The organism is Acidobacteriota bacterium (assembly GCA_020349885.1).
In the GTDB taxonomy this organism is placed as follows: domain Bacteria; phylum Acidobacteriota.
Genome location: CP070701.1, coordinates 585,466 through 633,688, shown reverse-complemented (window position 1 = coordinate 633,688; position 48,223 = coordinate 585,466). Strand labels below are relative to the sequence as shown.

Here is a 48,223-nt window from a genome sequence, read left to right as displayed (position 1 = left end):
CCGGGCGGCGAGACGACGACGGCGATAACGGTGACGGCGGCCGGCGTGTACAGCGTAACGATTACGGACAGCGCTGTGCCTGCGTGCTCAGACACGACCGTTCCGGGCACGACGGTGACGGTGGATCCGCTGCCGACGCCCGTGATCACGGAGACCTGCGGTGATCCGACCTCGACGCTGGATGCCGGAGGACCGTACGCGTCGTACTCGTGGACCTCGGTGCCTCCGGGCGAGCCCGGCGACGGGGCGACGACGCAGACGATCCAGGTGCCGTGCAATTCGACGGGCAGTTACACCGTGACGGTGCAGGATAGCGTCACCTTGTGCTTCGGGACGTCGCCTGCAGAGGATGTCACGAACTGCACGTGCGGCGGCGTGCCGCCGAATGAGCCGTCGGATCCGATTGTCGATCCGGGAGCGCCGCAGCTGAAGATAGTGGATGCAGCGGGGCTGCTCGTGGACGTCCAGGATGAGACCGCCAGCGGAGCAACCGCCTACGTGGTGTACGAGAACGCGATAGGGACGTTCTACGGGACGCCCGGACAGAGCGCGTGCTTGACGCCGATCGGACCTGGTGCGGAGCCCGGGACGGTGCAGCTGGATTACCTGATGGGAGCGCCGGACGTGTGGATCGTGGTGACGTCGGCGAACGCGGACGGCGAGTCGAGCGCCGGACGTGCAATGGATCCGGGACCAGTCTACGTGGAGCGTAACTTGGAACCCGGCTGGCCTGCTTCCACAGTGTGCCCGTAACACCGAAGAAATAACCAAATATTCCCGAAGGGGCTCGAATGAGCCCCTTCGGCGTTTAAGGGAAAAGAGGGTAGCGCGGGGTGGGGGGCATCCTTTCCGGCCGGCGGGACGTGCATGCCTGCCGCCCCCGGTCTCGGGGCGTCTTGGCCGGGCCCCGCCCTCTCCCGTGCCTTCTTCGGCCTGAGAGCCCCCTTCCTTGGTCGTCCGGCGCGGCGGGCAGGCGTCAGGGCGGCCTCAGGGCCTCCAGACGGGGCAGGGAGCGCCTGAACCCCCTTGGATGAGGTCAACTATGGGATATTGCTTATGAGGGGCGGTGAGGGGCGTTTTATCGTCTGCGCCTGGCCTCAGAGAAAGGGCCGTGGGGCGCCTCCCCGCGTCTCCCGGCTCCGTTCATCCTCCGCGGGGCTCGGAGGACGGGCTCCGCAGCGCCCCCGACGGGGGGGCGCGGGAGCTGGTAGGGGCTCCTACTCCTCCTTCGCCGCCTCAAGCCACGCCGCGGCCTTGCGCTCGCGGGCGAGGGCGGCGTCCACCTCCTCCGTCGTGCGCGCCGCGCCGAGCGCCTCCCGCCCGGCCTCGAGCTCCCGCTCGGCCTCCTCGCGGCTGATCGATTCGCGCGCGGCGGCCTCGTCGGCGAGCACCGTCACCGCGTCGCCCTTGACCTCGAGGAAACCGCCCGCGAGGGCGAAGCGCCGCACCGAGTCCCCCTGTGCGAACCGTAGCTCCCCCACGCCGAGCGTAGCCGTGTATTCGGCATGGCCCGGCAGGATCTGCACGTAGCCTTTCGCCGCGGGCGCCACCACCCACGCCGCCTCCTCGTCCTGGACGAGGGGATTTTCGGGGACGGCGAGGGTGAGGCGGAGGGCCATTGGGCGCGTTTTTATCTTACGCCGCTTCCTCTTGCAGCTTCCCGGCCTTCTTCTTCGCGTCGTCGAGCGTGCCGACCATGTAGAACGCCTGCTCGGGCAGGTCGTCCACCTCGCCGTCGAGGATGGTTCGGAACCCCCGGACGGCGTCCTCGCGCTTCACGTAGACGCCCTTGAGGCCCGTAAACTGCTCGGCCACGTGGAAGGGCTGGGAGAGGAATTTCTGGATCTTGCGCGCCCGCGCGATCGTGAGCTTGTCCTCCTCGGAAAGCTCGTCCACACCGAGGATGGCGATGATGTCCTGGAGGTCCTTGTAGCGCTGGAGCGTCTGCTGCACTTCGCGGGCGGTGCGGTAGTGCTCCTCCCCGACGATCTTGGGGTCGAGAATCGTGGAGCTGGAGGCGAGCGGGTCGACGGCCGGGTATATGCCGAGCTCCGCGATCTGGCGCGAGAGCTCCGTGCTGGCGTCGAGGTGGGCGAACGTCGTCGCGGGCGCCGGGTCCGTGATGTCGTCGGCGGGCACGTATATCGCCTGCACGGAGGTGATGGAGCCCTTGCTCGTCGAGGTGATGCGCTCCTGCAGCTCGCCCATCTCGGTCGCGAGGTTCGGCTGGTAGCCGACGGCCGAGGGCATGCGCCCCAGCAGCGTCGAGACCTCGCTCCCCGCCTGCGTGAAGCGGAAAATATTGTCGATGAAGAGGAGCACGTCCTGCCCCATCGCGTCGCGGAAGTACTCGGCCACGGTGACGCCCGTGAGGCCCACGCGCAGGCGCGCGCCGGGCGGCTCCGTCATCTGGCCGTAGACGAGGGCGGTGTTCTTGATGACGCCCGACTCCTTCATCTCCGACCACAGGTCGTTCCCCTCGCGCGTGCGCTCTCCGACGCCCGCGAACACGGAGTAGCCCGAGTGGAACTTGGCGATGTTGTGTATGAGCTCCATCACGATGACCGTCTTGCCGACGCCCGCGCCTCCGAAGAGGCCCGTCTTCCCGCCCTTCTTGTAGGGCTCGATCAGGTCGATCACCTTGAGGCCGGTCTCCAGCATCTCGATGTCGGTCACCTGCTCGCCGAACGTGGGGGGATGGCGGTGGATGGGCAGGGTCTCGTCGGCCTTGACCGGGCCCCCCTCGTCCACGGGCTGGCCGAGGACGTTGATGATGCGCCCGAGCGTCTCCTCGCCCACGGGCACCGAGATGGGGGCGCCAGTGTCCACGGCTCGCATGCCGCGCACGAGCCCCTCGGTCGGCTGTAGGGCGACGCAGCGGGCGCGGTTTTCGCCCAAATGCTGGGCCACCTCGAGGACGACCTCCCGCTTCTCGCCCCCCGCTTCGTCCTCGACGCGGATGGCGTTGTAGATTTCGGGAAGAATTTCGTCGAACTCGACGTCCACCGCCGGCCCGATGATTTGGATGACTTTTCCGATGTTCTCTTTGCTCATGACAGCCTCATGGTCGTCGCGAGATACGATGTACTCCTGCCGTAGACCAGAACTATAGCGAAACCTCTAATAGAAATCAAGAATCGCCTGCGTTTTTCTCCTTTGAAGCGTCGCAAATATGCCATATACTACCTTGCCATGACGGGAACCGTATGCAAGGAGCAAGGTGAATGCCCGCCTTGAGCATGGCCCTCATCGCGGAGGCGGCCGGGTTTCTCGAAGGCCGCATCCGGCGCACGCCCGTCGAGCCGTCGCCGGGCTTGTCCCGCGTGCTGGGTGTCCCCGCGTGGCTCAAGCTGGAGTCGCTTCAAATCACCGGCTCCTTCAAGGTTCGGGGCGCGCTCTTCCGGCTTTCCAAGCTGAGCGATTCGGAAAGACGGGCCGGCATCGCCACCTGCTCGGCCGGAAACCACGGGAAGGCGGTCGCCTACGCCGCGCGCGAGCTCGGCGTCAAGGCGACCGTCTACCTGCCCTCGAACGTGGACGAGTCGAAGCACCGCGCCATTCTAGGCTACGGCGCGGAGGCCGTCATCTCGAAATTTCGCGGCTACGACGACACCCAGGCCTGGGCGCAGGAGGAGGCGGCGAGCTCCGGCAGAACGTTCGTTCACGCCTACGACGACGATTACGTCATGGCCGGAAACGGAGGGTCGCTCGCCGCCGAGGTCCTCGAGGACGCGCCCGAGGCGCGCGCGTTCGTCCTTCCCGTGGGGGGCGGCGGCCTCTCGGCGGGATTTTCCTTTTACGCGAAAGAAAAGCTCCGTGACGCCGTCGTCGTCGGATGCCAGCATAAGGGCTCGCCGGGCCTCGCGCTTTCGCTGGAGAGAGGCGAGGCCGTAACATGTATGCCGGCCATTGAGACCGCCGCCGGCGGCGTCGAAGGCGGCCTCGGGGAGAGAACCTTTCAGATATTAAAGTCGCGCGTCGCCGGTGTGGGCCTTGTCGAGGAGGAGGAGATTTTTGAGGGCGTGCGCTGGATGCTCGACGAACATCAATATCTCATCGAACCTTCCGCCGCCGTTGCCGTCGCGGCCTGCCTCAAGGGGAGGGTGGGGCAGTTGAAAGCACCGGCGGCGGTCATCCTGTCGGGGCGGAACGTGAGTCTCGAGACGATAGAGAGGGTTGTGCGCCGAGGCGCTTTTCCAGCGGGAGGTCGCGGAACAGCATAGCCCTTGCCTTTCCGGACGCGCCGTGGGGGCTTAGTGGCTTCGCGGCGCGCCTTCCCCCATGAAAGTGCGGCGGCGGCTGTCGCCGCCGCCGCAGTGAGAATGCTTCCCTTCCCGGCGGCCGTCCCCCTTTTCTCGAGCCGGACCTCAGCGCGCGGAGATCGGGACGTAGGGCCGCTTGGTTTCGCCCGTGTAAACCTGGCGCGGCCTTGCGATGCGGCGTTTAGGATCCTGCCGCATTTCCATCCATTGAGCGATCCAGCCCGGCAGGCGCCCTATGGCGAAAAGAACGGTGAACATCTGAGTCGGGATTTCGAGCGCCTGGTAGATGATTCCCGAATAGAAGTCCACGTTCGGGTAGAGCTTGCGCTCGACGAAGTAGCTGTCCTTGAGCGCGATTTCTTCGAGCTCCATAGCGACATCGAGGAGCGGGTTCGTTTTCTTGAGCTTCTTGAGTACCTCGGAAGCGGTTTTCTTGAGAATCGTGGCGCGCGGATCGAAGTTCTTGTAGACGCGGTGGCCGAAGCCCATGAGGCGGATGTTGCTCTTCTTGTCCTTGCAATTCTCGAGGAATTTCTTTCCGCTGTCGCCCGATGCGATGATCTTCCCGAGCATTTCGATCACGGCCTGGTTGGCGCCTCCGTGGAGCGGACCCCACAGAGCGCTTACGCCGGCGGAGACGCTCGCAAAGAGGTTGGCGTCGGAACTGCCTACTACGCGGACGGTGCTCGTCGAGCAGTTCTGCTCGTGGTCGGCGTGGAGGATTAGGAGAAGATCGAGCGCCTTGGCCGCCGTCGGGTCCACCTTGTACTCCTCGCAGGGGGTGGCGAACATCATATGTAGAAAGTTCGACGCGTAGTCGAGCGAGTTGTCTGGATAGACGTAAGGCTGCCCGATGCTGTGTTTGTAGGAGTAGGCGCCGATGGTCGGGAATTTGGCGACGAGCAGACTCGCCGCTTCTTTCGCTTTCTCTCCCTCTCCGGCTGCAGGAGAAATGTGCTCCGGGTAGAAGGTGGCGAGCGCTCCTACGACGGCGGAGGCGATAGCCATCGGATGCGCGTCGCGGCGGAAGCCGCCGAAGAAGGACTTGACGTTTTCGTGAAGCATCGTATGGTGCGTGATGTTATCAACGAACGCAGCGAGTTCCTTCTTTTTGGGGAGAACTCCGTAGATTAGCAGGTACGCCACTTCAAGAAAGCTGCTTTTTTCCGCAATTTCTTCAATGGGGTAACCGCGGTAGCGGAGGATGCCTTTCTCGCCATTGATGAAAGTGATGGTGCTTTGGCAAGAACCCGTGTTGGCGTAGCCGGGGTCCAGCGTCGTAAGCCCGCTCTGTGGTCTGAGCTTGCTGATGTCGACCGCTATCTCGCCTTCGGACCCTTCGACAACGGGCAGTTCTAGCTCTTTACCGTTGTAAGTGAGTTTCGCAGTGGAGGCCATGTTTTGTCTTCCTTATGGGGTGTTCCGAGTGACATTTTTTTCGGTTGGCGCTTAGTAGCATGACAGCCTAAACGCGACGTTTGATACAAGAGAAAAAGGCATGTTTCACTAAAACATGGTAGCCTCAAAGCGGCGTTTGATGCAAGCGGAAAAATGCGTTCCATCGGAAACAAGGATGACACGTTTTTTGGTTGGGTCTTAGGAATATTATAGCCTGAATGCGGCGTTTAATGCAAGCGAAAAAGACGCCGCTTCAAAGAAAAAAATTAGCGCCCTTTTTCCAATCCGCCGAGAAACAGATCCACACGGATCCCGACCTGCAGCGCAAGCGCTCGCGTCGGGACATGCCCTCCGGAGAAAGAGGGTGCAGGTCAAACATAAGTTTTCGTGCCTCTTCTTTTTTGAGCTTTCCCTGTCGATGAGGTGCTCGCCAAAAAACCCTTTGTTTATAGGCAGTTATCGACCGCTTTCTCGTTGCGAGGTAAAACTTGCTCCGACTCGCTGGGGGGCGGAACTTTTATTCCATATGATAGAGGGGAGAGAGATTTTTTCGAAAAACGCGGAAAACCGGAGACGCTTCGGCGCCAGCGTCTTTGACACCCGTGTTCACGCTTTGTTATACTGAAACTGCACGGTACCAAACGGCTATGCCGAATTGCATTCTCTACCGCGATGTGCCCGCCGAAGATTTTCTGACTGCATATCGACTCCATGAGGAGAAAAGCTCTGTTGCCTATCTACCCTCGGATGCGCAGTTGCGCGACGTCGCTTTCTCGGGGCGGCAAGAGGCCGGCGGCGTCGCGCACGAGTTGGCGATTTACCTTTTCAACCAGTACGATATGGTGCGCGACGAGACGATGGCCTTCGTCGTCATCCGGACGGATCGAAGCAGCGGCAAGCTTTTGGAAAACACCGCGAAGCGCTTTCGCATCGACTTGCGGGGCCAGAAACTGGAGAGCCTCTACCGCATCGAGCCCCGCTACGGCCTCGTCGTGGGCTTGGCACGGGACTCGGTGGATTCGAGCGTGCGGCTCGACCGCGACCACTGCTATATTACCCTGGTGCTCACGCAGGATCCGTCCCATCCTGAAGTGTCGCTGCTTGAATACGTGGACAGCGATAACCGCGCCCGCTACCGGGAGATTTTCCAGGCGGCCAACCAGTGCGCGCCTCGAAAGCGCGGCCTCATGGGCTTTGACCTCTCGAAGCTGCGCAGCGGGGGACTCAAGGGCGAAGGCGAGTCCCCCTTCCGCCATGAGCATGTCCGTTACTTCGCCAATGCGCTCCGCGAGCGCTACGGCCTCAGGGAGCTTCGAATCTCGCTCATTTACAAAGACGTCACGGAGGACGACCTCAAACGTGCGATTTTGGATCCTTCCTTCGGCCTCTTCTACCCGACCGCAGAGTGCCGCTTCTTCCACTCGACGGAAGAGCTTCTGGCGTAATCTTTGGCGGGTGGCGCTCGCCCTGGCCCTGGCGCATGCCGGCGGGGCGCGCGCCGACCTTGCGGTGTTCGACAACGGGCGCATTCTCAAAATCACCTCCGCGACCACGCACGAAAACGGGAGCGTTACGCTCGTCCTCGAAGGCGGCGGCGAGATGACGCTTCCGCCCGGCAAGGTGGCGCGCGTCCTAGATGATGAAATTCCGGACTACTCCGAAGAGCTTGCCAGGGCCGTGACGCCGTACGATTCGCTTATCGAGGAAATGTCGGAGCACCACGGGGCGGATCCCCGCCTTGTGCGTGCGGTGGTGCGCGTGGAGTCGAACTTCGACCCGGCCGCCGTCTCGCGCGCCGGCGCGATGGGGCTCATGCAGCTCATGCCCTTGACGGCGCGGCAGTACGGAACCGAGAATCCTTTCGACCCGAAGCAGAACCTGGATGCCGGAATTCGGCATCTCCAGTCCCTGCTCGAAAAATACGACGACCTCTCCTTCGCGCTCGCGGCGTACAACGCGGGCGGGGAGGCGGTCGAGCGCTACGGCGGCGTTCCGCCCTTTCGGGAAACGCAGAACTACGTCCGCCGCGTCCTCCAGTTTTACCGCGGCGGCGCGCCTTCCTCATGAGCGTGTCCCGCGCACGCCGCCACCGTTCCCAGGTGCTCTTGCTCGGAGCGGTCCTTGTGTTTTTCGCGGGCACGCTTCTTTTGGTGCAGATCGTGCGCTTCCGGGCGCTCGAGCGCGGCCTCGAGGAGGAATTCGAACAGAGCGCGCTCTCCAGGGCGCGGCTGCTCGAGGGCTGGGCGCAGGAGCGTGGGTTGCTCGCCCCGGAGCGCCAGGACGATTTTTTTGAAGCGCTCCCCGCGATGCAGGACACGATAGCGTTTTCCGGGGCGGGATTTCTTTCCGAGAGGGATCTTCAAAGCGGCTCTCAGCTTTCCATCGCGGAGCGCCTGCGCCTTGGCCGCTCCAAGGCCGTGACCCGCGTTGCGGAGGATGAAGCGGCGGTCGAGTGCTACCTTCTCCTCGCCGACGGGCGCGTCCTTCGGACCACCTTTCCGGCCGCGCGCCAGCAGTGGCTGATGCGCATGGCGCGCAGACTGAGCTGGTTCGAGGGCGCGGCGCTCGTGCTTCTGTTCGGCCTTTTAATCGGCCTGTTCTTTTGGTACGCGGCGCCGTTTTCGCGCATGCTCGATGCGGCGGGAGGCGGCGGCTCGCTCTCCCCGCTGGGCGGGGACGAGCGCGCCTATTTGGTCGGGACGTTCGAGGTGGCCATGCGGGAGCTCCGGAAGCGCGCCGAGACCATGGAGCGTCTGAGCGGCGAGATCGCCCGCGGAGTGGCAAGCGGCGTCATAACACTGGACGCTGAAGGGCGCGTCGTTCGCGCCAACCAGGCCGCGCGAGGCATTCTCGGAATTGAGTCGTCCCCCGAGGGGCGAGGCTTTGCGGACGTGTTTCCCGCGGGGCGCCTGCGCGACCTTGTCGAGAACGTTCTTTCGACGCGCAAGGTCGTGAGCGAGGCCGAAACGTGCCACTCCACCTCCCAGGGGGAGGAGCGCACGCTGGCCGTCTCCCTGTCCCCGATGTACGACGCCGAAGAGACCTTCCTCGGCGCCCTCTGCCTTCTGACGGATATGACCCGCCTGCGGAACCTCGAAGAGACGCTTCGCCTCAAGGAGAACATGGCGCGCCTCGGCGAGATGACGGCAGGCGTCGCCCACGAATTCCGAAATTCGCTCGCAAGCATCCTGGGCTTTGCGCAGCTTATCGAAAAGCGCACGGCCCGCTCCGACGAGACCATCGCCGGCTATGCGCAGGAGATTCTGAGCGAAACCTCCGAGGCCCAACGCGTCGTGAACGACTTCCTGCGCTTCGCGCGCCCCGTCGAGCTCAAGCGCGAACGCGTGCTCCTTCGCCCGCTCTTTGAGGAAATCGTCCGCGAGGTCGATCGGGGAAGTGCTTCTGTCGGCGTGGAGGCGTCCCCGGAGGCTGCTTCCCTTGCCACGTCGGGCGACGCGTCGCTCCTGAAGCAGGTTTTTTTGAATCTTCTGAGAAACGCGCTCGACGCCGTCCGGGAGAAAGGCTCCGGAGGCCGGGTGCGTCTTCGGCTGGAGGACGGGGGCGAAGGCGCCCGCGCCGTCGTGGAAGACAACGGCGTCGGCATGGACGCCGAAACGAAAAGCAGGGCTTTTCTTCCCTTCTTCACGACGAAGGAGCGCGGCACGGGCCTGGGCCTCGCGCTCGTGCAGAAGATTGTCCTGAGCCACGACGGCTCCGTGCACGTTGAGAGCGAGCCTGGCAGGGGCACGCGCGCCGAAGTGACGCTTCCGAAGGCGGGGCGGGGCTGATGCGCCCCCGCGTTTCGTTGTATACTGTTTCCTGGAAGTGCTTCCGTGCTAAACGTCGCCCCACGCCTTATCATGCTGTTCCTGGCCGTCGTAGCGGTAACCCTGCTCGGCGCTACGGGCTACATGGTTTTGGAGCGCTGGGACTTCGCCGACGCGCTTTACATGACCGTCATTACCCTCTCGACCGTCGGCTACCGCGAGGTGGGGCCCCTTTCGCCTGGCGGGCAGTGGTTCACGGTCGCGCTTATCGTCGGGGGCTGGGCGGTGGTGGCCGGCGTGTTTGCCCAGGTCGCCCAGATCATCGTCCAGGGCGAGGTCAGGCATCTTTTTGAAAAAAGGAGAGTCGGCAGAATGGTCGAACGCATGAACCGTCATTTCATCGTTTGCGGATTCGGGCGCATGGGGGAGCGGATCGCCAAGGAGCTTCATGAGCGCAGGATACCCTTCGCGGTCATCGAGAAAGATTCGGACAAGTGCACCGTCCTCCGCTCCATGGGCATCCCGGTGGTTGAGGGAGACGCGTCGGACGAGAAAGTCCTTCGCGGTGCTCACATCGAGTCGGCCCGCGGTCTTGCCACGACGGTGGATACCGATGCCGAGAACGTCTATGTGGTCTTGACGGCGCGGGGAATCGCGAAGGACCTCTACATCGTGGCCCGCGCCTCGGACGAGAAGGCCTCCGAAAAGCTCCGCCGCGCCGGCGCAAGCCGCGTCATCACCCCATACACCATCGGGGGCAGGCACATGGCGCAGACGCTCATCCAGCCCGCTGCCGTGGAGTTCTTCGAGCTGGCAAGCGGCAGGGGAGACAACATGGATATCGATATCGAACGGATCACGATTCCTCCCGATTCGCCATGCGCGGGCAAGGCGCTTTCCGAATCGGGCATACGCGGCGAGACCGATATTATCATCGTCGCCGTTCAGAAGAAGAACGCCAGCATGCAGTTCAATCCGTCTTCGGCCACCGTGATTGAATCGGGCGACACGCTCATCGCAATGGGCAATCCCCGGAGCATCGAAAAGATCGGGCGGTTGGTGGGCGCAACGGAAGCGGGAGGATAGGGTTTACTAATCTGGCTATAATTCAGTTTGCATACAATGAAGGTTTTCGTTTAATGAACCTATGCTGAAACGTTTGAAAAAGGTTCCCTCACGTGTCGTTCCGGCTTGTCGGACGGGTCCGACTGATTCATGACAAAAGGTAGCAAGAAGCAATGAATTTTCTCAAACGTTTCTGGGGTGTGGCGCTTCTGGCTGTCGCTTTGGTCGTGGTGGCGGCGTGGTACTTTCTGCGCGAGGACCATACGCGCGTTCTCCTGGTGGGCTTCGACGGGCTCGACAACCGCACGCTCGACCGGCTTATCGCGAGCGGAGAGCTGCCGACGTTCGCCAAGCTGCGGAGTGAGGGTGCGTGGGGCGATTTGCGCTCCGAGCAGCCCCTCATCTCGCCCGTCCTGTGGACGAGCATCGTCACGGGGCGCGATCCGGAAGCGCACGGCATCTACAATTTCTTCGAGTTCTACGGCGACGGCGAAAAGATGCGCCCCGCCTCGTCCGAGAGCCGTCTTGCTCCGGCGCTATGGAACATCGCCTCGCACTACGGACGCCGCGTGGGGGCCGTGAACTGGTTCTCCTCGTGGCCCGCGGAGCGCATCAACGGCTTCGTGGTTACGAACGAGTGGACCCCGCAGCAGGCCGAGAAGGGACGGCGCGGCCTTTTCTATCCCGCAACGCTCGGCGAGACGCTCGCTTCCTTTGCCGTGCCGCCTCGGCAGGTTCAGGATATCTACCACCGCATCCTTGCCCCTCCCTCGATGCTGGACACCCTTTCGGAGGAGGGGCGGGCCATTTCGGGAGAGTTTTACAGTTACATGCGGGCGGCGGAAACGCACCGCGGGATGCTTTCCGCGCTCCAGGAGCGCTACCGACCCGATTTGTTCATGGTTTACTTCACGCTTCCGGACACCGCGGGGCATTTTTTCGCCGAATACGGGCCGCCTCCTCGCGAGGGCTTGCCCGAGGGCGACATGCGCGCCTTCGCGCGGGCGGTGGACAACGTCTATCGGTACCTCGACGAGGTGCTCGCCGACATCCTGGAGCTCATGGACGAGCACACGACGCTCATCATATGCTCCGACCACGGATTCCTGAGCGGCCTCGAGCGCCCGGATGTCTCCTCGCAGAGGGGCCGTGGCCATGCCGCCGTATGGCACCGCATGACGGGCGTCCTGATGCTCTACGGGCGGGGCGTCAAGCGGGGATTTGAGATTCCCTTCGAGGTGTCGCTCTACGACATCGTGCCCACCGCGCTCGCGCTTCTTGACGTGCCTCTTTCCAAGGAACTTGAGGGCGGACCGTTGGGGGAGGTCTTCGAGCGAGAGGCAATCCTGGCCTCGGCTGCGGAATTGGTGCCGTCGTATGCCGGCGTGCCCAGACGCTTGACCGTTTCCGCTACGGCCGAGGACGTCACGGAGCTTCGCAAGCGCCTCCAGGCTCTCGGCTACCTTACCGCGGGGGGAGAAGAGGAAGGAGAAGGCTGGAAAGAAGGCGCGGAGCATGTTCGCGACCTCGCCGGCACCTACGTCAATATGGGCATCGTCAAGGCGCAGAAAAAGAAACTGGATGAAGCGAGGGGGCTCTTTAAGAAAGCCGTCGAGAAGGATCCTTCCTACGCCATGGCCCATTTTTACGTGGGACGCACCGAGGTCGGGCTCGGCCTCTTGGAGTCGGCGCTCGAGTCTTTCGCGCGGGCCATCGAGGAGGATCCGGACCTCGTTCGGGCCTATCTGGATGCGGCCAAGGTATACAAGCGGCAGGGGAATTTCGAGCAGGCGCTCGCGCTTTTGGAGTGGGCGCAAACGGTGGATCCAAGGGCTCCGGACGCCTATCGCATCGAAGCCTTTCTCCATATGGAGCTCAAGCGCTATGACCGCGCCGAAGCCGCCACCCGCCGCGCCCTCGAGAATATGCGCGTTCCCGAGACACGCGCCTATTTTTTCAATCTCCTGGGGCTGATCGTCCGCGGCGACGAGGGGCGCTTCCTGGAGGCCGAGGACATGTTCCTTAAGGCGGCGGAGCTGAACCCGGGGTGGTTCGAGCCGTGGTTCAACCTCGGCGCCCTTTACGATTTGCTCGGCCGGTTTCAGGGTGCCCAGAAGGTGCTCGAGCGTGCCGAGAGCCTCGCACCCGACAACCTCGCTATCCTCAACGCCCTCGGCAAGGTTTATGCCGACTTGGGCAGCCGCCAGGAAGCTTTGAAGCATTTTCGGCGCTCCCTCGCGCTTGCGCCTGGCCAGAGTGACATACGCCGGCTCGTTCAGCTGCTGGAGGAGAAGGAAGGGGCCGCTCCGGATACCGGCGGCTGAGTCGTTCCCAGCGGAGCTCTCTCCGCGCCGGCACCGTTACGTCGAGCCGCTTACCGTGAGGCCTTCTATGGCGAGGCTCGGGGTTTCCTTGCCGGAAACAAAATAGCGCGCGTTGCCTCCCACGAGCGCGATATTTCCGAGAAGATCGAACAGATTGCCCGCCAGGGCGACGCCCGAGACGCTCTCGGCCGGCTCGCCGCCCCGGATGGCGTGCCCCGAAGCACCAAGCGAGAACTCTCCGGAGACGGCGTTCACGGTGTGAAGGCCCATCAGCTCTTCGACGTGGAGCCCTTCGCCCACCTCGCGCAACAATCCTCCGAGTCCGAGTGTTCCCGCTTCGAGGCGCATCTGGACGGAGGTGATCCGGGGAGTGGTGCTGAAGCCGGCGCGCAGGGCGTTTCCCGTGGGCGAGGTGGCGTACTTTCGCGCGGTGCGCAGGTCATGGAGGAAGGACACGAGCTCGCCGCCGCGGATGAGCACCGTGCGGTGCGTCGGCGTTCCCTCGTCGTCCATGGGCAGGGGGGAAGGGCCGCGCTCGTCGCGGGCGTCCTCGACGAGCGTCACGCATGGGGCGGCGACGCGCTCACCAAGCCTGTCCTCCAGGCGCGACTTTCCCTTGAGCACGTTTTCCGCCGAAAGCGCCTCCTCCAGGGCCTCGAGCAGGGAAGCGACCTCCGGCGGAGCGAGCACGACTGCGGCGCGCCCCGTCGGGAAAGAGGTGGGGTGGAGCTTCGCGGCGGCGCGCTCGGCGGCCGTCCGCCCGATGCGGCGGGCGTCCAGGAAGCGGAAGTTTTTCGAGAAATCGAGCTCGTGGGCCGCCTGCTTTTCCCCGTCCTCGCGTACCACGGCCTCGCCGTAGCCGTAAACGTTCGAGAACGCGTAGCCGCCCAGGAAGCCGTGCGTCGTCGCGACGGCGGCTTCGGCCGCATGGTCGACGCAGTGCGTTTCCGTGAACATGACACGCCGCTCCGCGCTATGTGCCGCCTCGGCGATTTCGAGCGCTTTCGCGATGCGCTCCTCGTCCGGGACGCCTTCGAACGACTCGAATTCCGAAGGAATTCTCTCCGAGCCCGGCGGCCCCTCGGCGGCCTGAAAGGAGAAATCTTCGTCCCGGCGGCTCAGGGTCGCGCCCGAGAGAGCGCGCTGGACGGCCTCGCGCAGCGCTTCCTTCGAGGTTTCGCTCGCGTAGGAAAATCCCATGCGGCGGTCACGGAGAACGCGCACACCGACGCCCAGCGTGTCGGCCCGCTCGACGGTCTCCACCCGGCCCGCCTTCGTGAGCACCTTGCGCCTGACGGAGCGCGACACGTAGATTTCCCCCTCGTCCGCGCGCGAGGCGCGCACGGCCTCGAGGGCCCGCTGCGCGATGTCTTGGAGGGATGTATCTGCGGCCATACGCAAACCGCCGTGGCGGGCGCGGCCCCTACCTGTCCACTTTGTGCCAGTCGTAGGGGACGTCGCCCCCGTGCGGCGGCACGCGGAACTCGTCTGGGTTTTCGTGGTTGTAGGGTTTGTCGGGAATGTTCACCAGGACGGCTTCCTCGGTACCCACACCCTTCAGGCCATGGAGGACGAGGGGCGGAATTTGAACGAGGGCGGGGTTGTGCTCGCCGAGGAAGAATTCACTCACCTCGCCCTTCGTGGGCGAGCCGTCGCGGTTGTCGTAGAGGACGAGCTTCACCATGCCGTGGACACAGGCGAGGTGGTCGGTCTGCCGCTTGTGGTAGTGCCAGCCCTTGACGACGCCCGGATAGACGGTCGTCATGTAGACCTGCCCGAAGCCGGCGAAGATGTCGTCGTCGGCGCGCAGAATCTCCATCAGCCGCCCCCGCTCGTCGGGGATGAGTTTCAAGGGTTTTATGCGAACGCCGTCGATCATGGTTTTTTCTTTCCTTGGGGTTGGTTCATAGGCTTCCATGGTATGCGATGCGGCGCATGATTGCTACACCACCTTGCGCAGCCCGTCGACGATTGAGAGGCGCGAGGCCTGGGCGGCGGGGTAGCCCCCACTCAACAGGCCGACCGCGAGGGCGACCGCGAAGCCCAGGGCGAGCGTAGGGGGCGTCACGTAGAAAACCGGAAACATCATCTCGAACGGGTTGTACAGCCGGTAGAACAGGGACGCCCCGCCGGCTCCAAGGAGGCCGCCCGCGAGCGCGATGCTCACCGCCTCGCCGAGCACCAGCGCGAGAACGCGCCCGCCCCGGAACCCGAGCGTCTTCATGACCGCCACCTCGCTCGTGCGCTCACGGTAGCTCATGGCCATGGTGTTCGCGGCGACCATCAGGATGGCGAACGCCACCGCGAGGCCAGTGTTGCGGAACAGTGCGCGTATGTTGCCCATCATGGATACGAACTCCATCTGAAACGCCTTCTCGGTCTCCGTCTTCGTGGGCGCCGCGGAATTCTCGAACATCCGGTCCACCGCCTCGGTGACGCGCGGGATGTCCTCGGCGGAAGCCACCTTCATCCAGTACGTGCCGATCAAGTCCCCCCATTCCCACGGTGCCATGAGCTCGTCGAAGTATTTGTGGTGGAAGAAGAGCTGATTCTCCTCGATACTCCGGAAGACGCCCCGGAGCTTCAGGTCGAGGTCGACGGGCCAGGCGTCACCCCGGATGTGGATCGAGTCGCCGAGCTTCCAGCCGAACTTGTCGGCGAGTTTTTTCCCGGCAATCGCCGCCGTGCGCTCCTCCGCGAAGGCTTTCCATTGTTCGTCGGGAATCTCGACCTCCGTCCAGATCTCCCGGAACGTCTCGGGGTCCGTGGCGAACTGCGCGAAGAAGTTTTTGGGCTCGATGTAGATGCCGCCGAACCAGGTGAGCGCGCCGACCTGCTCGACGCCGGGCACGGCCTCGATCTTCGCGCGGTGTGCTTCGGGCAGGGTCATAAAAAGGGAGATCTTGTGGCGCGCCACGACGCGCAACTGCCCCTCGCCGTCTTCCCCCGCGAGGTCGAGCATGTCGAGCACCGACTGCATCGTGACGAGGAGAAAGATGGACACGGCGACGGAGAGCACCGTCAGAAGAGTGCGGCGCTTCTGGCGAAGGGCGTTCTTCAAGATGAGCCGTAGCATGGCGAAAGGCCGCAGCCGGCGCCCCGCGGCGAGGATATTTTCCGGTTATTCTTTCTTCTTTCCCGACGCTCTCAGTTTGCCGAAGAAGCGGTTGAGGAAATTTCCTCTCGAAAGAAAGGGAAAGACCGGTGGTTTCCGCACTCCCATATTCGCGATCTCCCGCTTCAGGGGGACCGATTTAGGATCGATGGACTGGGCCTGCGTGAAGGCCTTCATCGCCTCCATGCGGCGGCCCTTGTCGAGGAGGAGGCGGCCCAGGTTCATGTAACAGTCCGGGTAGGCGAACTCCATCCCGCTGGCCTTGAGGCACATGTCCAGTCCCTGTTTGTAGTTTTTCTTTCCGCGCGCCATGCAGAGGCCCCTGTAGGAGAGAATGAGCCCCGGCGTCGGGTATTTCCACTCCTTGTGGCGCTCCTCCTTGTACTGCTCGAAGACCTCGAGAAGCGTGAACGCCGAGTTGTATTCTCCGCTTTCGACGAGAGTCTTGACTCGCTGAAAAATCTGCTCGGGCGGAATCTTGATCGACTGGTCTTCCATGCCGACACCCAGTATAGCATGCGGCACCCTTTTTCTAAACGGGATTCTGTTATTCCGTTAGAGCCGGGAAACTGAGTAACAAATCCTACGGGCAAGGCCCCGTGGCGGGCCAGCCGGGCTGGGCGTTTCTTTCCGCGTCGGTGCTGTCCATGCCGCAGCTCGACTCGCCTGAGGCGTTCGCCGCCGACACCACCACCCACCGATCGCCCGCCCCGAGGGAATAGTTAAGCTGCACCGTCGCGCCTAAATCCACGACGCCCGCCCCCTCCCACAGGCACCCCTGCGAAGGCGTCCCGTACCACGTGCCGATGGCGTTCTCGTAGACGACGTAGCCCGTTTCGTTCGACACGTTCTCGACGATAATTTGGTTGGTGGCTGGGACAAGTAACGCATCAGGTGAACCGACGGCCGAGGGCTCCAACGGCGGGCCCGAACACGCGCACGCGCCCGGGTCGCACTCCACCCCCGTGGGCTCCGTCACGTCGAGCACGCCGCCCGTGAGCGTCGCCGTGCCGCCCGCGTCCTCGCTCAGGCGTATCCGGTACGTGCCAGGCCCCGTGTAGTACGCCGTCACGTCGATCGGCTTCACCGGGTCCGCCGCACCGTAGTTCTTTACGACGTCGGTCCCCGAAGGGCCAATCAGCTCGATTTGCACGTTGTCCGTCGCGTTTCCGGTGTCCACCTCAGTCACGTCAAACGTCGCCCCCGCTGCAATCTCCGCGTTCCCGTTGCCGCAGTTTTCCTCCAGTCGAATCGAATAGGTGCCCGGCACGGTGTAGCAGGCCGGCAAGTCGACCGGCTGCGGATCCCCGGCCCCGAGGAGCTTTACCGGGCACGTCGTCGCGTCCGGCCGCACGATCCACGTGGCCGTGCAATTCGTCAAGTCCGGCTCCCCCTTCTGGTGCGTCAGGGTGTACGAGATGACGGCCGACGCGGCCGACTTGGTCAAGGTGAAGTCCGGCGCGAAAGGCTCCTCGGCGATCGCGCCCTTCGCTTTCGCCTTGGCTCCCGTCGTTCCGACCTCGTTTCCGCCGGGAATCGGCACGTAGGAAAGCACGTACCAAAGCTCGGCGTCCGCGACGGGCGCGGCCAGCGTGAAGTCCGGCGCGAAGTCCGACTCCGCCCAGGTGCCCGTGGCGTTCAACGGGTCGGTAAATTGTGTTCCCACTTCGTTTCCGCCGCCCGTGGCCTGGCCCACCTGCACCGTGAAGGCGGGAACCTGTGAGGGATACGCCCCTTCGTCGGAGGCGATGCCCGTCACGTCGAACGTGACGTCGTTGACGCACACCGCAAGGGAATCCACGGCGAAGGAATACGTGAACTGTTTCGCCCCGCCCGCCGGGATGTTTCCGTACGTGCCCGGGTTCGAGCACACCGCGGCCGATACCACCGATCCTACATTGACGGTCAAATCCGCAACCGTGTTGTTGGCGGTGACGCAGCCGAAATTATGGAGCTGCACCGTCACCTGCCACTCCTCGCCCGGCTCGACGAAGAGGTCGCCGTCGCCGCAGGCCTCCAGGAGCGTCGGGGTAAAACCCGTGTCGTAGGCCACGTACGGCAGGCCACAGCACGCAGGGTTGCATACTGCGGGCGAACCCTCGACGACAACGTTGTCTACACTCCAGTACATCGCAAGCCCGTCCGCTTCATAGTGCCAGCGAACCTCAACGTTAGACGCTCCAGCCGCCTGCGCCGTAATGTCCAGCACTTCCGTCGCGGCGGGAGAGATGATGTCGCCCATATACTGGGCTAGGTTCACCCACGTTCCTCCCGTCTTGCTGCTCCGGACATCCACGTTCGCGAGATCGGTGCCGGCAATATATTCATGGTCAAAGCGGAGTGTGACAACAATCATGCCGGAAGCGTCCATGAGCGGCGTGATGAGCTGCTCGTCCATATCCGTGCCGGTGCATCCGTTATCTACAAGCATATAAGGATCAGGGAATGAATTGCGGGCGCACGGATCGCCGACCGTAAAAGTGTCCCACCACGTCCCGGGTTCGAGGCCATCCACCACCGTCCACGAACCCGGCAGTCCCGAGTTGAAGTTCTCTGAAAGCAGCGTAGAGGGTGCTCCCACGCTGCCCACCAGCACCTGAAACGCCGTGGGGCCGGAGAAGGGACCTTCGAAACTGTCTTCGTACGAGAGATCGAGCGTGAAATCAATAAACGTCCCGCAGGGCACGCCGACGTCCACGATGAACCGAAACGGCGTGGGCGGCGTTCCGGTCGACCCCGCGGAAATGTTGGGAAAGGAAGCGCCGTTGACCGTCAGCACGATACCCGGCGTCGTCGTGGAAAGCACTCCGCTCGCCTCGAAGGCGTCCGCATCCCCCGCGTTTTGCACCGTGACGCTGAGGTCGATGGTCTCCCCGGGGTCCACGACGCCGTCGGCGTTTCCGCAATCGGTGACGGCGTGGCTGTCGTAAATTAGATACGGTGCGCACTTGGGACCGACCGTGGCCGCCGTGTCGTCAACGGTGACGGCGTGGTTGCCGTCGGGTGTTATGACCGCGGCCCCCACCGCCGCCGTCGTGCCCGTCTCGGTTGCTGTAGGATCGCCGTCCACCTCGGTGGTGTCCGCGAGTAACGTGCACGAGGGAGCAATGCCTCCGCTCGCGTCCAGCTTCAAGACCCAGAAATTGGGGCAAGTCGTACACAAACCACAAAAGCAAGTGGGATCTGCGGTCACGGAGAAGGAGTCGGTCGATCCCGCCACGACGTAACCGCCGTCCGTGGTCTGCCGGATCGAGCGGGCTTCCTCCCACGAAAAGCCGCTGTAGATCTTCTGCCACTGGATTGCTCCCAGGTCGCTCAATTTCAAAACCCACGCGGAACCGCCCGGCCCCATATCCGTGTATCCCGCCACGACGTAACCGCCGTCCGTGGTCTGCTGGATGGAGTTGGCTAGTTCCGAATCAGGGCCGCCGTAGGTTTCCTGCCACTGGATTGCTCCCAGGTTGTTCAACCTCAAAACCAACATATCGCCCGCGGTGCCGAAAGAGTAGGTCTGTCCCGCCACGACGAACCAGTCGTCCGAGGTCTGCTGGACGGAGTAGGCTCGATCCAAAGACGCGCCGCCATAAGTTTTCTCCCACTCGATTGCTCCCAGGTCGCTCAATTTCAGAACCCAGATATCCCCGTTGGGCTCGCTGAGGGATTCCGCAACTCCCGCCACGATGAAACCGTAGTCCGAGGTCTGTCGGATCGAGTTGGCTTCCTCTGTGTAAGCGCCGCCGTACGTTTTGTCCCACTCGATCGTTCCGTCGGGATTCAGCTTCAGAACCCAGACATCCCCGTCGGAATCGCCGAAGGATTGCGTATATCCCGCCACGACGTAACCGTCGTCCGCGGTCTGCTGGATGGAGTAGGCTCTATCGTCCGAAGCACCTCCGTAGGTCTTTTCCCAGTCAATTGTTCCGTCGGGATTCAGCTTCAGAACCCAGACATCATAGAAGCTTGCACCAAAGGAAGCCGTAAAACCCGCTACGATAAAACCGCCGTCCGCGGTTTGCTGGATCGAGGTGGGCCAATCGGTGAAAAAACCGCCGTAGGTCTTTTCCCACGTTATATTGCCGAACGCGTCCAATTTCAAGACCCAGAAATCGCCGTTGAAAGTGTCGATGATCTGGCTTGTTCCCGCCACGACGAAGCCGCCGTCCGAGGTCTGCCGGACGGACTGGGCTTCAGCCCAATTGTCATAGCCGTATACGCGCGCCCAGGTCGAGCATGGCGACGTATCTCCCGTGAGCGTAATATCGTAGCCCCGATTATCTCCGAACGTGCCGTCGAACTGTAGCACCTTGATGTGGTACGTCCCGACCGCCGGGGCCGTCCAGCCCGCAATTTTGGAGGCCGAACCGACGCCGCCGTCATCGTCCGAGGTGATAAGTGAGGAGCAATCCGTGTCGTAAAGCTCCAACACCGTGTTGGCGCTCGCGCCGAGGTTCGACGTTTCAATCGTGTACGTCCGCCCCGTGCAGGCGTTGAAGTTTATCCAGTCCGCGGCGTCTTGGCAGAAGTTATGGGATTGGGTGTCGCCGCCGTGCATGATCGTCTTAGAGGAAAAGCACGCGTCATCCTCCTCGTACGCGTCCGGCGTGCACTGGGCGAAGGCAGGGGGGCCTGAAAGAAAACACAGTGCGGCGCCGAGAAGGAGCGGAAAAACCCGCCCTTTCACCCCGGTGCCCGCCACTATGCTAACCCTCAGCATGGCTATGCTCCTAGTATGCTTCCCTCTCCTTTGATAGGCTACGCCTTTCTTATGGAAAAAGTCAAGCTATAAAGCAAGTTCGGGTCCGAGGGCTCGGAAAGATTCCGGGCGGGCTGTAAGCAACCAGCGGCCGCCGCGTGAAATTCCTGCGAACCCATGCTACAATTCGGTGTTATCTCACGGTTCGAATGCGCATGGACGTCGTTCTGCGGAGGAGAAGCAGTAGCGATACATGGCAAAAAAAGCTGAGAAACGGGAAACCTCCAAGAAAGCCGCGACAGGCCGGGGCGGACCGCTGGCGCGCGTCCTTCAGAGCGAGAACGAGCGCCTGCGGGCGCTCCTCGAGACGGCGCACTCGCTCACCTCGACGCTCGCCCTCGACGAGGTGCTCGACCGCGCGATGAGCGCCGCCGAGCGCTTCCTCCGGGCCGAGTCTTCGAGCATCTGGCAGATTGACGAAGCCAAGGGCGAGCTGTACTTTCGCCTGGTCCACCTGAAGACCGCGCCGGCCGACGAGGTCAAGCAGATTCGCCTCAAAATCGGCGAGGGCATCGTCGGCTGGGTCGCCCTCCACGGCGAGCCCGCTATCGTGAACGACGTCCAGAAGGACCCGCGCTGGAGCGCCGCGGTGGACGCGAAGGCCGACTTCGAGACGCGCTCTATCCTCAGCGCTCCCCTTCGCGTGCGCGACCGTCTCGTGGGCGTCATTCAAATGGTTAACAAGATCGGCGCCGATGCCTTCAGCGAGGATGATCTGCGTGACCTTACCGTGCTCGCGGATCTCGTGGCCATCGCCCTGGAGAACGCCCGGCTCTACGAGGAGCAGCGGGAGACGTTCGTGGGCACGGCGACGGCCCTTGCGCTCGCCATCGAGAGCCGTGACAAGTACACCGGGGGGCACACGAAGCGCGTCCTGGATTTCGCCTATGCCGCGGGGCGGCGGTTGGGGCTGGAGGGCGAGGAGCTTGAGAATTTGAAGCTTTCGGCCATCCTCCACGACATCGGGAAAATCGGTATTCCCGACAACGTCCTCAACAAGCCCGGCTCCCTCACCGAGGAGGAGTTCAAGGTCATGAAGCGCCACCCGAAAATCGGCGGCACCATCATGTCGAAGATTCCTTTTTTGGAAAACATCCTCGACGGCATGCGCTACCATCATGAGACGCTCGACGGGAAAGGGTATCCTTACGGCCTTCGGGGCGAGGATATCCCCCTTCAGGCGCGCATCGTGGCCGTGGCCGACGCGTTCGACGCCATGACCTCGAATCGCCCTTACCACGACGGCAGGCCGGTGGCGGAGGCCGTCGCCGAGCTGCGCCGCTGCTCGGGCACCCAGTTCGACGCCGACGCGGTCGAGGCGCTTGCCGCCGCCCTCGAAGCGGGGGAAGTGGACCTTGCGCCCCCCCCCTCTGACGACCCGGGCGAAGCGGACGAGTAGGCCCGGACTTCCGACTTGTCCGAAAAAACCGGCTTTCCGGGGAGAGATATCTGAGGGTTTTTCGGAAAATTCTGGCTATTTTCAGAAAAACCTTGCTTTTTTGGAGAAATGGCATATAGTTATAATTTCAGGGAACGAGGTATGCCATGGGGACAGAGGCCGGAGCAGGGACGCACGAGACCCTCGACGCCATTCTTCGCGGGCGGGTGAAAATCGCCCAGCGCCGCCGCGGCTACCGCTTCACCGTGGACGCGCTGCTTTTGGCCGATTTTATTCGCACGCGCCCCGACGACCGCCTTCTGGACATCGGCACGGGCCACGCCGTAATTCCCCTGATACTTTTCCGGACGCGCTCGTTCCGCCACGTAACGGGCCTCGAGGTGCAGCGGGGGCTTGCCGCTCTCGCCAAACGGAACGCCCGCCTCAACGGCGCGCGTGGGAAGGTGAGCGTAGTCAAGGGGGATGTTCTCGCGTTCCGCGCTTCGCGGCCTTTCGACGCCGTGTTCTCGAACCCGCCCTACCGCGTCGTGGGGCGCGGGCGCCTCGCGCGGGACGAGGAGAAGGCCGTTGCCCGCCACGAGCTTCGGCTGACGCTGCGGGAACTTTTCGGGGCGGCGCGGCGGCTTCTCCGCGAGCGCGGCCGTTTCACGCTCATTCATCTCCCGGAGCGCCGCGCGGAGATGGACACCCTGGCCCGCGAGCTCGATTTCTCGCTCTGGCGCGAGCGCCTCGTCTGCTCCCGCCGGCGGGGACGGCCCGTCTTTGTTCTTCGCGAGTTTCGCTTGCTGGCTCCAAGGCGCAAGCCGATGAGGCGGCCCCCGCTTGTCCTCTTTACCCCAACGGGGAGATACACGCGCGAGGCGCAGAGCATTTTCGCGGGACGAAGGGCCTAGCGGCGCGCCGGGGGCGCAGAAGGCGCCCGAAGCCCTGTAAATTTACACAGCCCCCCCCCTGTACCGCCTGACGCGGCACGTCACTCGCGCCCGCCGCCCCGTCGTGGCATAATGTTTCTCCATGAATGCGCTCCCCCTCATGATCGGCGCGCTGTGCGTCCTCGCCATCGGCTACCGCTACTACAGCGCGTTCTTGGCGGCGAAGGTTGCAGCCCTCGACGACTCGCGCGAAACGCCCGCGCACACCCTGAACGACGGGCAGAATTTCATGCCCATGAACAAGTGGGTGCTTTTCGGGCACCACTTCGCCGCCATCACGGGCGCGGGGCCGCTCATCGGCCCGGTGCTCGCGGCGCAGTTCGGGTATCTGCCGGGGCTGGTGTGGCTCGTCGTGGGCGTGGTGCTCGCGGGGGCGGTGCACGATTTCATCATCATGGCGGCCTCCGTGCGGCGCGGCGGCAGGTCCCTGGCCGAGATCGCCCGCAGCGAGATCAGCCCACTCGCGGGCATCGTCGCGGCGCTCGCCATCCTGTTCATTCTGATTATTGCACTTGCGGGCCTCGGCATGGTGGTCGTGAACGCCCTGCGCGAAAGCTCCTGGGGGACGTTCACCGTCGCCGCCTCCATTCCAATCGCGCTTTTCGTCGGCTGGTACATGACGAGCTTCCGCCCGGGGAAAGTCGTCGAGGCGTCCGCCATCGGAATGTCGGCCCTCCTGGTGTGCGTGTATCTGGGCGGCGAGCTCCGGGAGACGGGCCTTGCCTCCTTCCTCAGTTACGACGCCCACACGCTTACGATCCTCCTCGCTGGCTACGGCTTCATCGCCTCCGTGCTTCCCGTGTGGCTCCTGATGTGCCCGCGCGACTACCTGAGCTCCTATTTGAAGCTCGGCACCATCGCGCTCCTCGTGACCGGGATCCTCGTCGTCAACCCCGAGCTCAAGATGCCCGCGCTCACGGACTTCATCCACGGCGGCGGCCCGATCGTGCCGGGGAAAATTTTCCCCTTCGTCTTCATCACCATCGCCTGCGGCGCCATCTCGGGCTTCCACGCGCTCGTGGGCTCGGGCACGACGCCCAAGATGATCTCCAAGGAGACCCACGTCCGCACCATCGGCTACGGCGCGATGCTCTGCGAGGGCCTCGTGGGCGTCGTCGCCCTGATCGCCACCTGCGCCCTCTACGAAGGCGACTACTTCGCCATCAACCTGACGCCGGAGCAGTGCGTGACCTACGGCTGCGCGGAGGTGGAGCTTCCCGCGCTGAGCGCGGCCGTGGAAACGGACCTGCACGGGCGCACGGGCGGCGCCGTGTCGCTCGCGGTCGGGATGGCGCAGATTTTCTCCGGCATCCCCGGCCTCAGCCACCTCATGAAGTACTGGTACCACTTCGCCATAATGTTCGAGGCGCTCTTCATCCTCACGACGATCGACACCGGGACGCGCATAGCCCGCTACGTGCTTCAGGAATTCGCCGGGAAGCGCTGGAAGAAATTCGGCCGCACCGACTGGCTCCCCGCGAACCTCATCGCCTCGGGCGCGGTCGTCGTGGCGTGGGGCTACTTCATCTGGACGGGCACGGTGCGCACCATCTGGCCGATGTTCGGCATCGCCAACCAGCTGCTCGCCGCCGCGGCGCTCGCCGTCGGCACCACGGTCATCATCAAGGAGGGGCGCGCGCGCTACGCCTGGGTGACGGCTGCGCCCATGGCGTTCGTCGCCGCGACGACGCTCTACGCCGGCTGGCTTTCCATCACGGACAATTTCCTGCCGCTCGCCGAGACCGCTCCGTTCCGCGCGTACCTGAACGTCGCGCTCACGGTGGCGATGATGGCGATGATCCTCATCATCATTGTGGAATCGGCGCGCGTGTGGTGGAGGGAGCTGCAGAAAAGCAAGGGAACATCGGCGGCGTAGCCGGTGACGGTCGACGCCCGGCGGCCTGTGCCGCCGCGTGATTTGACAGGCCGAGCTCTCGCTCCTTATGCTTGTCGTATGTCGAGGTCGAGCATTGTAGACTCGCTTCTGCGGGCGGCGCTTTTTCTGGGCGCCGCCGTGGACGTGGCGCTCGGCCTTCTCATTCTTTTCTTCCCCCGCGCGCTCTCCGTGCTGCTCGACGTGCCGCTTCCCCGGGAGATGGTCTACCTCTGGCTCGCCGGGCTTTTGGCCGTGGGCCTGGGCGCGGCCTACGCCCTCGCGGGCTGCAACCCGGTGCGCTACTTCGGCAACGTGGTCCTGGCCGCCGCGGTGCGCCTTGCGGGCGCCTTTTTCTTTCTCGTCGTCGTGGCCACGGGGTACGCCCCGCGCGTCTTTCTCGCGTTCGCGCTCATGGACGGCGCCTTCGGCCTGGTGCACGCCTTCCACGCGGCGCGGCTTGTCCGCCTCGGCGGGCTTGTCCGTGCCGATGTGTCGCGGGATAAACTTGAGGCGGGCTCGCCCTCTCCGGCGACCGAGCCTCCTGCGCGGCCTTAGTCCTCGAGAAGACCGTGGTGCGCCTCGACCGTCGTTCTGAGGCCGCCGCGCACCATGAAATCCCCCCGCACGAGCGCCCACCGGGGCCTTGCGGCCTTCACGATGTCGCGCAGGATGCAGTTCACGGCGTTTTCGTAGAAAATGCCGAGGTCGCGGTAGGAGAGGAGGTAGTACTTTAGGGACTTCAGCTCGAGGCACCGCGCGTCGGCCGCGTACCGGATGGTGATTTTTCCGAAGTCCGGCAGCCCCGTCTTCGGGCACACCGAGGTGTACTCGAGCGCAGTGATGGTGATCTCGGTGCCCGGAAAGCGGTTCTCCCAGCATTCGATGGGCGGGTGTTTCGCCGAAATGCCCGCCCTGGCGTGCGCCGCCGTGTAGGCGCGGCGGCTCGCGGCCTTCCCTCTTGCGCGGGCGGTCTTTTTGCGCGGCATGGGAAGAGTGTAGCAACCGGGCGGGGAAAGGGTCAAGCCGGGGCGCGCGTCCCGCGCGACGGGGTTTGCAAAAAAAGATATTTTCGCTTCTAATGTCAGTATGGCGGCGGAGAAAATCAAGGCCGTGGGCATGCTCTCGGGCGGCCTCGACAGCACCCTCGCCGCGGCGCTCGTCAAGCGGCAGGGCGTCGAGGTCTTCGGGGTAAATTTTTCCACGGGCTTCTGCGTGGACGACCACAAGCGCGCGGGCATCCGGAACGACGACAGGAAAAAACCCAAGCGCCACGAGGCGCTGCGGGCCGGCTCGGACCTGGAGGTGCCCGTCGAGATTATCGACGTCTCTAAGGAGTACCAGGACGTCGTCACCAGGCCGAAGTACGGCTACGGCTCGGCCATGAACCCCTGCATCGACTGCCGCATCTTCATGTTCCGCCGCGCGAAGCGGTACATGGAGGAGGTGGGGGCGCGGTTTATCTTCACGGGCGAGGTCCTGGGGCAGCGTCCCATGTCGCAGCACCGCCGCGCGCTCGACATAGTCGCGCGCGACTCGGGCCTCGAGGGCTACCTGGTGCGGCCGCTTTCGGCCCGGCTGCTTCCGCCCACGGAGCCCGAAAAGTGCGGATGGCTCGACCGCGAGCAGCTGGGGGACATTTCGGGACGCTCGCGCAACAAGCAGATGGAGATCGCCGAGCGCCTCGGCGTCGCCGACTACCCGCAACCCGCGGGCGGCTGCTGCGCTCTGGTGGACAAAAACTTCGCCCGGAAGCTCGAGGACCTCTGGGAGGCCAAGGGAGAAAAGAGCTACACGACGGAGGAGGCCCTTCTTCTCAAGGTGGGGCGCCACCTGAGGCTCTCGCCGCGCCTGAAGCTCATCGTCGGGCGCGACGAGGGCGAGAGCCGCTTCCTCGAGCGCTACGCCGAGGGGCGCACGCTCCTGCGCCCGGCATCCCGCAAGGGCGCCACGGCGCTCACCGAGGGCGAGCCGGCCGGCGAGGAGGAGATACGCACCCTTGCGTCCATCGTCGCCTTCTACAGCGGCGAGAGGGGCGAGCCGGAGGCTTCCGTCGAGTGCGTCGCAAACGGCGCGTCGCGGACGCTTGAGGTCAAGCCCGCCGAGCTCGCGTGGATCGACACCCTGCGGATCTAGCGGCCGGCGCGACGCTCCTTAGGAAAAATGGGGTAGAAAAATGGTGGGCGCTACAGGGCTCGAACCTGTGACCTCTGCCGTGTGAAGGCAGCGCTCCACCACTGAGCTAAGCGCCCACGAGACGGTCTAAATTTTTTCGATTCTCATGATAGTGCGGCGGCGCTTCCCAGGTCAAGCGCGCGGCGCTCCGCCGAAAAAGGCGCGACGGGGCCGCTTTTCGGCTATCATGTCCCCGCGAGAACATGGCTATAAGACACTACGTTGCGCTGTTCGTTCTCCTCCTGCTCGCGGCGCCGCTCGCCGGGGCGCAGGGGGACGAATCGACCGCGCCCCCGGGCGGCGGGGAAGAAGTGAGGCGCTCGCCCCACGACGAGGAGTTTTCCCAGAGGGAAAAAGAATACGAGGAGCTCATCGAGGAGGTGCGCCGCGCCGCCCCGGAGTACGCGAGCCTGCACTACCCCAGGCCGAGGGGGTACGAGGAAATTTCCGAAATATGCCTCGCCGAGGAGGACGCGGCGCTTTTGGAATACATAGTCGGCGAGAATTTTTCCGCACTCTGGGTGCTCCGGCGGCCCGGTGCGGAAGACGGCAAAGAAGAAGGGAAAGAAAAGGAAGAAGCCGGTCTTTCGGTCTTCGTGCTGGAGCGCGACGAGGTGGTCGAGGCGGCGCGCGCGTTTTACGAAAGTATTTCCGACCCGCTCTCCTCGGATTACAAGGAGCGCGGGCAAGCGCTTTACGAGCTCGTCTTCCGGCCCGCCGAGCCTCTTCTGGAGGGAAAGACCGACCTCTTCATAGTGCCCGACGGCATTCTCACTTATGTTCCCTTCGAGGCCCTCGCGGACGAGCGGGGGCGGTATCTCCTCGACCGCTTCACGATGACCTACGCCCCCTCGGCCTCGGTGCTGGCGGATATTCTTCAAGAGCAGGCCAAGGGACCCGCCGCGGACGCGGGGCGGAAAACCGCCTTCCTGGGCGTGGGCGACCCGGTTTTTTCCGAGTCCGGAAAAAGCACGCAGGAAGAACATGAAAAACAGGAGAAACAGGAAAAACCGGAAGAAGGGGAAGGGGAGGGCGGCGGCGATTCTTTTCCGGACGAGCCGGCGACCTTGCGCGGCCTCTACGAGGAGGAAGGCTACAGCTTCGCGCGCCTTCCCTACACGGGGGTCGAGGTGGAAGCGGTCGCGGAGCTTTTCGGAAGCGGTGAGGAAGACGTACTTCTGCGCGGGCGGGCGCGGGAGGAGGAGATCAAGCGGCGCGACCTCGCGAAGTACGAAATAATTCATTTCGCGACGCACGGCGTCGTGGACGAGGAATTTCCGCCTCGAAGCGGCGTCGTCCTGTCGCTTCCGGGCGGGCCGAGGGCCGGGGAGGACGGCTTCCTTCAAGTGGCCGAGATTTTCAACCTGCGCCTCGACGCCGACCTCGTGACGCTCTCGGCGTGCCGGGCGGGCCTGGGCGAGGATACGGTGCGCGGCGAGGGGCTGGCGGGCCTTACGCGCGCGTTCCTCCACGCGGGCGCCCCGAGCGTGCTCGTCTCGCTCTGGAGCGTCAACGAGCTTACGACGGCGCACCTGATGAAGCAATTTTACACCCGCCTGCGGGAGGGGCAGACGAAAGCCGAGGCGCTCCGCGGGGCGCGCAGCGCCATGGCGGAAAAGAAGATAGACCTCGGGCCCCTCAAGCGCCGCCTGCAGGAACGCGAGGCCGCCGCGGCCAGCGACGGGAAAGCGGACGCGCCCCCCGCAAAGAAGGGCGGCCGGCGCATGGACGCCTCGCATCCCTTCTACTGGGCCGCCTTCGTCCTCGTGGGAAGTCCGGGGTAGCTGAGCGGATGGCCGTTAGCCTTTGGCCGTTGGTGACTCGCCTTCGCGCCCGCCGTCCGCAAGCAGCTTGCTGCGGCGGACAGGTAGCTCATTATGCAAATGCGAAAACGCTGCAGAGGCTTCGGCGGAGCGAGGGCGGAATTTAATTTTCTTTCTTGTCGCTAACTGCTAATCCCCTCCTTGCCTCCGCCCCACTCCGTGGGATAGAATGTTTTTTCATGCTCGAGCGAATCCAGAAAGAACTCAAGGGGGGGATGAAAGCGCGCGACGGGGTGAAGGTCAGCGTCCTCCGGCTGCTTCTTTCGGAGTTTAAGAACGAGAAAATCAAGCTGGGGCGCGACCTGGAGGACGAGGAGGCGCTCGCGCTCGTCAAGCGCGCCGCGAAGAAGCGCGAGGAGGCCGCGCGGGAGTACGAGAAAGGGGGCCGCCCCGAGCTGGCGGAGAAGGAGCGCGGCGAGAAGAAGATTCTCGAAACTTATCTGCCGGCGCAACTCGGCCGCGAGGAGGTCGAGCGCCTCGTCGAGGAAACCATCAAGGAGCTCGGCGCATCTTCTCCGAAGGACCTGGGGCGGGTCATGGGCGCCGTGATGAAGGAGCACCGCGCGGAGGTGGACGGGGCGCTGGTGCGCGAGGTCGCGGCGAAGAAGCTTGAGCCGCCGGGTCAGCCTGAATCGGATCAGCCTGAGTCATGAGTGAATTGCTGAGCCTCCTGCGGCAGGGCGGCGCTGTGGCGTGGTGCGTTGTGGGCGCCCTGCTCGTTCTTTCGGTTTTGTCGTGGGCCGTGATGGGCCTGAAGTGGTTCCAGATGCGCGCCGTCCGCCGCAGCGACGCCAATTACCTCGAAGCCTTCCGGCGCAGCCGGAACCTCAAGGAGGCCCAGCACGTGGCGGGGAACTACCCGCAGGGGACGCTATCGGCGCTCTTCCGGGAGGGCTACGGCGAGCTCTCGAAGCAGTCGTCGCAGCCGCAGCAGCCCGACGCGAGCGGCCGCACGGACGCCCCGCCCGCCGCGTACGTGAACGTCGCGGGCCTCGAGCGCGCGCTTCGCCGGGCGCGGCAGGTCGAGGCCGGGCGGTTAAGGAAGAATCTCGCCGTGCTCGCCACGACGGCGAGCGTCTCGCCGTTCATCGGGCTCTTCGGCACCGTCTGGGGCATCATGAACGCCTTTCGCCAGATCGGCATGCAGGCCTCGGCCAGCCTGGCTGTCGTGGCCCCCGGCATAGCCGAGGCGCTCGTGGCGACCGCCGCGGGCCTCGCGGCGGCCATCCCGGCGGTGCTCGGCTACAACTATTTCAACGCCCGCGCGCGCGAGACTTCTTCTGAGATGGACAATTTCGCCCTGGAGTTCGTGAACCTCGTCGAGAACATCGCCCTCCGCGACGGGACGCTGGTGAAGTGAGGGGCGCCGTGCCTAGCGCCTGGGAGCCGCCGCAGGACCAAGGTGACGCCGAGGACGGCCCTCTCGCCGAGATAAACATCATCCCCCTCGTGGACGTCATGCTCGTCCTTCTCATCATTTTCATGATCACGGTGCCCATGATGAAGGCCGGCGTGGACGTGTCGCTCCCCCGCGGCGAGCACGCCGCGCCCATGGAGGAGGAAAGAATCGTGATTGCGCTCACGCGCGACAAGGAGGTCTTCATCGAGGAGGAGCCCGTCCACGAGGCCGTCCTCACGGAGCGCCTCGAGGCCGCGGCCGCGGCTGGCACGTCCGTGTACCTCTACGCCGACCGCGCGCTTCCCTACGGCGACGTGATGGAGTTCATGGACCGCCTCAAGGGTGCCGGCATCGAGACCGTGGCGCTCGTGATGGAGGAAAGGCCGCTGAAATAGGTGCCGGCGCGGGAAAGGGCGACCCGGTTTTTCCCCGCCGCTGGCGTTCCCGGTGCCGCAGCGGTTAAAATCCCCCCATGAACCTTCTCGTCGTGCAGACGGCCTTCCTCGGAGACGCGGTGCTTACGACGCCGCTTCTGCGGGCGCTCAAGGAGACGCACCCCGGCTGCCGCCTCACGCTCCTTACGACGCCGGCCAACAAGGCTCTCCTTGAAGGCCTTATGGAGGTGGACGAATTTCTTCTGGACCGGAAGCGCGAGGAGGGGGTGTTGCGCGCCTCGCTCAGGCTCCTGGGGCCGCTACGGGAGGGGAACTTCGACCTCGCCGTCGCGGCGCACCGCTCGGCGCGCACGGCGCTTCTGCTCGCGCTGGCACGCATCCCGCGGCGCGTCGGCTTCGACGCCAATCCCCTTTCGCGCCTCTACCATCAGCGCGTTCACGACGACCCCGCCCGGCAGGCGGGGCGCCGCTACCTGCTGCTCATGAAAGCGTTCGACCGCGACCCCGCGAGCTTCGACCACCAGACCTTCCTTCGCGTGGACCCGGAGCGCTACGCGCACGTGGACGCGGTGCTGCGCGAGCGCGGCTTCGACGGCTCACGCCCCGTCGCCGTCCTTGCGCACGGCTCGGTATGGGTGACCAAGAAATGGACGGAGGAGGGGTACGCGGCGCTTGCCGACTTTCTCCGGGAAAAACGGGGTTTCGACGTCGTGCTGGTGGGCGACGCCTCGGAGCGCGAGCGCGCCGCCCGCATCTGCGCGCTGAGCCGCACGGAGCCCGTCGACCTGACGGGGCGGACGACGCTTGCCGACGTCGTGGCGCTCATCGCGCGCTGCGACTTCGTCGTCTCGAACGACAGCGCGCCGCTACACATCGCCTCGGCCTTCCGCAAGCCGCAGGTCGCCGTTTTCTGCTCGACGGCGCCCGAGGCCGGCTTCGTCCCGACGCACGAGCGCTGGGCCGTGGCGCAACTCGAGGGCCTATACTGCCGCCCCTGCGGCGTGCACGGCGCGAAGCGCTGCCCCGAAGGCCATTTCCGCTGCATAAAGGAGCTTGCGCCCGAGGCGGTCTTCGAGGCGGCCGAGCGCGTGCTCGGCCGTCCGCCCGGGCCCGCGGATACGGCGGGGGAGGGCGGGGCGGCTTCTTCCTAATTTCAGGTTTGATTTCTTTTTTTGACCGTGCTACCATGGAGTGCGTGTAAGGGGTACCCTCCCGAGGGCCGAGTCCGCATCCCGCGCGCACAAGTAACTGAGGAAGAATTTTTCCGACGTGAGATAGTAACGGTATGGAAACGGCGGTACGGACGCTCGTCGACGAAACGCCCGACGAATACCTCGAGCTGGAAGAGGAAGACCTCGTCGAGCGCATCCGCGCGCGAAAGCGGGAGTACGGCAAGCGCATGGTGGTGCTCGGGCACAACTACCAGCGCCACGCCGTCTATTCGCTCGCCGACTTCCACGGCGACTCCTACGGGCTGGCCAGGGTCGCCACCGAGCAGAAGGACGCCGAGTTCATCGTCTTCTGCGGCGTGCGCTTCATGGCGGCGACGGCGCGCGTCCTCGCCCAGCCCCACCAGACGGTCATCCACCCCTCGCATCTGGCCGGCTGTCCCATGGCCGACATGGCGAGCATCCATCAGGTGGAGAAAAGCTGGAAGGAGCTTTCGGAAGTCTTGGACGTCCGCCGCGTCATCCCCATGACCTACATGAACTCGGACGCCAGCCTGAAGGCTTTCTGCGGCGAGAACGGCGGCATCGTCTGCACGTCGTCGAACGCCGGGGGGGCTTTCGAGTGGGCGTTCGCGCGCGGCGACAAAATCCTCTTCTTTCCCGACGAGCACCTCGGGCGGAACACGGCGAACAGCCGCGGCATCCCCAAGGAGGAGCACCTTCTTTGGGACTACCGCAAGCCCCTGGGCGGCGCCGCGCCGGAGCGCGTCGAACGAGCCAAGGTGCTTTTGTGGAAGGGCTTCTGCCACGTCCACCAGTGGTTCACGCCGGAGCACGTTATCGAGATTCGCGAGAAATACCCCGACGCGAAGGTCGTCGTACACCCGGAGTGCACTGAGGAAACCGTCGCCGCGTCCGACGCCGCAGGCTCGACGGGCTTCATCGAAAAGTACGTCCGGAACGCGGAGCCGGGGAGCGTCATCGCCGTCGGGACCGAGATCCAGATGGTCTCGCGCCTCGCGTTCCAGCACCAGGACCGCACCGTGCTTCCCCTCTCGCGCTCCCTCTGCCCCAACATGTACAAGGTGAACCTCGGCAACCTGGCCTACTCCGTGGACCACCCGGGGGAGGTGAACGTGGTGACGCTTCCCCAGGACATAATCGACAAGGCGCGCATCGCCCTCAAGCGGATGCTCGAGGTGAACTAGATACTTCGGATTACCTTCTCGGCGCGCCGAAGGCGTTCTGGAGGAGCGTGACCTGGGGCTCCGCGCCGGCCAGGGAGACGCCCACCAAATCGAAGCGGAGGGAGCGGTCTTCGATTCTCTTCCGGGCGCAGTAGAGGCGCGCGAGGGCGATGAGCTTCTTCCGCTTGCCGGGCGTGATGTTGAGGAAGGGGCTGTAATCGTCCCCTTCGCGGCGGGTTTTGACTTCGACGAAGACGAGCGCGCCACCCTCCTCGGCAACGATGTCGATCTCTCCTATCTTGAGGCGCACGTTCGTTTCCACGATGCGGTAGCCGCGCTCCTTCAGGTGGCGGCGCGCGAGGCGCTCCCCCTCCGCGCCCGTGCGCAGGTGCGGCGCCCTCCGCCGCCAGAGTCGCTTGAGCCACGTACGCATCGCAGGGGAATTATACCTTGGAATTGCCGGCGGGGCTTGGAAAGCTCTTACTTTTTATGGTAAGCTGAGGGGTCAGGGGTAAATTATGAAGAAAAGCACGCGGTTTGCGCAGCCCGACGAGGTCGGAAAGAAATGGTGCGTGGTGGACGCCGCGGGGAAGCCGCTGGGGCGGCTTTCGTCGCGGGTCGCGTGGCTGCTCATGGGCAAGCACAAGCCCAAGTACTCGCCCCACGTGGAATGCGGCGATTTCGTCGTCGTGGTCAACGCCGAGAAGGTGCACCTCACGGGCCGCAAGGAAGAGCAAAAACTTTACCAGTGGCACACCGGCTATCCCGGCGGCCTCAAGGAGCGCCGGGCCTCCGAGATGCGCGCCAAGCAGCCTGCGAAGCTTGTGGAGTGGAGCGTCTACGGCATGCTTCCCAAAACCCGCCTGGGGAAGCGCATGTTCAACCGGTTGAAGGTCTATGCCGGACCCGACCATCCTCATGCGGCGCAGAGTCCGGAGGCCGTGGAGATATAGCGTCGCTCACTGGTCGCGGCGTGGGACGCCGCACGGCTTCGGAGCAGGGACCAGCCTGTCGTTGAGCCGTTTGTGACATTCATCACAGATTAAAAGAGGGGTGTATGGTTATACTGGGGGGATTGGATCTTAGGACCATGGCTGGAAATCCCGCATTTCGAGTGCGATTCTGGGGCGTGCGCGGAAGCTACGCCGCTCCTGGCTCCGACACCGTCCGTTACGGTGGTAACACGTCATGCGTCGAAGTCCAGGCGGGCGGCAAGCGCATCGTCCTAGACGCCGGCAGCGGGATCATTCCTCTCGGAAAGCACATTCTTGAAACGGCGTCCGACGGCCAGGGGCAGCACACTCTCGTGCTCATAAGCCACTTCCACTTCGACCACATTCAGGGCCTTCCTTTCTTTCGCCCGGCCTTTCTTTCCTCTCACCGCGTCTACGTCTACGCGCCCTCGTTTATGAACGAGACGCCCCGCGCAACCTTTGATCGCCTCTTGGTGTCGCCGATGTGTCCTTTCGATTTGCGTAACATGTCGGGCGTGGCCGAGGTGAGCGAGGTCAAGCCCGGCGAGCGCTTCGTCTGGTCGCCTTCGGACGACGCCCCGCGCCCCGCCGGGGAGGCGGCGTCGGACGAGGACGTTCTCGTCGAGCCTTACGTTAACTACGACATCCATCCCCGCGACGGCGTCGCCCTCTACCGGCTGCGCCACCGCGGGCGCTCCTTGGTCTACGCGACCGACGTGGAGGGAGTGCACGACGAGGTCGTCGAGTTTGCGCGCGGCGCGGATTTGCTCATCCTGGACGCGATGTACAAAAGGAACGAGTACGAGAACATAACGCGCGGCTGGGGGCACTCGACCGTCACGATGGCGCGCGAGGTGGCCCAGCGCGCCGACGTGGCCCGCTTCGCCCTCTTCCACCACAGCCCCGACCACGACGACGACACCATCGACGAGAAGGAGCGCTTCGCACGGAAGGAGTTCCCCGCCGCCTTTTGCGCCTGCGAAGGGCAGACGGTGGAGTTTTAAGCGAGCCGGCCGAGCGCGGCTTCGAGCTTCTTCTCTTCCTCCCGGCCTACCGTTCTTAAATCGAGAATCACGCGTCCGCCGCGCACACGGGCGATGACCGGCGGCTCCGCGCCGCGGAGCCGCTCGGCAGCGGCCTGGGCGCTCAGCGAAGGGTGGAGCAGAGAGACGACCGCCGTCGGAGTCTCCATCGCGGGCGTCGTTCCCCCTCCGATGCGGGAGGCGTCGTCCTTGACCTCGACGCCCCAGTCGGGATGCACCTTGGCGATGCGCGAAGCAAGCCGCCGGGCGCGCTTGCGAATCGCTTCTCTCGAAGCACCCGCCATCCGGAGGACGGGAATTTTCTCTAGGCGGCCGGCGTAATGGAGCGCGAGCGTCGCCTCGAGCGCTGCGAGCGTCATCTTGTCCACGCGCAGGGCGCGGCTCAGGGGATTGCGCTTCATGGCCTGGACGAGGCGCTTTTTCCCCGCAAGGACGCCCGCCTGGGGGCCGCCCAGGAGCTTGTCGCCGCTGAAGCACACCACGTCCGCGCCGCGGCGCAGCTCTTCCGGCACGGTCGGCTCGCCCACGCCGGCAAGCGGGGCGAGGTGCCCGCTTCCCAGGTCGTACAGGAGGGGAATCCGCTTCTTGCGCGCAATCGCCGCGAGCTCCTCGAGTTCGACGCTTTCCGTGAAGCCCACGACGCGGTAGTTGCTCGGGTGCACTTTCAGCAGGGTGCCGGTTTCCTTCGAGACGGCGCGGGCGTAGTCCGCCGGCTTGGTTTTGTTCGTCGTGCCCACCTCGCGCATGCGGGCGCCGCTTCGGGCGAGGATTTCGGGGATGCGGAAGGAGCCGCCGATTTCGATGAGCTCCCCGCGCGAGACCACGACCTCTTTCCCCAGGGCGAGCGTGTTGAGCGCAAGGAGCACGGCCGCCGCGTTGTTGTTGACGATGTGCGCGGCTTCCGCCTCGAGCATGCGGCACAGGAGGCTCTCGACGTGCGCGCCGCGGCCGCCGCGCCTCCCGGAGGCGATGTCGTATTCGAGGGCTGCGTAGCTGCGCGCGGCGCGGGCGACCTCCTCGACGGCCTCCTCCGCAAGCGGAGCGCGCCCCAGGTTCGTATGCAGGATGACGCCAGTGGCATTGATGACCGAGAGGAGCGAAGGGCGAAGCGCGCCAGCAAGCCGCTCGCGCAGCGCCTGCGGCAGACGTTCGAGCCGCGCGCGCAGCGCCCCGGCGTCGAGGCGACCCTCGCGGACGGCCCGGCGCAAATCTTTGAGAACTTCCCGCGCCGCCTCCTTCACGCGCCCGCGCGGGTATTCCTCCGCAAGCGCCGCGACCGTTTTTTCCGAGAGCAGGCGGTCCACGGAGGGAAGATCGCGCAGCAAACTTTTTGCCGAAAGGTGCTTCGCTGGCATCCCGTTATGGTAGCACAAAGCGGATGGCGGATATCTGCTTATCTGCCATTGGGAGCCGCGTTTCCCCTCCGTGGTATAATGTTGAAGGAGAGCCTGATCCCATGACGGAAGAGCGTTCCTTGCCCGCCCCCCCGGAGCCTTCGGGAGTTCCCGACGCACCCTCCCAGGCGCGCTGAAAATTTTTGGATTTCCCAATGATGCGTGCACTGGCGGCCGTTCTCATGATTGTCCTTCCGGCGGGAATCGTCCCGGCGAAGGACGAAACTTCCAAGTCTCTTCTTAAGAAGCAGACGCTCATCCTGCAGCTCGAGGACAAGCGCGACGCGCAGAGCGGCAAGTGGAAAAAGCTCGCGGCCGACGGGGACGCCTCGATTCGCTCCCGCGCGGCGCTTGCGCTCGGGCGCATCGGGAGCGAACAAAGCGTCCCTCTCCTCGCTGCTCTGGCGAAGGACGAAGAGGCCGGGGTGCGGCTGGCGGCGTCGTTTGCGCTGGGGCTCGTGCCGGGCGAGGGCGCCTCGAAAGCCCTCGCGGAGGTGCTTTCCCGCCCCGATCTCTCGCCAGAGGAAACCGCCCAGGCGCTCGAAAGCCTCGGGCGGGTCGGGCTTGAGGAAGATGCCTCTAAGGTCGCGTCCTTCCTCGACTCCCCGTCACCCGTGGTCGTCGAGGCCGCCCTCGGCGCGCTTTGGAAGTTTTCCCGTTTCGAGCGCCTTGACAAGGTGATGGAGCTTGCGACGGACGCCGACACGGAGCCGGCGGTGCGGCGGGCCGCCGCCCTCGCGCTCGGACGCCGGGGACCCAAGGAAGCCTACCGGACGCTCTCGGTGCTTGCGCACGATGCCGATTCCAGAATCGTCTCCTACGCCATCATGGGCCTCAACCGCACGGAGAATCCCGAGGCGCCGGCCCAGGTGCGGCACCTCCTCGAGGACCCGAATCAGCCCGTCGCCGTGCATGCCGCGGCGCTTCAACTGTTTGCCGACCGCTCCGGGCGGATAGAGAAGCGCGTGCTGAGCGAACTCCTCCACCCCGACCAGCACCCCTACGTCTTTCTCGCCGCCGCTGCCGCGCTCGAAAAGGCCGGCGCCCCGACGGCTATGGAGTTCTACGAGCAATTTCTGGAGCTTCCCCATCCCGAGGTTGTGGCGGCCGCGGTGGAGGCGGCCGGCCGTGCGGCCCTGCCTCTCGTTGCCAAGCACGGGGAGAAACTCACGAAGCATCCTTCCTGGATGGTTCGGCGGGCGGTGCTTCGGGCCGCGATGGATGTCAAGTATGACAAGGGAAAAACCGAAGGCTGGGCGCGCGCCCTCCTGGAAGACCCCGACATGCGCGTCGAGATCCAGGCGCTCGAAACCCTCGGAAGGCTTGACGTGCCCGACCGCTACGACATGCTCATGGAGCGCGTCGGGAAGGACAAGAAGGGCGAAAAGGAAAAACATCCCCTGCGGCTGAGGCAGGTCATTCTGGAGCTTCAGCGCCTGCTTCAAGACGACATGAAGCACCTGGCCACGTACATACGGCCTAAAATTTCCCAATGGCAGCGCAAGACCATCAACGAGACTCTCTATCGGTTGTACGACGAGGCCCCGGGCGGCGAGGGGGTGGTCGTCCGCTTGAGCGTACTCGACGCCCTTAGGGACATTCAAACGCCGGAAGCGCTCGCGTTTTACGGGGACGTGCTCGCCTCCGACCCCGACTTTTTGGTGCGGCGCACGGCGGCGCTCCATCTGGAGGACATTACGGGCGACCCGTACGACGCCGCGCGGCTTCCTCCCGCCAAGCGGAAGCGTCCGTCGTTTTACCGCCGCGTTCTGAGCCTGAACGCCGAGCGCTCCGAAGCCGTGCTTCGCACGGAGGCGGGGGAGGTCGTGTTGGGGTTTCTCCCCGACGACGCGCCGCTTACGGTGCACAACTTTGCGACGCTGGCCGAGCAGGGATTCTACGACGGCCTCCCCTTCCACCGGGTCGTTCCCGGCTTCGTCGTTCAAACGGGCTGCCCGTGGGGCACTGGGTTGGGGGGGCCGGGCTACCGCATCCGCAGCGAATGGAGCAACCTTCCTTATGCGCGTGGCGCACTGGGCATGGCTCATAGCGGCAAGGACACGGCGGGGAGCCAATTCTTCATCACCCAGGCCCCCCAGCCACATCTTGAAGCGGCCTACACCGTGTTCGGCCATGTGAAGAAGGGCATGGAGGTCGTGGACCGCATCACGGAAGGCACGCGCATCCTGAGCGTGGAGGTGCGCTGATGGCGGAATCTACCGTTTCCTCTCAAGGGAAGGAATTAGAGAAAACCGGCGAGCCCGCGGCGGGCGCCGCGCCCCCGATGCCGACTCCCGTGCGCTACCAGGACCTCGTGGAGCGCATGGAGCGCTACATTCCGCGGTTCGATCCCGAGGCCATCCACCGTGCCTACGTCTACGCGGCGGCTAAGCACCGCAGCCAGACGCGCCGGTCTGGAGAGCCGTACCTGAGCCACCCACTCCATGTCGCCTACATTCTCGCGGACATGGAGCTCGAGCCCACCTGCGTCGTCGTGGCCCTCCTCCACGACGTGGTGGAGGACACCGCGACCGATTTGGAGGAGATCGAGCGCCTCTTTGGCCGGGACGTGGCCCACCTTGTGGACGGCGTCACGAAGCTCAGCAAAATCTCGTTTTCCTCCAAAGAGGTCCAGCAGGCCGAGAATTTCCGGAAGCTCGTCCTCGCCATGGTGGGCGACATCCGCGCGCTTCTGGTTAAACTCGCCGACCGCCTCCACAACATGCAGACCCTTGGGGCGCTTCTTCCCGGCGTGCGGGAGCGCAAGGCGCGCGAGACGCTCGAGATCTACGCACCCCTCGCCTACCGCCTCGGGATGGGGCGCATCAAGTCGGAGCTCGAGGAGCTCGCGTTCGGGGTGCTCAACCCCCGCGAGCAAGAGCTCATCACGGCGAACGTCGAGGAAAGGCGCAAGGTGGACACGGTGTTCATCCGCATGATCGAGCGCACGCTCCAGGAGGCGCTCGCGAAGCACCGGATTGCGGCCGCGGTCGAGTGGCGCGTCAAGACGACCTACAGCATCTACAGAAAGGTTACAACCAAGCACGTTTCCCTCGACGAGGTGTACGATTACCTCGCGTTCCGAATCATCACGGACGCCGTCGGCGACGAGGGCGTGCAGGCGTGCTACCGCATCATGGGCATCCTGCACGGCGTGTGGAAGCACGTGCCGGGGCGCATCAAGGACTTCATCGCCATTCCCAAGCCCAACAACTACCGCTCGCTCCACACGACGCTTATGACCGGCGAGGGGCATCCGTTCGAGGTGCAGATTCGCACGTGCGAGATGCACATTCTGAGCGAGGAGGGGATCGCGGCGCACTGGCGCTACAAGGAAGGCAAACCGCCCCGGGAGGGACGCGATACGGAAATGTTCGGCTGGCTTCGACGCACCGTCGAGTGGCTCAGGGATGTCAAGGACCCGCGCGAATTCGTGGACAGCATGCAGCTCGACCTTTACCCCGCCGAGGTCTACGTCTTCAGCCCCAAGGGAGACGTGTTTTCGTTTCCGCGGACCGCCACGCCCCTCGATTTCGCCTACCGCGTCCACACCGAGGTCGGCCACCGCTGCATAGGCGCGAAAGTGAACGGCCGCATGGTTCCCCTCGACACGCCCCTGCGAAATGGTGATGTCGTGGAGATCCTCACGGGCAAGGAGGCGCATCCGGGCAAGGACTGGCTGAAGCTGGTGAGCACCTCGCGCGCGCGCGTCAAGATCAAGGCGTGGTTTGCGCGCGAGGAGAAGGCCCACAGCGTGGAGATGGGGCGCGAGATTCTGGAGAAACACTTCCGGCGGCGCGGCTTCTCCCTGCGCGAGGCCCTGAAGGACGAGAGGAAGGCCGAGGCCGTCTACCGCTCGCTCGGCGTGACGGAGAAAGAGAGCCTTTGCGCGGCCGTCGCCTACGGCAAGGTTCTGCCCCGAAAGGTGCTTGAAAGATTTTATCCCGAAGAAACCCCCACGCCCAAGCTTGCCCGAGACGCCGCCGAGGCCTTGCCCCGCACCCCGCTCGAGGTGCGCGGCGCGGAGGACCTGCTCATCAACCTCACCCGCTGCTGCCATCCCATTCCGGGCGAGGACGTCATAGGCTACATCACGCGCGGCCGGGGCGTCTCCGTCCACCGCCGCTCGTGCCCGAACGTCAAGACGCTTCTTCTTGCGCCGGAGCGCATGGTGGAAGTGCAGTGGAGGGGGGAGGATAAGGCTCCGAAAGCCGGCGCGCAGCTCTATCCGGCGCGCCTCGTCCTCCACATGGACAACCGCGTTGGGATGCTTGCCAAGATCTCGGTATGCATCGCCGAGCGGGGGATGAACATCCGCGACGTCAAATCCATAATCCTCCCGAACGGCAAGTTTGTCCTCCACCTCACCGTCGAGACCCTGGGCCTTTCGCACCTGAAGCGCGTCATGGAGGTGCTGCGCGAGGTGGACGGCGTCTTCGACGTGGCGAGAAAGTAGGCGGGGATGGGGTGGAAGCGCTCGAAGGTTGAACCGTCCGCGGAGCGCTTCGCAGGAAAAAGCGTGCGGACCATTCTCGGTGAAAAAGAACTACGACGCGTTGTTTGACGGTGTCCTTCGCTTCCGAACGCTCGAGGAGGCAGAGGAGAGCATCCACCGCATTGAGGCGCTCTACCGCGGCTTTGAGCGCGAGGGTGACCGCCTCGGCACGGCGCGCGCCATGCACGAGATGGAAAAGGGGCTGCGGCGGGCGCGGATGATCGCCAAGAACAAGCGCGTGAGCGGGGAGAAGCGGCGGGAAAAGGCCGAGGCCGCGCTCTGGTTTGAAACGTGGCTCACGGCTCCCGGCGCTTTCTGGACGTGGCTTTCGATGCGCAAGCGCGCCCGGGAGAAACCGTCCTGATGAACGCGGCTAACGAAAAACGTCAGCCGATGGCCCCCTCGAGCGCCTCGCAGAACGCCTCGAAGCGCCCGCTAAGAAGCGCGTCGGCGTGAAGGGGCTCCTCGAAGGGAAAAATGCGCAGCGACTTGGGCTCGGAGGCGGCCTCGTAGAGAAGGTGCGCGTGCCCGACGTCCACGAGCCAGTCGTTTCGGGTGTGAAAGACGTGCAGGGCGACGGGGGCGAGCTGCGCCGCGCAGTCGGTGTAGCGGGGCTTCTTGGCCAGATAGGCGCGAAGCGAAACGCGCGGCGGGCGCACGACTTCGTGAAGGCTCAGGCATGAGAGCGCCGTGGGCGCCTTGAGGAGTGGCACTTTGATTTTCGCAAAATCGGCCGGGGCGCAGACCGTGACGAGCGTCTTCGCGCGCGGCTCCCGCGCAAGCACACTCATGGCGATGCTGCCTCCCATGGAAAACCCCACCACACGGATTGCGGCTTCGGGAAAGACGCGGCCCGCGCATTCGAGCACCGCGGCGAAATCCCGCCCCTCCTCGAGGCCGAACGTGTAGGCGCCGCTCGATCGCCCGTGGCCGCGAAAGTCGAAAAGAAGCACGCTCCGGCCGCTGGCCGCGAGGTGCTCGGCGAGGCGCCGCATCACGGGCGACACGCGTCTTCTCCAGAAGCCCGGCGCGAGCACCACGACCCCGCCCTCCGGGCGAGGCGAGCCCTCGCCGTAGAGGTCGCAGGCGATACGGACGCCGTCGCTTGCGATGAGCGTTTCCGTGCGAGGGGGCGTGGTCATGACGCGTTTATTATGATGCCATGGACGCCGCCTCGTGGATACCCGGTCAGGGCCGCTGAAAAGGTCGCCGGGGCTCCGCAGGCAGCCGTTTTTACCGACACCCTCTACCGCTTGATTTTTCCGGATTTCCGTGGTATAATGCAAACTGTGAAAGTGCAAGGCAAGGCTCAAGCCCCGCCGAGGGGGAGACCTCTTGTTCCAAAAGGCGGGCATGGCGATGGAAAGGCAGTGTCCCGAAGGGGATGTGCGTTGCTGCCGGCGGCTAGCGCTTCTCGAGTCGGGCGCGTCGGCTTCGTCGGTGCTGTGGCCTGCTTGCTGGTGCTTGTGCTGCCTGTGTGGGGTCAGTTCACGGGCATAACGGGCACAGAAGAAGGGAGGGGGCTTCAGTTCTGGGAGCGGGTGAACGCTCAGCGCGCCATTGAGGAGGTTTACCGCTCGAAGCGCCTCGAAGCCAGCCCATCGGCATCTGTGCGGGCCGTTTCGGAAGAGGCCCTGGAGGCCGGGGTGCAGCGCACCTTGCGGCAAAACTGGGCCTTGAAGAATGTGTTCGGCGAGTCGATTTCCCAGGAAGCGCTGGACCAGGAACTCGCGCGCATCGTGCGCGAGACGAAGGATCCCGAAACGCTTCAGCGCATTTTCGATGCCCTCGGGGGCGACCCGTATCTCATTAAAGAGGCTCTGGTGCGGCCCATTTTGACGGGGCGCTTACTGCGCTCGCGCTACGAGCGAGACCCCGAGATTCACCGCGAAGCGCGCGAGCGGGCGGAGAGCATTCACGCGGAGCTTCAGCCGGGTCGCCTTGAGGAGTTCGCCGGCAAGGCCCGGTATTCCCGCGCCACGTTGCGCCGCGTCGTTTCCGAAGGTGCCGGCCCTGCCGGCACCGGAGCGGCAAGAAAGGGGTTCTTTCGGCGGGGCGCGGAAATCGAGCTCGAGAGCAAAGTATTCGAGCGCAAGCGACGGGCGCTTCCTCCCGAGGGGCAAATCAGTCCCGTTCGCGAACTCTCAGACGGTTTCGTGATCGAGCATGTAAGCGCCGAAGACCCGGGCACGCTTGTCGTGGAAAGCCTCTTCGTCCCCAAGAAGCCCCTTGACGATTGGATCGCCGAAGCAAGCCCGCCGGGTTGGGCGATGGAACCGCTCAGCACCTCTTTCGAGTCCACGAGCAGTTGGAGCGAGCCCATGCCTCTCGTACCGCTGCCTACGGCCCCTCCCTCCGGAGCCAGCTGGGAGAGAAGCGGACCTCCCGGGCCGCGCTACGGCCATACGGCCGTCTGGACGGGCACGGAGATGATTGTATGGGGCGGAACAACGTTCGAGGGCGGCGAGATTCTTTTTAACACCGGCTATCGCTACGCCCCGGGCGCCCTCGGCTACTGGACGCCCATCTCGACCATCGGCGCTCCCACGCCGCGCATGTACCACACGGCGGTGTGGACGGGCACAAAGATGATTGTCTGGGGCGGCTTTGACGACGTTATGGACGGCTTGAGCGACATGGATCCTTTTACGGGTGGTAGCCTCAATGCAAGCGCCGGAGGAATCTATGACCCTGTTTCGGATACGTGGGAGGCTATTCCCGGCGCTCCGATCGGGGTCGAGTCCCGTTTCAAGCACACGGCCGTCTGGACGGGGACGGAAATGATTGTCTGGGGCGGGTGGCAGGACCTTGCGGGAACGGCATTAAATACGGGGGCGCGCTACACTCCGGGGGGAGGGTGGACGGTGCTCGACGGCGCCGCGTGTCCCATCGAGGGCCGTTTTCAGCACACGGCCGTCTGGACGGGGACGGAAATGATTGTCTGGGGCGGGGTGCCGGACCTGCTGGGGACGAGGCTCGGTGACGGCGCCCGCTACGACCCCGCAGCACTTCCAGCAAACGCATGGACCCTTGTGGATCCGACAGGCGCCCCTGCCCCGAGGGGCGAGCACACGGCGGTGTGGTCGGGCGGGGAAATGGTCGTCTGGGGAGGGACGAACGGGATTGTTTTCTTCGCGGACGGCGGACTGTACGACCCGGCGCAGGATTCGTGGGCGCCGATACCTCCGCCGCCCGCCCCTGGTGCGGGCGCCGGGCGGCGCGGCCACGTGGCCGTGTGGACAGGTGCGAGGATGCTCATGTGGGGCGGCCAGCGTGGAACAAAAGTTTTAAAAGATGGATGGGAGTTTAACCCTGCAGTCCCCACCCTCGTCGCTTTCAAGGCGCTTCGCATGGACGCCGTCGGAAATCTGATGGATGACGTTTCGCAGGAATTTTTTGTGGATGACGACAGCGGCACATGCCAGGCGGGCAAGTGCGCTCCGGCGTTCGGCCCGACCTTCGGCTCAAAGGCGAAATATGTCGTCGTGGGAGGAACGGCGGGGCTTTTTGGTCAGATTCTTTATAAGCGGACATCTGCCTCCGTTTTTACGGAGCCAGGTACTACTAATCCGACTCCCAATACGTGCTGGGACGGTGGAAAGCACATGATTGTGGAATATTGGGACGGGGCGGGCTGGCAGGTCATAAACGGCTTCCCCTGTCCTATCAGCGACCCGACCAGGTCTTCCGGTGCCGATGATAGGAAGTACCCCCTGTTTATAGACGGTGTTATTAGCGTTGACCAAGGCTACCTGGACCTGCTTGCCGATGGAATCGGGGGTTGTGCCGACTGTGCCGACAGGGCATGTGACGACTGTCTCACCAGCGATTGCACCCCCGGCAGTGGTGACAACGACGGCGACGGTCTAATAGACGAGATCGTCGGCGGCCAGTGCAGTGACTGTCTCACCATCAATTGTGTAGACGGTGTTGACAACGACGGGGACTTACGCATAGACGAGCTGTCATGTGGCGACTGTGCCGACAGTGGCGGCTGTGCCGACTGTGACGACTGTGAATACGCCTATTGCTGTGAAGACGGCGGCCCGTTCAATCCCAATTGCTTCAACGGCGTTGACGACGACGGGGACGGCCTCGTAGACGAAAGAGACGACTCCGATTGCTACAACAGCATTGACGACGACGGGGACGGAGATATAGACGAGACCAATTGCACGGATGGCATTGACAACGACTGGGATTTTCTCACAGATGAATTCGGCGCCGTCGATTGCACCAACGGGATCGACGACGACTTGGACGGCTTCATAGACGAGTTCGATTGCGTCAACAGGCTTGACGACGACGCAGACGGCTTGGTAGACGAGCCGTCATGCGCCGACTGTGCCGACGGCGGCATGTTCAATTGCACCAACGGTGTGGACGACGACGGGGACGGAGATATAGACGAGACCGATTGCACCAACGGTGTGGACGACGACGGGGACGGCTCCATAGACGAGTACTTTGTCGATTGCGTCAACGGGCTTGACGACGACGGCGACGGTCTCGTAGACGAAGGCGATTGCACCAACTGCAGGGACGACGACTTGGACGGCTTAATAGACGAGATGGACAACCCTTCCGACTGGCGGCCCGGGGGGTTTGGAGGGTTCGGTTGTGGCGAGTCCAATTGTTTCGACGGTGTTGACAACAACGGGAACGGCTTCACAGACGAGCTGCCATGTGGCGACTGTGCCGACATCGATTGCGCCAACGGGATTGACGACGACGGGGACGGCTTCATAGACGAGTTCGATTGCACCAACGGTGTGGACGACAACGGGGACGGCCTGGTGGACGAGCCGCCATGTGACGACTGTGACGAACCGCTATGTGACGACTGTGCCGACATCCTTCCAGGCGGAGATGGCATTCTAGGAACGCCCGATGACATTGGCAATTGCACCAACGGTGTGGACGACGACGGGGACGGAGATATAGACGAGTTCGATTGCGTCGACTTTTTCGACAACGACGGGGACGGCCTGATGGACGAGCTGCTATGCAACGACTGTGATGACTGTGCCGACTGTGCCGACATCGATTGCACCAACGGGATCGACGACGACGGGGACGGCTTCATAGACGAGTTCAATTGCACCGACGACGTCGACAACGACGGGGACGGCATCATAGACGATGCCGATTGCACCAACGGAATTGACGATGACTTGGACGGCTTCATAGACGAGACCGATTGCACCGACGGTGTCGACAACGACGGGGATGCTTTCATAGATGAACCCTACTTCGATTGCACCAACGGGATCGACGACGACGGGGACGGCTTCATAGACGAGACCGATTGCACCGACGGCGTCGACAACGACTTCGACGGCCCGATAGACGAGCCGCCATGCGACGACTGCGACGAGCCGCTATGCGACGACTGCGGCGACTGTGCCGACATCGATTGCGCCAACGGTGTGGACGACGACGGGGACCTCCTCATAGACGAGTTCGATTGCACCAACGGGAGTGACGACGACTTGGACGGCTTCATAGACGAGACCGATTGCACCGACGGCGTCGACAACGACTTGGACGGCTTCACGGACGAGCCGTCATGCGGCGACTGTGACGACCTCGATTGCACCAACGTTGTGGACGACGACGGGGACGGCCTCGCAGATGAAACCGATTGCACCGACGGCGTCGACAACGATTTGGACGGCTTCACGGACGAGCCGGCATGTGCCGACTGTGCCGACTGTGCCGACCTCGATTGCACCAACGCTGCGGACGACGACGGGGACGGCCTCGCAGATGAAACCGATTGCACCAACGGTGTAGACGACGACGGGGACGGCTTCATAGACGAGACCGATTGCACCGACGGTGTTGACAGCGACGCGGATGGTTTCATAGATGAATTCGCCTTCGATTGCACGGATGGCATTGACAACGACGGGGACGGCTTCATAGACGAAACCGATTGCACCGACGGCGTCGACAACGACTGGAACGGCCTCATAGACGAGTCGGGCGGTATAGCATGTGCCGACTGTGCGGATGGGCTCCTCCCCAACTCTTGCACCAACGGTGTGGACGACGACGGGGACGGCCTCATAGACGAGTTCGATTGCACCAACGGTGTGGACGACGACGGGGACGGCTCAATAGATGAATTTATATTTAATAAAAGCTTCTATCCGGGCCTCGATTCTAGACTCTTTTATTTGCGCTTCTGGGTAGGGCCCACCTGGTGTGGGGAGGGCCCGTCGCTCTCTTGCACCAACGGTGTGGACGACGACGGGGACGGCCTCATAGACGAGAAAGGGCCAACGTGTGTCCCCGCGTCCACTTATTCCGGTGCTCCGACAGGCGTCGCGGAACCTGAGATTGACCAATTCTCTCCGCCCAGCGCCTGGCTTCCAATTGCAACCGCCGGCGTGGGCGTCGGAACGCAGGTGGCGGCCGTTTGGGACGACGCTGGCAATCGGATGATTATCTGGGGCGGCCTGCGAGGGGACGGCACCCCGAGCATGAGCGGCGGCGTTTATAACACGTCCTCCAAGACATGGAATCCCGATGTTGGAACGAAGGGCGCATTTGACAACGACGCTCCCATGCCGCGCTACCTTCATACCGCCGTCTGGACGGGCGCGGAAATGATTGTCTGGGGCGGGGCGGGCATCGAAGAAACCACGGGCAGAACACTCCCCCCTACAGACACGGGGGCGGTCTACACTCCGGCCACGAATACATGGATCCCTGTTACAACAATTGATGCCCCTTCCCCGCGTAGCGAACATTCAGCCGTCTGGGATACCACTAGTGGTGAGATGGTTGTCTTTGGCGGAAAGTCCATTGGCGGAGCGTCCCTTTGCGATGGCGCCCGGTATATCCCTCCGCCAACGGATGCTTGGCTCTCGACGGGAAACCAGGCGAACCTGCTTACCAACGTTATAAATTCTAGCAAATCCTCGGCCTTTGTCCCGGACTTTGGGGACTTGGCCGAGACGGGCGTGGCTGTCAGGGACCCGCTCACCGTCACGGGGGGGGTCTGTGGCGAATGTATCGATTGTGACGACTGTGCCGACTGTGCGGACTGTGACGACTGTGCCGACTGTGCCGACTGTGAGGACTGCGCCGACTGTGACGACTGTGCGGACTGTGACGACTGTGACGACTGCGCCGACTGTGACGACTGCGCGGACTGTGACGACTGCGCCGACTGTGACGACTGTGACGACTGCGCCGACTGTGACGACTGCGCCGACTGTGACGACTGCGCCGACTGTGACGACTGCGCCGACTGTGACGACTGCGCCGACT

36 protein-coding genes and 1 tRNA gene are annotated in these 48,223 nt (G+C 64.1%); 24 read left to right on the top strand and 13 right to left on the bottom strand.

Annotation, left to right across the window (positions count from 1 at the left end; all coding sequences use genetic code 11):
* Positions 1-75 precede the first annotated feature (75 nt).
* Positions 76-753, top strand: a complete 678-nt coding sequence (locus JSV08_02755) for a hypothetical protein (GenBank protein UCF81349.1) — start codon at positions 76-78, stop codon at positions 751-753.
* Between the two features lie 464 nt (positions 754-1,217).
* Here JSV08_02755 and atpC read toward each other — a convergent pair whose 3' ends face one another.
* Both atpC and atpD read right to left on the bottom strand, forming a co-directional pair.
* Complete coding sequence (atpC, locus tag JSV08_02750; GenBank protein ID UCF81348.1) at positions 1,218-1,619, bottom strand: ATP synthase F1 subunit epsilon; 402 nt, start codon at positions 1,617-1,619, stop codon at positions 1,218-1,220.
* Between the two features lie 16 nt (positions 1,620-1,635).
* A complete protein-coding gene (gene atpD / locus JSV08_02745; protein UCF81347.1) occupies positions 1,636-3,054 on the bottom strand; it encodes a F0F1 ATP synthase subunit beta in 1,419 nt (472 codons plus the stop codon).
* A 170-nt stretch (positions 3,055-3,224) separates the two neighbouring features.
* On the opposite strand from atpD, the gene JSV08_02740 reads away from it, so the two are divergent.
* Positions 3,225-4,223, top strand: a complete 999-nt coding sequence (locus JSV08_02740; protein ID UCF81346.1) for a pyridoxal-phosphate dependent enzyme — start codon at positions 3,225-3,227, stop codon at positions 4,221-4,223.
* Positions 4,224-4,367: 144 nt separating this feature from the next.
* On the opposite strand, the gene JSV08_02735 is transcribed toward JSV08_02740, so the two are convergent.
* Entirely contained in the window at positions 4,368-5,660 is a 1,293-nt protein-coding gene (locus JSV08_02735) for a citrate synthase (protein ID UCF81345.1), read from the bottom strand.
* A gap of 647 nt (positions 5,661-6,307) precedes the next feature.
* Between JSV08_02735 and JSV08_02730 the strand changes: the two genes are divergently transcribed.
* From JSV08_02730 to JSV08_02710, 5 genes are all read left to right on the top strand, one after another.
* Positions 6,308-7,105 (top strand): hypothetical protein, encoded by a 798-nt coding sequence (locus JSV08_02730; protein ID UCF81344.1) that lies wholly within the window; start codon positions 6,308-6,310, stop codon positions 7,103-7,105.
* Positions 7,106-7,259: 154 nt separating this feature from the next.
* A complete protein-coding gene (locus JSV08_02725; GenBank protein ID UCF81824.1) occupies positions 7,260-7,727 on the top strand; it encodes a lytic transglycosylase domain-containing protein in 468 nt (155 codons plus the stop codon).
* Positions 7,724-9,448, top strand: a complete 1,725-nt coding sequence (locus JSV08_02720) for a PAS domain-containing protein (GenBank protein ID UCF81343.1) — start codon at positions 7,724-7,726, stop codon at positions 9,446-9,448. The genes JSV08_02725 and JSV08_02720 overlap by 4 nt, the downstream gene beginning before the upstream one ends.
* A gap of 45 nt (positions 9,449-9,493) precedes the next feature.
* Positions 9,494-10,513, top strand: coding sequence for a potassium channel protein (locus JSV08_02715; protein UCF81342.1), 1,020 nt, complete (start codon positions 9,494-9,496; stop codon positions 10,511-10,513).
* Positions 10,514-10,665: 152 nt separating this feature from the next.
* Positions 10,666-12,816 (top strand): alkaline phosphatase family protein, encoded by a 2,151-nt coding sequence (locus tag JSV08_02710; protein UCF81341.1) that lies wholly within the window; start codon positions 10,666-10,668, stop codon positions 12,814-12,816.
* A gap of 36 nt (positions 12,817-12,852) precedes the next feature.
* On the opposite strand, the gene JSV08_02705 is transcribed toward JSV08_02710, so the two are convergent.
* From JSV08_02705 to JSV08_02685, 5 genes are all read right to left on the bottom strand, one after another.
* Positions 12,853-14,211, bottom strand: a complete 1,359-nt coding sequence (locus JSV08_02705; GenBank protein UCF81340.1) for a TldD/PmbA family protein — start codon at positions 14,209-14,211, stop codon at positions 12,853-12,855.
* A gap of 28 nt (positions 14,212-14,239) precedes the next feature.
* Complete coding sequence (locus JSV08_02700; protein ID UCF81339.1) at positions 14,240-14,695, bottom strand: dTDP-4-dehydrorhamnose 3,5-epimerase family protein; 456 nt, start codon at positions 14,693-14,695, stop codon at positions 14,240-14,242.
* A gap of 63 nt (positions 14,696-14,758) precedes the next feature.
* Positions 14,759-15,892 (bottom strand): ABC transporter permease, encoded by a 1,134-nt coding sequence (locus JSV08_02695; GenBank protein UCF81338.1) that lies wholly within the window; start codon positions 15,890-15,892, stop codon positions 14,759-14,761.
* A gap of 45 nt (positions 15,893-15,937) precedes the next feature.
* Positions 15,938-16,429 carry a hypothetical protein gene (locus JSV08_02690; GenBank protein UCF81337.1) on the bottom strand — a complete coding sequence of 164 codons (492 nt, stop codon included), beginning with the start codon at positions 16,427-16,429 and terminating at the stop codon, positions 15,938-15,940.
* 85 nt (positions 16,430-16,514) lie between these two features.
* Positions 16,515-20,645: a hypothetical protein gene (locus JSV08_02685; GenBank protein UCF81336.1), complete on the bottom strand. Its 4,131-nt coding sequence runs from the start codon at positions 20,643-20,645 to the stop codon at positions 16,515-16,517.
* A 232-nt stretch (positions 20,646-20,877) separates the two neighbouring features.
* Between JSV08_02685 and JSV08_02680 the strand changes: the two genes are divergently transcribed.
* From JSV08_02680 to JSV08_02665, 4 genes are all read left to right on the top strand, one after another.
* Complete coding sequence (locus JSV08_02680; protein ID UCF81335.1) at positions 20,878-22,083, top strand: GAF domain-containing protein; 1,206 nt, start codon at positions 20,878-20,880, stop codon at positions 22,081-22,083.
* 146 nt (positions 22,084-22,229) lie between these two features.
* Positions 22,230-22,976 (top strand): tRNA (adenine(22)-N(1))-methyltransferase TrmK, encoded by a 747-nt coding sequence (locus JSV08_02675; GenBank protein ID UCF81334.1) that lies wholly within the window; start codon positions 22,230-22,232, stop codon positions 22,974-22,976.
* Positions 22,977-23,097: 121 nt separating this feature from the next.
* Complete coding sequence (locus JSV08_02670; GenBank protein UCF81333.1) at positions 23,098-24,891, top strand: carbon starvation protein A; 1,794 nt, start codon at positions 23,098-23,100, stop codon at positions 24,889-24,891.
* 78 nt (positions 24,892-24,969) lie between these two features.
* The gene (locus JSV08_02665; protein ID UCF81332.1) at positions 24,970-25,446 is read left to right on the top strand and encodes a hypothetical protein; all 477 of its coding nucleotides are present in this window, start codon (positions 24,970-24,972) and stop codon (positions 25,444-25,446) included.
* Here JSV08_02665 and queF read toward each other — a convergent pair.
* Complete coding sequence (gene queF / locus JSV08_02660; protein UCF81331.1) at positions 25,443-25,877, bottom strand: NADPH-dependent 7-cyano-7-deazaguanine reductase QueF; 435 nt, start codon at positions 25,875-25,877, stop codon at positions 25,443-25,445. The genes JSV08_02665 and queF overlap by 4 nt on opposite strands.
* A 100-nt stretch (positions 25,878-25,977) precedes the next feature.
* Here queF and JSV08_02655 point away from each other — a divergent pair, with 100 nt between their 5' ends.
* Positions 25,978-27,024, top strand: coding sequence for a hypothetical protein (locus tag JSV08_02655; protein ID UCF81330.1), 1,047 nt, complete (start codon positions 25,978-25,980; stop codon positions 27,022-27,024).
* Between the two features lie 41 nt (positions 27,025-27,065).
* Here the strand turns inward: JSV08_02655 and JSV08_02650 are convergent.
* Positions 27,066-27,140: transfer RNA gene (locus tag JSV08_02650), tRNA-Val, on the bottom strand.
* A 126-nt stretch (positions 27,141-27,266) separates the two neighbouring features.
* Here JSV08_02650 and JSV08_02645 point away from each other — a divergent pair.
* The 6 genes from JSV08_02645 to nadA all read left to right on the top strand — a co-directional run bounded on the left by JSV08_02645 (position 27,267) and on the right by nadA (position 33,057).
* Entirely contained in the window at positions 27,267-28,847 is a 1,581-nt protein-coding gene (locus tag JSV08_02645) for a CHAT domain-containing protein (GenBank protein UCF81329.1), read from the top strand.
* Positions 28,848-29,065: 218 nt separating this feature from the next.
* Entirely contained in the window at positions 29,066-29,539 is a 474-nt protein-coding gene (locus JSV08_02640) for a GatB/YqeY domain-containing protein (GenBank protein ID UCF81328.1), read from the top strand.
* Positions 29,536-30,246: a MotA/TolQ/ExbB proton channel family protein gene (locus tag JSV08_02635; GenBank protein ID UCF81327.1), complete on the top strand. Its 711-nt coding sequence runs from the start codon at positions 29,536-29,538 to the stop codon at positions 30,244-30,246. Before JSV08_02640 ends, JSV08_02635 begins: the two co-directional genes overlap by 4 nt.
* A gap of 98 nt (positions 30,247-30,344) precedes the next feature.
* Positions 30,345-30,680, top strand: coding sequence for a biopolymer transporter ExbD (locus tag JSV08_02630; GenBank protein UCF81823.1), 336 nt, complete (start codon positions 30,345-30,347; stop codon positions 30,678-30,680).
* 77 nt (positions 30,681-30,757) lie between these two features.
* Positions 30,758-31,831 (top strand): lipopolysaccharide heptosyltransferase II, encoded by a 1,074-nt coding sequence (waaF, locus tag JSV08_02625; protein ID UCF81326.1) that lies wholly within the window; start codon positions 30,758-30,760, stop codon positions 31,829-31,831.
* A gap of 134 nt (positions 31,832-31,965) precedes the next feature.
* On the top strand, positions 31,966-33,057 hold the full coding sequence (gene nadA / locus JSV08_02620; GenBank protein UCF81325.1) for a quinolinate synthase NadA: 1,092 nt from the start codon (positions 31,966-31,968) through the stop codon (positions 33,055-33,057).
* Positions 33,058-33,067: 10 nt separating this feature from the next.
* Here nadA and JSV08_02615 read toward each other — a convergent pair whose 3' ends face one another.
* Complete coding sequence (locus JSV08_02615) at positions 33,068-33,469, bottom strand: YraN family protein (GenBank protein ID UCF81324.1); 402 nt, start codon at positions 33,467-33,469, stop codon at positions 33,068-33,070.
* Between the two features lie 85 nt (positions 33,470-33,554).
* Here JSV08_02615 and rplM point away from each other — a divergent pair, with 85 nt between their 5' ends.
* Positions 33,555-33,989: a 50S ribosomal protein L13 gene (gene rplM, locus JSV08_02610; protein UCF81323.1), complete on the top strand. Its 435-nt coding sequence runs from the start codon at positions 33,555-33,557 to the stop codon at positions 33,987-33,989.
* A gap of 137 nt (positions 33,990-34,126) precedes the next feature.
* Complete coding sequence (locus tag JSV08_02605) at positions 34,127-35,014, top strand: MBL fold metallo-hydrolase (GenBank protein ID UCF81322.1); 888 nt, start codon at positions 34,127-34,129, stop codon at positions 35,012-35,014.
* On the opposite strand, the gene JSV08_02600 is transcribed toward JSV08_02605, so the two are convergent.
* Entirely contained in the window at positions 35,011-36,408 is a 1,398-nt protein-coding gene (locus JSV08_02600) for an L-seryl-tRNA(Sec) selenium transferase (GenBank protein ID UCF81321.1), read from the bottom strand. The two genes, JSV08_02605 and JSV08_02600, sit on opposite strands and share 4 nt — an antisense overlap.
* A gap of 194 nt (positions 36,409-36,602) precedes the next feature.
* Here JSV08_02600 and JSV08_02595 point away from each other — a divergent pair, with 194 nt between their 5' ends.
* The 3 genes from JSV08_02595 (at position 36,603) to JSV08_02585 (ending at position 41,306) form a co-directional block, all read left to right on the top strand.
* Entirely contained in the window at positions 36,603-38,654 is a 2,052-nt protein-coding gene (locus JSV08_02595; GenBank protein UCF81320.1) for a HEAT repeat domain-containing protein, read from the top strand.
* The gene (locus JSV08_02590; protein UCF81319.1) at positions 38,654-40,903 is read left to right on the top strand and encodes a bifunctional (p)ppGpp synthetase/guanosine-3',5'-bis(diphosphate) 3'-pyrophosphohydrolase; all 2,250 of its coding nucleotides are present in this window, start codon (positions 38,654-38,656) and stop codon (positions 40,901-40,903) included. The genes JSV08_02595 and JSV08_02590 overlap by 1 nt, the downstream gene beginning before the upstream one ends.
* Positions 40,904-40,982: 79 nt before the next feature.
* Positions 40,983-41,306: a hypothetical protein gene (locus JSV08_02585; protein ID UCF81318.1), complete on the top strand. Its 324-nt coding sequence runs from the start codon at positions 40,983-40,985 to the stop codon at positions 41,304-41,306.
* A gap of 22 nt (positions 41,307-41,328) precedes the next feature.
* Here the strand turns inward: JSV08_02585 and JSV08_02580 are convergent, their stop codons facing one another.
* Entirely contained in the window at positions 41,329-42,084 is a 756-nt protein-coding gene (locus tag JSV08_02580) for an alpha/beta fold hydrolase (GenBank protein UCF81317.1), read from the bottom strand.
* 303 nt (positions 42,085-42,387) lie between these two features.
* On the opposite strand from JSV08_02580, the gene JSV08_02575 reads away from it, so the two are divergent.
* Positions 42,388-48,223 (top strand): hypothetical protein (locus tag JSV08_02575; protein UCF81316.1); only part of this gene is annotated, 5,836 nt, incomplete at its 3' end.

What these genes read in the sequence shown, in the direction of transcription:
- atpC (UCF81348.1), bottom strand. Translation starts at nt 1,619, where the DNA reads ATGGCCCTCCGCCTCACCCTCGCCGTCCCCGAAAATCCCCTCGTCCAG.
- atpD (UCF81347.1), bottom strand. Translation starts at nt 3,054, where the DNA reads ATGAGCAAAGAGAACATCGGAAAAGTCATCCAAATCATCGGGCCGGCG.
- JSV08_02740 (UCF81346.1), top strand. Translation starts at nt 3,225, where the DNA reads ATGCCCGCCTTGAGCATGGCCCTCATCGCGGAGGCGGCCGGGTTTCTC.
- JSV08_02735 (UCF81345.1), bottom strand. Translation starts at nt 5,660, where the DNA reads ATGGCCTCCACTGCGAAACTCACTTACAACGGTAAAGAGCTAGAACTG.
- JSV08_02730 (UCF81344.1), top strand. Translation starts at nt 6,308, where the DNA reads ATGCCGAATTGCATTCTCTACCGCGATGTGCCCGCCGAAGATTTTCTG.
- JSV08_02725 (UCF81824.1), top strand. Translation starts at nt 7,260, where the DNA reads ATGACGCTTCCGCCCGGCAAGGTGGCGCGCGTCCTAGATGATGAAATT.
- JSV08_02720 (UCF81343.1), top strand. Translation starts at nt 7,724, where the DNA reads ATGAGCGTGTCCCGCGCACGCCGCCACCGTTCCCAGGTGCTCTTGCTC.
- JSV08_02710 (UCF81341.1), top strand. Translation starts at nt 10,666, where the DNA reads ATGAATTTTCTCAAACGTTTCTGGGGTGTGGCGCTTCTGGCTGTCGCT.
- JSV08_02705 (UCF81340.1), bottom strand. Translation starts at nt 14,211, where the DNA reads ATGGCCGCAGATACATCCCTCCAAGACATCGCGCAGCGGGCCCTCGAG.
- JSV08_02700 (UCF81339.1), bottom strand. Translation starts at nt 14,695, where the DNA reads ATGATCGACGGCGTTCGCATAAAACCCTTGAAACTCATCCCCGACGAG.
- JSV08_02695 (UCF81338.1), bottom strand. Translation starts at nt 15,892, where the DNA reads ATGCTACGGCTCATCTTGAAGAACGCCCTTCGCCAGAAGCGCCGCACT.
- JSV08_02690 (UCF81337.1), bottom strand. Translation starts at nt 16,429, where the DNA reads ATGGAAGACCAGTCGATCAAGATTCCGCCCGAGCAGATTTTTCAGCGA.
- JSV08_02685 (UCF81336.1), bottom strand. Translation starts at nt 20,645, where the DNA reads ATGCTGAGGGTTAGCATAGTGGCGGGCACCGGGGTGAAAGGGCGGGTT.
- JSV08_02680 (UCF81335.1), top strand. Translation starts at nt 20,878, where the DNA reads ATGGCAAAAAAAGCTGAGAAACGGGAAACCTCCAAGAAAGCCGCGACA.
- JSV08_02675 (UCF81334.1), top strand. Translation starts at nt 22,230, where the DNA reads ATGGGGACAGAGGCCGGAGCAGGGACGCACGAGACCCTCGACGCCATT.
- JSV08_02670 (UCF81333.1), top strand. Translation starts at nt 23,098, where the DNA reads ATGAATGCGCTCCCCCTCATGATCGGCGCGCTGTGCGTCCTCGCCATC.
- JSV08_02665 (UCF81332.1), top strand. Translation starts at nt 24,970, where the DNA reads ATGTCGAGGTCGAGCATTGTAGACTCGCTTCTGCGGGCGGCGCTTTTT.
- queF (UCF81331.1), bottom strand. Translation starts at nt 25,877, where the DNA reads ATGCCGCGCAAAAAGACCGCCCGCGCAAGAGGGAAGGCCGCGAGCCGC.
- JSV08_02655 (UCF81330.1), top strand. Translation starts at nt 25,978, where the DNA reads ATGGCGGCGGAGAAAATCAAGGCCGTGGGCATGCTCTCGGGCGGCCTC.
- JSV08_02645 (UCF81329.1), top strand. Translation starts at nt 27,267, where the DNA reads ATGGCTATAAGACACTACGTTGCGCTGTTCGTTCTCCTCCTGCTCGCG.
- JSV08_02640 (UCF81328.1), top strand. Translation starts at nt 29,066, where the DNA reads ATGCTCGAGCGAATCCAGAAAGAACTCAAGGGGGGGATGAAAGCGCGC.
- JSV08_02635 (UCF81327.1), top strand. Translation starts at nt 29,536, where the DNA reads ATGAGTGAATTGCTGAGCCTCCTGCGGCAGGGCGGCGCTGTGGCGTGG.
- JSV08_02630 (UCF81823.1), top strand. Translation starts at nt 30,345, where the DNA reads ATGCTCGTCCTTCTCATCATTTTCATGATCACGGTGCCCATGATGAAG.
- waaF (UCF81326.1), top strand. Translation starts at nt 30,758, where the DNA reads ATGAACCTTCTCGTCGTGCAGACGGCCTTCCTCGGAGACGCGGTGCTT.
- nadA (UCF81325.1), top strand. Translation starts at nt 31,966, where the DNA reads ATGGAAACGGCGGTACGGACGCTCGTCGACGAAACGCCCGACGAATAC.
- JSV08_02615 (UCF81324.1), bottom strand. Translation starts at nt 33,469, where the DNA reads ATGCGTACGTGGCTCAAGCGACTCTGGCGGCGGAGGGCGCCGCACCTG.
- rplM (UCF81323.1), top strand. Translation starts at nt 33,555, where the DNA reads ATGAAGAAAAGCACGCGGTTTGCGCAGCCCGACGAGGTCGGAAAGAAA.
- JSV08_02605 (UCF81322.1), top strand. Translation starts at nt 34,127, where the DNA reads ATGGCTGGAAATCCCGCATTTCGAGTGCGATTCTGGGGCGTGCGCGGA.
- JSV08_02600 (UCF81321.1), bottom strand. Translation starts at nt 36,408, where the DNA reads ATGCCAGCGAAGCACCTTTCGGCAAAAAGTTTGCTGCGCGATCTTCCC.
- JSV08_02595 (UCF81320.1), top strand. Translation starts at nt 36,603, where the DNA reads ATGATGCGTGCACTGGCGGCCGTTCTCATGATTGTCCTTCCGGCGGGA.
- JSV08_02590 (UCF81319.1), top strand. Translation starts at nt 38,654, where the DNA reads ATGGCGGAATCTACCGTTTCCTCTCAAGGGAAGGAATTAGAGAAAACC.
- JSV08_02580 (UCF81317.1), bottom strand. Translation starts at nt 42,084, where the DNA reads ATGACCACGCCCCCTCGCACGGAAACGCTCATCGCAAGCGACGGCGTC.